The sequence below is a fragment of the Streptomyces sp. NPDC048659 genome (genome assembly GCF_040650575.1).
In the GTDB taxonomy this organism is placed as follows: domain Bacteria; phylum Actinomycetota; class Actinomycetes; order Streptomycetales; family Streptomycetaceae; genus Streptomyces.
The window spans coordinates 1-40,654 of record NZ_JBEZHM010000064.1 but is presented as its reverse complement, the minus strand read 5'-3'; the positions used below and the strand labels follow the sequence as shown (position 1 = coordinate 40,654).

41 protein-coding genes are annotated in these 40,654 nt (G+C 74.6%); 15 read left to right on the top strand and 26 right to left on the bottom strand.

Annotated elements, in window-relative coordinates:
- Nucleotides 1-122: 122 nt before the first annotated feature.
- A complete protein-coding gene (locus AB0C99_RS33510) occupies nucleotides 123-653 on the bottom strand; it encodes a DUF6328 family protein (RefSeq protein WP_362483286.1) in 531 nt (176 codons plus the stop codon).
- A 29-nt stretch (nucleotides 654-682) separates the two neighbouring features.
- Between AB0C99_RS33510 and AB0C99_RS33505 the strand changes: the two genes are divergently transcribed.
- The 4 genes from AB0C99_RS33505 to AB0C99_RS33490 all read left to right on the top strand — a co-directional run bounded on the left by AB0C99_RS33505 (nucleotide 683) and on the right by AB0C99_RS33490 (nucleotide 3,684).
- The gene (locus AB0C99_RS33505) at nucleotides 683-1,120 is read left to right on the top strand and encodes a hypothetical protein (RefSeq protein WP_362483284.1); all 438 of its coding nucleotides are present in this window, start codon (nucleotides 683-685) and stop codon (nucleotides 1,118-1,120) included.
- Between the two features lie 193 nt (nucleotides 1,121-1,313).
- Nucleotides 1,314-2,096, top strand: coding sequence for a polysaccharide deacetylase family protein (locus AB0C99_RS33500; protein ID WP_362483283.1), 783 nt, complete (start codon nucleotides 1,314-1,316; stop codon nucleotides 2,094-2,096).
- A 407-nt stretch (nucleotides 2,097-2,503) separates the two neighbouring features.
- Nucleotides 2,504-3,316, top strand: a complete 813-nt coding sequence (locus AB0C99_RS33495; RefSeq protein WP_362483281.1) for a hypothetical protein — start codon at nucleotides 2,504-2,506, stop codon at nucleotides 3,314-3,316.
- Nucleotides 3,313-3,684, top strand: coding sequence for a peptidase inhibitor family I36 protein (locus AB0C99_RS33490; protein ID WP_362483279.1), 372 nt, complete (start codon nucleotides 3,313-3,315; stop codon nucleotides 3,682-3,684). Before AB0C99_RS33495 ends, AB0C99_RS33490 begins: the two co-directional genes overlap by 4 nt.
- 19 nt (nucleotides 3,685-3,703) lie before the next feature.
- Here the strand turns inward: AB0C99_RS33490 and AB0C99_RS33485 are convergent, their stop codons facing one another.
- From AB0C99_RS33485 to AB0C99_RS33465, 5 genes are all read right to left on the bottom strand, one after another.
- Nucleotides 3,704-4,444, bottom strand: a complete 741-nt coding sequence (locus AB0C99_RS33485) for a rod shape-determining protein (RefSeq protein ID WP_362483277.1) — start codon at nucleotides 4,442-4,444, stop codon at nucleotides 3,704-3,706.
- A 104-nt stretch (nucleotides 4,445-4,548) separates the two neighbouring features.
- Nucleotides 4,549-5,736 carry a globin domain-containing protein gene (locus AB0C99_RS33480; RefSeq protein ID WP_362483275.1) on the bottom strand — a complete coding sequence of 396 codons (1,188 nt, stop codon included), beginning with the start codon at nucleotides 5,734-5,736 and terminating at the stop codon, nucleotides 4,549-4,551.
- 156 nt (nucleotides 5,737-5,892) lie between these two features.
- The gene (locus AB0C99_RS33475; RefSeq protein ID WP_362483273.1) at nucleotides 5,893-6,339 is read right to left on the bottom strand and encodes an Rrf2 family transcriptional regulator; all 447 of its coding nucleotides are present in this window, start codon (nucleotides 6,337-6,339) and stop codon (nucleotides 5,893-5,895) included.
- Between the two features lie 36 nt (nucleotides 6,340-6,375).
- Nucleotides 6,376-7,188: a hypothetical protein gene (locus tag AB0C99_RS33470; RefSeq protein WP_362483271.1), complete on the bottom strand. Its 813-nt coding sequence runs from the start codon at nucleotides 7,186-7,188 to the stop codon at nucleotides 6,376-6,378.
- 254 nt (nucleotides 7,189-7,442) lie between these two features.
- On the bottom strand, nucleotides 7,443-7,847 hold the full coding sequence (locus AB0C99_RS33465; RefSeq protein ID WP_362483269.1) for an SHOCT domain-containing protein: 405 nt from the start codon (nucleotides 7,845-7,847) through the stop codon (nucleotides 7,443-7,445).
- Nucleotides 7,848-8,012: 165 nt separating this feature from the next.
- On the opposite strand from AB0C99_RS33465, the gene AB0C99_RS33460 reads away from it, so the two are divergent.
- Nucleotides 8,013-8,459 (top strand): DUF6325 family protein, encoded by a 447-nt coding sequence (locus AB0C99_RS33460; RefSeq protein ID WP_362483268.1) that lies wholly within the window; start codon nucleotides 8,013-8,015, stop codon nucleotides 8,457-8,459.
- Between the two features lie 5 nt (nucleotides 8,460-8,464).
- Nucleotides 8,465-8,845 (top strand): SHOCT domain-containing protein, encoded by a 381-nt coding sequence (locus AB0C99_RS33455; protein ID WP_362483266.1) that lies wholly within the window; start codon nucleotides 8,465-8,467, stop codon nucleotides 8,843-8,845.
- A gap of 11 nt (nucleotides 8,846-8,856) precedes the next feature.
- Here AB0C99_RS33455 and AB0C99_RS33450 read toward each other — a convergent pair whose 3' ends face one another.
- Entirely contained in the window at nucleotides 8,857-9,312 is a 456-nt protein-coding gene (locus AB0C99_RS33450; RefSeq protein WP_362483264.1) for a peroxiredoxin, read from the bottom strand.
- Nucleotides 9,313-9,363: 51 nt separating this feature from the next.
- Nucleotides 9,364-9,942 carry a PadR family transcriptional regulator gene (locus AB0C99_RS33445; protein WP_362483262.1) on the bottom strand — a complete coding sequence of 193 codons (579 nt, stop codon included), beginning with the start codon at nucleotides 9,940-9,942 and terminating at the stop codon, nucleotides 9,364-9,366.
- Nucleotides 9,943-10,340: 398 nt separating this feature from the next.
- Between AB0C99_RS33445 and AB0C99_RS33440 the strand changes: the two genes are divergently transcribed.
- On the top strand, nucleotides 10,341-10,862 hold the full coding sequence (locus AB0C99_RS33440; RefSeq protein ID WP_362483260.1) for an SRPBCC domain-containing protein: 522 nt from the start codon (nucleotides 10,341-10,343) through the stop codon (nucleotides 10,860-10,862).
- 343 nt (nucleotides 10,863-11,205) lie between these two features.
- A complete protein-coding gene (locus AB0C99_RS33435; protein ID WP_362483258.1) occupies nucleotides 11,206-12,555 on the top strand; it encodes an Ig-like domain-containing protein in 1,350 nt (449 codons plus the stop codon).
- 55 nt (nucleotides 12,556-12,610) lie between these two features.
- Here AB0C99_RS33435 and AB0C99_RS33430 read toward each other — a convergent pair whose 3' ends face one another.
- The 6 genes from AB0C99_RS33430 to AB0C99_RS33405 form a co-directional block, all read right to left on the bottom strand.
- Nucleotides 12,611-15,154 carry an ATP-dependent Clp protease ATP-binding subunit gene (locus tag AB0C99_RS33430; protein WP_362483257.1) on the bottom strand — a complete coding sequence of 848 codons (2,544 nt, stop codon included), beginning with the start codon at nucleotides 15,152-15,154 and terminating at the stop codon, nucleotides 12,611-12,613.
- Between the two features lie 132 nt (nucleotides 15,155-15,286).
- Nucleotides 15,287-16,843, bottom strand: a complete 1,557-nt coding sequence (locus tag AB0C99_RS33425; RefSeq protein WP_362483255.1) for a threonine/serine exporter family protein — start codon at nucleotides 16,841-16,843, stop codon at nucleotides 15,287-15,289.
- Nucleotides 16,844-16,979: 136 nt separating this feature from the next.
- A complete protein-coding gene (locus AB0C99_RS33420) occupies nucleotides 16,980-17,795 on the bottom strand; it encodes an ABC transporter permease (protein WP_362483253.1) in 816 nt (271 codons plus the stop codon).
- 49 nt (nucleotides 17,796-17,844) lie between these two features.
- Nucleotides 17,845-18,747 (bottom strand): ABC transporter permease, encoded by a 903-nt coding sequence (locus AB0C99_RS33415; RefSeq protein WP_362483251.1) that lies wholly within the window; start codon nucleotides 18,745-18,747, stop codon nucleotides 17,845-17,847.
- Between the two features lie 9 nt (nucleotides 18,748-18,756).
- Nucleotides 18,757-19,956: an ABC transporter substrate-binding protein gene (locus AB0C99_RS33410; RefSeq protein WP_362483249.1), complete on the bottom strand. Its 1,200-nt coding sequence runs from the start codon at nucleotides 19,954-19,956 to the stop codon at nucleotides 18,757-18,759.
- Between the two features lie 84 nt (nucleotides 19,957-20,040).
- Entirely contained in the window at nucleotides 20,041-21,177 is a 1,137-nt protein-coding gene (locus tag AB0C99_RS33405) for an ABC transporter ATP-binding protein (RefSeq protein WP_362483247.1), read from the bottom strand.
- A 179-nt stretch (nucleotides 21,178-21,356) separates the two neighbouring features.
- On the opposite strand from AB0C99_RS33405, the gene AB0C99_RS33400 reads away from it, so the two are divergent.
- The 3 genes from AB0C99_RS33400 to AB0C99_RS33390 are packed head-to-tail and all read left to right on the top strand — an operon-like array spanning nucleotide 21,357 to nucleotide 23,434.
- The gene (locus tag AB0C99_RS33400) at nucleotides 21,357-22,118 is read left to right on the top strand and encodes a GntR family transcriptional regulator (protein ID WP_362483245.1); all 762 of its coding nucleotides are present in this window, start codon (nucleotides 21,357-21,359) and stop codon (nucleotides 22,116-22,118) included.
- Complete coding sequence (locus tag AB0C99_RS33395) at nucleotides 22,069-22,896, top strand: cache domain-containing protein (RefSeq protein ID WP_362483244.1); 828 nt, start codon at nucleotides 22,069-22,071, stop codon at nucleotides 22,894-22,896. The genes AB0C99_RS33400 and AB0C99_RS33395 overlap by 50 nt, the downstream gene beginning before the upstream one ends.
- A gap of 34 nt (nucleotides 22,897-22,930) precedes the next feature.
- Entirely contained in the window at nucleotides 22,931-23,434 is a 504-nt protein-coding gene (locus AB0C99_RS33390; RefSeq protein ID WP_362483243.1) for a tetratricopeptide repeat protein, read from the top strand.
- Nucleotides 23,435-23,456: 22 nt separating this feature from the next.
- Here AB0C99_RS33390 and AB0C99_RS33385 read toward each other — a convergent pair whose 3' ends face one another.
- The 8 genes from AB0C99_RS33385 to AB0C99_RS33350 form a co-directional block, all read right to left on the bottom strand.
- Complete coding sequence (locus AB0C99_RS33385; protein ID WP_362483241.1) at nucleotides 23,457-23,789, bottom strand: cupin; 333 nt, start codon at nucleotides 23,787-23,789, stop codon at nucleotides 23,457-23,459.
- A gap of 90 nt (nucleotides 23,790-23,879) precedes the next feature.
- Nucleotides 23,880-25,043 (bottom strand): oxygenase MpaB family protein, encoded by a 1,164-nt coding sequence (locus AB0C99_RS33380; RefSeq protein ID WP_362483239.1) that lies wholly within the window; start codon nucleotides 25,041-25,043, stop codon nucleotides 23,880-23,882.
- 94 nt (nucleotides 25,044-25,137) lie between these two features.
- Nucleotides 25,138-26,196 carry a polyprenyl synthetase family protein gene (locus AB0C99_RS33375; RefSeq protein ID WP_362483237.1) on the bottom strand — a complete coding sequence of 353 codons (1,059 nt, stop codon included), beginning with the start codon at nucleotides 26,194-26,196 and terminating at the stop codon, nucleotides 25,138-25,140.
- Complete coding sequence (locus tag AB0C99_RS33370) at nucleotides 26,189-26,467, bottom strand: polyprenyl synthetase (RefSeq protein WP_362483235.1); 279 nt, start codon at nucleotides 26,465-26,467, stop codon at nucleotides 26,189-26,191. The genes AB0C99_RS33375 and AB0C99_RS33370 overlap by 8 nt, the downstream gene beginning before the upstream one ends.
- A gap of 140 nt (nucleotides 26,468-26,607) precedes the next feature.
- A complete protein-coding gene (locus AB0C99_RS33365) occupies nucleotides 26,608-27,942 on the bottom strand; it encodes an amidohydrolase (protein ID WP_362483234.1) in 1,335 nt (444 codons plus the stop codon).
- An 84-nt stretch (nucleotides 27,943-28,026) separates the two neighbouring features.
- Nucleotides 28,027-29,679 carry an acyl-CoA dehydrogenase family protein gene (locus AB0C99_RS33360; protein WP_362483232.1) on the bottom strand — a complete coding sequence of 551 codons (1,653 nt, stop codon included), beginning with the start codon at nucleotides 29,677-29,679 and terminating at the stop codon, nucleotides 28,027-28,029.
- A complete protein-coding gene (locus AB0C99_RS33355) occupies nucleotides 29,663-30,322 on the bottom strand; it encodes a TetR/AcrR family transcriptional regulator (protein ID WP_362483230.1) in 660 nt (219 codons plus the stop codon). The genes AB0C99_RS33360 and AB0C99_RS33355 overlap by 17 nt, the downstream gene beginning before the upstream one ends.
- A 67-nt stretch (nucleotides 30,323-30,389) precedes the next feature.
- The gene (locus AB0C99_RS33350) at nucleotides 30,390-30,974 is read right to left on the bottom strand and encodes a TMEM165/GDT1 family protein (protein ID WP_362483229.1); all 585 of its coding nucleotides are present in this window, start codon (nucleotides 30,972-30,974) and stop codon (nucleotides 30,390-30,392) included.
- A gap of 349 nt (nucleotides 30,975-31,323) precedes the next feature.
- On the opposite strand from AB0C99_RS33350, the gene AB0C99_RS33345 reads away from it, so the two are divergent.
- From AB0C99_RS33345 to AB0C99_RS33330, 4 genes are all read left to right on the top strand, one after another.
- Nucleotides 31,324-31,980 (top strand): TetR/AcrR family transcriptional regulator, encoded by a 657-nt coding sequence (locus AB0C99_RS33345; RefSeq protein WP_362483227.1) that lies wholly within the window; start codon nucleotides 31,324-31,326, stop codon nucleotides 31,978-31,980.
- A 62-nt stretch (nucleotides 31,981-32,042) separates the two neighbouring features.
- Nucleotides 32,043-33,350 (top strand): MFS transporter, encoded by a 1,308-nt coding sequence (locus AB0C99_RS33340; protein ID WP_362483288.1) that lies wholly within the window; start codon nucleotides 32,043-32,045, stop codon nucleotides 33,348-33,350.
- A gap of 39 nt (nucleotides 33,351-33,389) precedes the next feature.
- Nucleotides 33,390-34,535, top strand: a complete 1,146-nt coding sequence (locus AB0C99_RS33335) for a PP2C family protein-serine/threonine phosphatase (protein WP_362483225.1) — start codon at nucleotides 33,390-33,392, stop codon at nucleotides 34,533-34,535.
- A gap of 199 nt (nucleotides 34,536-34,734) precedes the next feature.
- On the top strand, nucleotides 34,735-36,633 hold the full coding sequence (locus AB0C99_RS33330; RefSeq protein WP_362483224.1) for a CocE/NonD family hydrolase: 1,899 nt from the start codon (nucleotides 34,735-34,737) through the stop codon (nucleotides 36,631-36,633).
- A 98-nt stretch (nucleotides 36,634-36,731) separates the two neighbouring features.
- Here AB0C99_RS33330 and AB0C99_RS33325 read toward each other — a convergent pair whose 3' ends face one another.
- From AB0C99_RS33325 to AB0C99_RS33310, 4 genes are all read right to left on the bottom strand, one after another.
- Nucleotides 36,732-36,950 carry a heavy-metal-associated domain-containing protein gene (locus AB0C99_RS33325; protein WP_362483223.1) on the bottom strand — a complete coding sequence of 73 codons (219 nt, stop codon included), beginning with the start codon at nucleotides 36,948-36,950 and terminating at the stop codon, nucleotides 36,732-36,734.
- A 129-nt stretch (nucleotides 36,951-37,079) separates the two neighbouring features.
- Entirely contained in the window at nucleotides 37,080-38,441 is a 1,362-nt protein-coding gene (locus AB0C99_RS33320; protein ID WP_362483221.1) for an NtaA/DmoA family FMN-dependent monooxygenase, read from the bottom strand.
- On the bottom strand, nucleotides 38,438-39,562 hold the full coding sequence (locus tag AB0C99_RS33315; protein WP_362483219.1) for an LLM class flavin-dependent oxidoreductase: 1,125 nt from the start codon (nucleotides 39,560-39,562) through the stop codon (nucleotides 38,438-38,440). Before AB0C99_RS33315 ends, AB0C99_RS33320 begins: the two co-directional genes overlap by 4 nt.
- Before the next feature lie 389 nt (nucleotides 39,563-39,951).
- Nucleotides 39,952-40,536: a nucleosidase gene (locus AB0C99_RS33310; RefSeq protein WP_362483218.1), complete on the bottom strand. Its 585-nt coding sequence runs from the start codon at nucleotides 40,534-40,536 to the stop codon at nucleotides 39,952-39,954.
- Nucleotides 40,537-40,654 lie beyond the last annotated feature (118 nt).

Sequence of the window (40,654 nt, the reverse complement as noted above, 5' to 3'; positions counted from 1 at the left end):
GTCGCGCTGGCGCTGGTGACGGCGTATCCGGAGGACGTGACGACGCTGGTGGCGCACGAGCCGCCGCTGGCTCGGGACCGGGCCCCGGGCGCACCGCCGCCCTCAGCCGCCTCCGCGTACGGTCAGCGGCGGTCCGCCGTGTGCCGGTGGCGGACCCAGAGGGGCAGGACGAACCAGCACAGCAGGTACCAGAGGAACAGGCCGCCGACCAGCCAGGGCACGTACGCGGCCCGGGTCGCCACCCGCAGGACCAGCAGCAGGGCCGCCGTCAGGGTGGCCAGGAGCAGCAGGAGGCCGATGAGGATCAGCCGGGACGCCCAGGTCACCGCCCGGGGCTTGAGCCGGCGGCCGGCGATCATCCGGTGGAAGGAGACCGGCCCGATCATCGCCCCGATCGCGGCGGCCGAGAGCGAGACGGTGACCACGTAGATCGTCCGGTCGGTGTCGGTGAGTTCGGTGAAACGGGGCGTGAAGGCGACGGTGAGGAGGAAGCCGAAGAGGATCTGCACCCCGGTCTGGGCGACCCGGATCTCCTGCATCAGCTCGCCCCAGCGCCGGTCGGCCTGCTCCTCGGGGGTCTCGTGGCGCCCGTGGCCCGCCCCCTCGCCGTCCGGCCGCGCGGGCCCCGGCGGTCCCTCCGGTGCTCCGGTCACCTGGTCCTCCCGGTTCGCTTCCCTCCACCGTGGCACGAACCTCGCGGGACGCCCTGCCGGGAGGCATCCTGGAAGCGGGGCAGGAGGAGATGAGCGACGTGTACGACTTGCACATCGACACGGATGTCACCGTGCAGCTGAGCGACTGCTGCCGGGAGGACGCCCAGGCCGTCTTCGAGGTCCTCGACCACACCTACCGCCTGGAGGACATGGGCGCGCCGGGCCCCGCCGCGGCCACCGCGCCCGCCGCCACCGTCTGGATGGCGACCTTCGACACGGCGGGCGGCCGGCACGAGCCGACGCCCCCGGCACATCTGACCGGGCCGGTGGGCGCCACCCTCACCGGCGGCTACCACGCCGTGGACGAGGTCGAGAAGGTGCTCGCGCGCACCTTCGACATCCAGTCGCTGCAGTCCGTGTCGGGTGACCAGGAGACCGAGGCGCGCTTGCTGCTCGCGACCCGCTGAGACCCCGGACCCCCGAGCTTCCAAGCCCCCGGGCGGAGCGGACGGGCGCCGCCCGGGGCCGTCCGCGTGCCCGGAGAGGCCCCCGCGCACTCCAGCTATACACTGTGTGTAGAGTTGGGATCGCGCCACGGGGCTTCGCCATGACCAGGGGGAAGCCGGCGCTCGAACCAATCTCGGGGAAAGCGGGTAACTCATGTTCCGAACCACGTCCGGCCGACGCCGGGGGCTCCTCGCCGTGCTCGCGGCGATGTCACTGGCCCTCACCGTCTCCGGCTGCGGGGTCGACGGGGTCACCCCCGAAGACGCGCGCGAGAACGCGTCCTCGGACCGCAAGGGCGCGGCACTGGCCACCGGAGTCGACTGCGCCAAGGCCAAGTGCATCGCGCTGACCTTCGACGCCGGACCGGGCAAGGACACTCCCCAGCTCCTCGACACGCTCAAGGCGGAGAAGGTGCCCGCCACCTTCTTCCTCCTCGGCAGGAAGCACGTCGACCGCTACCCCCAGGTCGTCAAGCGGATCTCCGACGAGGGCCACGAGGTCGCCAACCACACCTGGACCCACGAGATCCTCACCGACCTGGAGAAGTCCGAGGTCCGCGAGGAGCTCGCCCGCACCCAGGACGCGATAGCGAAGATCACCGGCACCAAGCCCACCCTGATGCGCCCGCCGCAGGGCCGCACCGACGACACCGTCGCCGACGTGAGCCGCGAGCTCGGACTCGCCCAGGTCCTGTGGAGCATCACGGCCAAGGACTACTCCACCACCGACACGGCCCTGATCCGCAAGCGCGTCCTGGACCAGGCCCACCGCGACGGGATCATCCTGCTCCACGACATCTACGACGGCACCGTCCCCGCCGTGCCCGGGATCATCGAGGAGCTCAAGCGCCAGGGCTACACCTTCGTGACCGTGCCCCAGCTCCTCGCCCCCGGCAAGGCCGAGCCCGGAGCCGTCTACCGCCCCGAGAAGGGCTGAGCCGCGCACGGCGTACGGCGCACGGCGCACGGCGGAGCGAATCGGGTGAGGTGACTCACACCCGGCACAGGGGACACTCCGGAACATCGGGGGACGGTTGACCGTTCATCTGTATGTGACGGTGAAGGGGCCCGGTGCCCAAGGTCCCCCCCATTGCGGCGACCGCCCTTCAGGCCCGTCACGGCACACGGCCCCGGTTGGAATCCCCCGTCCAACCGGGGCTCTGTCGTTCCCGGGCGCCCGGAGCGCGCCCTCTTGGCGGCGCGCGCTCCGGCGTGTCCGACCCCTTCGAGTGAGTCGCACGGAGCCCCCGCATGGCCCGTACGGCACCGGGCATTCATCGCGGTGAACGGCGCCGACCGCGCCGCCCGACCGCGCCGATCAGGCCCGCCACCAGGGGGAACCCCGTGCGTCACGCAAGCCGCCACGCGCTCGTCACCGCCGCCGCCGCGCTCGTCCTCGCCGCCTGCGCCACCGTCCGGCCCGGCCCCGCCGGACCGCCCGCCGGCACCACCCGGCAGGAGCAGGACCGGCTCCTGAAGACCGCCGAGGAGCGCCTGGTCACCGACTGTCTCGGCGCCCGGGGCCTCAGACTCTCCGGCCGCGCCCGCGCCCCCGCCGAGGACCGCAGGCTGCAGGCCGCGCTGTTCGGCAGCGAGCCCCGCGAACTGTCCCTGACCCTGTCCAGCGGGCTCACCGTCACCGCCAACAGCGACGGCTGCGTGGCCACCGCCCGCGCCGGGCTCTACGGCGACCAGAACCGCTGGTTCCGCGCCCAGGTCACCGTCGACAACCTGCGCGCCGAGGCCCAGGCGCGCATGAAGGACGACCCCGCCCACCGGGCCGCCCTCGACCGCTGGACCCGCTGCGCCGCCCCCGAGGGCGGACCCCGCCGGGGCCGCCCCGACTCGCTCCTCGCCGCGCGCTGCGCCCGCGAGAGCGGACTCGACGACGTACGGGCCCGGCTGGAGCCCGCCGAACTGGCCGCGGTGCGCGCCCTCCACCACGACCAGGTCGCCGTCTACGAGCAACTGCGCGCCGGCGCGCTCCGGCGGGCGGCCGAGCTGACCGCGCCCGCCACTCCCACGCCGCGTCCCGACCCTGAGACACAGGCCACGCCCGAAACGCAGCCCGCCCACACGGCGCAGGACACCCGCACGGCGCAGGACATCCCCACGGCGCAGGCCACCCCCACGACGAAAGGCGTCGACGCTCCATGAAGCGCTTCCTCGGTTCCACCGCCGCGGCCCTGCTGGCCCTCGCGGGAGGGCTCGCCCTGACCGCCCCGGCCGGCGCCGCGGAGTGCCCCTCCGGGGAGTTCTGCGTCTGGCAGGACGCGAACTTCGGCGGTCAGCGGGCCAACTGGAGCGGTGACGACGGCTGGTGGGAGAGCTGGATCGCGGACACCGACTCCTCCTGGGCCAACCACGGCATCTCGGGTCCCGGCATCAAGGACCACGTCCGGGTCTACGAGAGCGCCTGGCAGGGCGGCGCGATGACCGTCTGTCTGGCCCCCGGCCAGGAGGTCGGGTACAACGGGTCGGCCAACGACCGGGGCGACTCCCACATCTGGGCCACCGGCTGCTGAACCCCCGCCGGACGCCTCCTCACGGGCGGCGTGGCCCGCCGCCCGGGTGCCGCAGGGCCGAGGAGAGCAGCAGCCCGGCACCCCGCACGGTGCTGGTCGCCGGGTCGTTGGCGAGCCGCAGCCGCGCCCCGAGGCGGAGCGCGAGACGGCCGGTGAGGTCGAGCCGCAGCGCGCCGCCGCCGGTGACGAGCACCCCGCGGCCCAGCGCCCCGCGGACCGCGCCCGTGGTGTCCTCCCGCCATAGCTCGCGCACCAGCTCCGCGGCCGTGTGCACGACCACGCCCGGCGAGGCCCCGGGCTCCGCGAGGTCGTCCAGGCCGATCTCGGCCAGCCGCGCGTCCTGCATCACGCCGTCGACGAGCAGGGTCACCTCGGTGAGCGCCGCCCCCAGATCGACCACGAGCAGCGGACCGCCGCCCGAGGGTCCCGCGTACGCGGCGGCGGCACGGGCGCTGTTCACCGACACGACCCGCGCGGCGCCGAGCCCGGCCACCATCCGGCGGGTCTCCTCGCGCTCCGCGGGGCCGGCCAGGACCGGATGGCAGAGCATCACCACCGTCTCGTCCAGCGCCCCGCCGAACGCCGTGTCCGCGACCCGGCGCAGCAGCCGCTGGTGAGGCGTCGCGTCGGTGACCCGTCCGCGCCGCACCGGCCCGCTCGGCACGTCAGCGAGGACGCCCGCACCGGGCGCCCAGACCCGGGTGCGGGAGCTGCCGATGTCCAGGGCGAACCCGCGAACCGCCTTCTGCGCCGTACCCATTCGCCCGCTCCTGCCACTGATCATGAGGTGATTTAGCGGCATCACTATGCAATATCTCGGGCGATAACGCTACGGGGCGTCGGATCGCAGGCGTTCCGGGGTGTTCATGCCTCGCTGCCCAGCCACAGGTCGGGGCCGAAGACCTCGTAGTGCACGGCCGCCGGGGCGACCCCGAGGGCGAGCAGGTCGCCGCGGACCGCGCGCATGAAGGGCAGCGGGCCGCAGAGGTACGCGGTGACGTCCCCGGGCAGGTCGAGCTCGGCGACCCGGGCCCGGCCGCGCCCCGCGTCGGCGGTGCCGGGCTCCTCGTACCAGAGGTGCAGCGAACCCTGCGGCAGCGCCCCGACCAGGCGACGCAGCTCCTCGCGGTGCGCGTGGTCCTCGGGGGAGCGGTCGGCGTGGACGACGGTCACCGGGCGGGTGGAGCCGGTGGCGGCGAGGTGCCCGAGCATCGACAGCATCGGGGTCGAGCCGATGCCGGCGGAGGCGAGCAGCAGCGGCCCGTCGCCCTCGGGCAGCACGAGGTCGCCGAACGGGGCCGACACGTTGACCGTGTCGCCGACGGCGGCGTGGGCGTGCAGCCAGGAGGAGACCTCGCCGGCGGGGTCGCCGTCGACGCGCTTGACCGTGATCCGCCAGTCCGGGGAGCCGGGCGCGGCGGAGAGGCTGTACTGGCGGATCTGCCGGGCGCCGTCGGGGAGCGCGACCTGGACGCTGACGTACTGGCCGGGCCGGAATGACCCGGCCGGGCGCCCGTCGGCGTGGCGCAGGGTGAAGGAGGCGGTGTCGGGGGTCTCGGCCTGCCGCCCGGCGATCTCCATCGGCTGCCAGACCTGGCCCTCGGCGACTCCCTTCTCCTGGTAGAGGCGGGCCTCCAGGGCGATCAGGGCGTTCGCCATCAGCCAGTACACCTCGTCCCAGGCGCGGGCGACCTCGGGCGTGACGGCCTCGCCGAGGACGGCGACGATGGCGGCGAAGAGGTGCTCGTGGACCACCTTGTACTGCGCGGAGGTCACGCCGAGCGAGGCGTGCTTGTGGGCGATCCGGGAGAGCATCACGTCCGGGCGGGCCCCGGGGTGTTCGAGCAGCGCCCCGGCGAAGGCGGCGATCGAACCGGCCAGGGCCTTGCGCTGGTCGCCGGTGGCCTGGTTGCCGCGGTTGAAGAGGTCCCGCAGCAGCTCGGGGTGGGCGGCGAACAGCCCCGCGTAGAAGCGCTCGGTGATCTCGTCGAGCGCCCCGCCGACGGCGGGGAGGGTGGCGCGGACGACCGGGGTGGCCTGCTCGGACAGCATGACGACTCCATCAGTTAGATAAGTGGTAGATGATCTACGTGTTTAAAGAGGTGGGGAAGCCCCGCGGGGCGCGCGGGGGAGTGGGGGCGGTGCGGGGTAGTGCGACGGTGGTGAGGTGTGGGGTGGTGTGAGGTGGTGAGGTGTGGCGCCGAGTGGTCAGTCGGCTGGGCGGCTCGCCGACAGGGCGAGGAGCACCGGGCCGGTGGGGGACTCGACCAGTTCCGCCACGGTCAGCGGATCCAGCGTCCGGTAGAACGCCTCCTGGGCCTCGCGGAGCGCGCCCCGCAGCCGGCAGGCGGTCCGCAGCGGGCACGGCGGATCGCCCTCGCAGGCGACCACCTCCTCCTCGCCCTCCAGCGTCCGGGCCAGCCAGCCCACCGAGGAGCGCCGGCCGAGCTCGGTCAGCGTCAGCCCGCCGCCCCTGCCGCGCCGGGCCTCGACGACGCCGAGGTGCTGGAGACGGGTGACCACCTTCGCCATGTGGGCGTGCGGCACGGCCATCGACTCCGCCACCTCGCGCGTGGTGGGGGAGTCGCCCTGCCCTGAGACCGCCAGGCGCATCACGGCACGCAGCGCCAGGTCGGTGAATTTCGTCAGCCGCACGGAACGACCGTACCAAAGGCGCATGTGGCATTCGGATTAAGGGGTGGGGTCTTCGTCGGCCCCGGGACCGGACCCGCGCCGCCGTGTGAAGTGCCGCCACACCCACCAGCCGCCGACCGCCATCGACGCCGTGAACAGCGTGATGCCGAGGACCGGCCAGCGCCGGTCGGCGATCCGGGCGTCCGTGAGCGCGACCACCGCGAGCGCCACCAGGGGGACGAGGAGCGACGCCACCGCCCGCAGCGCCGCGAACACCATCGCCGGATCCAGCCGCCCGGACCTCCGGGGCAGTTTCGCGCCCGAGTAGAACAGCGCCGCCCGGTCCGCGACCCGTGCCGTCGAGCGGTGGTACGAGTCGGCCATGTACGGCAGCCAGACCAGCGGCGCCACCAGGCCCACCAGGAACACCACGGCCACCAGCAGCCACCGGCCGATCCGCACCAGCAGCCTGGCCGGGCCCTCGGCGGGGGTGGCGAGCCCCAGCAGCCGCGCCATCCGAAGGGTCAGCTCCCACAGCGCGGCGATCCGCCCCGGCCGGCGCGCGGGCGGGGCGTGCGGGGCGGCCAGGCCGGCCCGGGCGGCGTCCGTGTCCTCGTACACCCCCTGGAGGACGAGGAGTTCGGCGGTCCGCTCGGGGTCGGACGGGTCCCGGCCCTCCAGGGCCGCCAGCTCCAGCATCATGCGCGCCTGCGACAGCAGCGCGGCGCAGAACGCGATCGGGATGAACACCAGGAACGGGCCGCCCACGAACGCGCCCTCGGAGGTCGCCGCCCGGCTGCCGCGCGCCACGATCCTGGCCCGCAGCCGCTCGGGCGGCTCCCCGGGGTGCTCGGCGCGCAGCCGCGCCACCGTCCGGCCGGCCCCGTGGCCCAGCCGGCGGGTGGCGAAGTCGGCGAGGAGCTCCGGCAGCCGCCCCGGCTCCCGGCTCGCGGCACGCAGCAGCGAGCGCGGGAGCTCGGCGGGCGACTCGGGGGTCCCAGGGGTCCCGGGGGTCCCAGGGGTCCCGGGGGTCCCAGGGGTCCTGTGGATCTCGGGGGTCCCTGAGTCCTCGGGCTTCCCGGGCGTCCCTGAGGTCCCCGGGTCCTCTCCGTCCCGTCGTCCGGTCAGGACAGGACCTTGGCCTTCGCCTTCTCGAACTCCTCGTCCGTGATGGCTCCCTTGTCCTTGAGTTCGGCGAGCCGCGCGAGCTCGTCCGCGCTCCCGCCGCCGCCTCCGCCCGGCCCGGTGCCGGCGGTCTTGCGGATGTAGTCCTGGAACGCCGCCTCGCTCGCCTGGGCCTGCTTGATGTCGCGCTGCCCCATTCCCTTGCCACGGGCGATGACGTAGATCAGCACACCCAGATAGGGCAGCAGGATGCAGAGGATCAGCCAGCCCGCCTTGCCCCAGCCGTGGAGCTCGTGGTCCCGGAAGATGTCCGTGATCACCTTGAAGAGCAGGAAGAGCCACATGATCCAGAGGAAGAACCAGAGCATGGTCCAGAAGAGGTTGAGCAGCGGATAGTCGTCCATGCCTGCACTCCTGTTCCCGCCGGCCTTGAGCAGCCGGCGTGAAAGTGATCCTCTCCGACCCCGCCGGGTCCCGCATGTCGTGACCGGCTCGGGGTGCGGGCCCGCAGGGGCCGTGATCGGATGGACGGGCGCACGCGTACGGCACTCGCACACACGAGGAGTCACATGGGGCCGGTGGAATGTCTGGTGCTCGCCTTTCCCGGGGAGCGGCTCGCGGTCGCGGCGGTCACGGCCATCGCCGACCTCCGCAAGGAGGGGCAGGTGCGGCTCATCGACTCGCTGGTCGTCACCAAGTCGGCCGCCGGTGAGGTGTCCAGCTCCGAACTGGCCGAGTACGAGGAGTACGAGGAGGCCGCCGCCGAGATCGGCCCCGAGGCCAACCTGCTCGGACCGGAGGACGCCGCGGAGGTGGGCGAGACCCTCGAACCCGGCTCCTGCGCCCTGATGCTGCTCGTCGAGCACGTCTGGGCGGCCCGCGCGGCGGAGGCGGTCCGCGAGGCCGACGGGTACGTGGCCGGGCGGGTGCCCATCCCGCACGCTTTCGTCGAGCAGGCGCGCGCCGCCTACCAGGAGGCCGTCGCGGCGGCCGAGACCACGACCGCAAGGAGCTGACCGGGATGTTCATGCGCCGCCGCCCCCTCGTCCGCCCGGTCGTCCGGCCCGCCGGAGCCCCGCTGCTGCGCGGTGCGCTCGTCGGCGGCGCCGCCTACGCGGCGGGCCGCAGCGCCGCGCGCGGCGCCCGCCGGGAGCAGGACCAGGAACAGGCGATCGCCGACCTCCAGGCGCAGCAGGCCCAGGAGGCGCAGGCCGCTCAGGCGGCTCAGCAAGCTCAGGCGGCCCAGCAGGCCCAGGCGGTTCCGCCGCCTCCGCCGCCGGGCGGGCCCGCCGCCGCGCCCACGGTCATCGACCAGTTGACCCGGCTCGGGGAGCTCGCCCAGCAAGGGCTGCTGACCCCGGAGGAGTTCGCGGCGGCCAAGTCCAGGCTGCTCGGCACCTGAGCCGGGGGGACTCAGCGCTCGGGCGCCCGCAGGGCCGCGAGCGCCCGGTCTGCGTGGGCGCTCATCCGCAGCTCGCTGCGGACGACCTCCAGCACCCGGCGGTCCTCGTCGATCACGAAGGTGACCCGCTTCGTCGGCGCCAGCGAGAAGCCCCGCTTCACCCCGAACCGGTCCCGCACCGCGCCCGTCGGGTCGGACAGCAGCGGATAGCCGAGCGCGTGCCGGTCGGCGAACTCCTGCTGCCGCGCCACCTCGTCCGTGCTGATGCCGACGGGGTGCGCGCCGACCGCGCGGAACTCGCCCGCCAGGTCCCGGAAGTGGCACGCCTCGGCCGTGCAGCCGGGGGTGAGGGCCGCGGGGTAGAAGAAGAGGACGACCGGCCCGTCGGCCAGCAGACCGGAGAGCGAGCGGGGCGTCCCCGTTTCATCCGGAAGAGTGAAGTCCTCGACGATGTCACCGACGTTCATGCCCCGGGACGCTACCGCACGGTAGCCACCGGCGTCACCAGGTCGGCGGCCTCAGCGGTCCTGGGGGACCCGGGGCGCCGTCTCGCGCGCGGCGAGGACCGCCAGCACCCGCTCGCCCCAGCGCACGTTCTCCTCCTCGAAGGCCCGGCCGCGCATCAGGTTCAGATACGGGCCGACCCGCTCGGCCTCGCGGAGGTACGTCTCCTCGTCGCGCCCGTCGAGCAGCCACTCCCGCAGCCGCTCGTAGCGCGCGATCTTGCCCCGGGCCCACTCCATCCGGTCCCGCACGTGCTCCCGCACCGCCGCCGTGTCGCCCTCGTCGCACGCCTGCACCTGCACCATCAGCTCGTCGCGCACCGCCGTGGGCTTCGGCGGGTGCGCGGTGTAGGCGACGAGGTCCCGGCGGCCCGCCTCGGTGAGCGTGAACATGCGCTTGTTGGGGCGGCGTTCCTGCTGCACGACGCGGGCCTCGATCAGGCCGGCCTCGGAGAGCCGGTCCAGCTCCCGGTAGAGCTGCTGCGGCGTGGCCGCCCAGAAGTTGGCCACGGACACGTCGAAGAGCTTGGCCAGGTCGTAGCCGGACGCCTCGCCCTCCAGGAGGGCCGCAAGGACCGCGTGCTTGAGAGACATCCGGACAAAGTAGCAGTTCGTTTAATAGTTTCCTCCACACCTATTCACCGGTGAAAGCCCTGGTGGGAAGTGGGGTTCGGTCGGCGAGGCGGAGGATCGCCCGCAGCGCGTGCCCCGAAGGGGGTGGGCGCACCAGGGCGTTGCGCAAGGGTACGGCGAGCAGGCGGGCGAGCCGCGTGCCCCGGCGGGCCGGCCGGCCCGCGCCCTCCGGACACCCCGGGATCGCGGCCACGGCCTCGCCGTGCTCGCGGCGCGGGTCACCCGCCCGCTACGCCCATGTGCGGGAGAGCGCGTGCGCGACCCCGAACCGCGCGCGATCCTGGTGATCGAGTGGCTCGTGGCCGCCGCGCCCGGCCGACGCCCCCACCGCCCTGGAGTTCCCGAGGGAGCAAGCCCCGATGGACAGCAACGACAGCAACGACAGCAACGACAGCAACGACAGCAACGCCTTCGTCTACACGATCTACATCCGCACCAGCCCCGACGAGGTGTGGCGGGCGCTGACCGAGCCCGAGCTCACCCGCCGCTACTGGGGCGTGGCCTTCGAGACCGACTGGGCCGAGGGCTCCGCCATGGTCTGGGAGGAGGCCGGGCGCCGCACCACCGACCCCGAGCAGCGCGTCCTCACCGCCGACCCCGGCCGCCGGCTCGCCTACACCTGGCACACCTTCACACCAGCCTGGGCCGAGGCCGTCCACATCGACGAGCCGACCCGCGCCCGGCTCGCCGCGGAACGCCGCTCCAAGGCCACGTTCGCGATCGAACCCGCCGGGGACATGGTCCGGCTCACCCTCGTCCACGACGACCTGGAACCCGGCGGACTTATCCGGGACATGGTGGGCGAGGGCTGGCCCGCGCTGCTCTCCAGCCTGAAGTCCCTCCTGGAGACGGGCGAGGAACTGCCCGAAGTGCCACGCTGAGCCCCCGCGCCGCCGCACCGCTGAGCCCTGCGCCTCCGCGCCGAGCCCTACTCCCTCCCGTACCCCGAATTCCCCCGGACGGCCCAATCTCCCGCGCTGGCGTGCCTGCGTGACCGTCGCCCTGGTCCGCGACGGCGGCACCGCCATCGTGGTCGACCCCGGCAGGTCGCCGGCCTCGCGCCGATCCTCGCGCCGCCCGCCCCGTTGGTGCTTTCGAGTCGTCTCGCGCCCCTCTCCCGCGCCACGCCCGGTCAGTTGATCATCTTTTCCGCCCCGTATCGGTTCTGATGCACCCGACGGACCGGACCGGACCGGCCCAGGCGAGAAGGGGTGGGTGCCCGACGTGGCGTCACGCAACAGCATCAAGGGATGGGGCGCGCTCTCCCTCGCGGCCGGGGCCGTCCTCGCCCTCAACGCGGCCCAGCCGCCCGCCGCCGGAGCCGCCGCGCCCCGCACGGCGCCCGCGCTCGTCAGCGTCGACGCCTGCCCCGCCGCCGGGGCCCCCGGACTCTGCGCCGTCCCCCGCCGCACCGTCTTCCTGGACACCCGAAGGCCCCCGCTCACCCTCGACGGGCGCACCCCCCTCGGGCCCCTCGCGCTCTCCCTCCGCACGCCCGGACGGCTCGCCGACGTCACCGTCACCGACCACAAGGGGCGTCGGATCGCGGGCGAGCTGAGCGCCGACGGCACCCGCTGGACCAGCGCGGCGCCCCTCCCCGCCGACGCCCGCCTCACCGCGCGGCTCGTCGTCGAGCGCACCGACCCCGGCGCCCCGCACCGGCAGAACGCCCGCCTGGACCTGCGTACCGGAGCGGCACCCGAGGGCGAACGGCTCACCGCCGAGCTCGGCCCCACCCGCGACGGGGGCCCCGGCCCGCAGCTGTACGGGGTCGGCCAACCGCTCACCGCCGAGCTGAGCCACCCGGTGCCCGCCGCCGACACCGAGGCCCGGCGCACGGTCGAGCGCGCCCTCGACGTCCGCTCCACCCCCCGGGTCGACGGCGCCTGGCACTGGGTCGGCCCCAGCACCCTCCACTACCGCCCGCGCGCCTACTGGCCCGCCCACGCCACCGTCCGGGTGCACAGCGCCCTCGACGGGGTCCGGATCACCGACGGGCTCTACGGCGGCCCCTCCGCCCCGCTCACCCTCACCACCGGCGACCACGTCGAGGCCGTCACCGACGTCGCCGCGCACACCCTCACCGTCTACCGCGACGGCCGCGAGATCCGGACCATCCCCGTCACCACCGGCAAGGCCGGCTACCGCACCCGAGGCGGCGTCAAGGTCGTCCTCGGCAAGGAGGCCACCGTCCGGATGCGCGGCGACTCCATCGGCATCGCCCGGGGCAACAAGGACTTCTACGACCTCAAGGTCCGCTGGGCCACCCGGGTGACGTGGAGCGGCGAGTACCTGCACGCCGCCCCCTGGTCGCTCGACTCGCAGGGCAGCGAGAACGTCAGCCACGGCTGCACCGGCATGAGCACCGAGGACGCCGCCTGGTTCTACGACACCGTCCGCGAGGGCGACCTGGTCCGGGTCGTCAACGGCTACGGAGAGGAGATGAGCCCCTTCGACAACGGCTTCGGCGACTGGAACCTGAGCTGGTCCGAGTGGCGCCGCGGCAGCGCCCTCGGCTCCGCGCCCGCCGGCGCCGCGGGCCCCGACACCGGCGCGCTGCGCCCCGCCCTGTGAGCATCTGAGGAGGGAGGGAGCGCAGCCCCACCGGCGCGCCGACACATTCCTGCCCCTACGCCTCCGTCGGCTCCTCCTCCCCCTCCTCCTCCTTCGCCGCGCCCTTCTCGATCCGGCACACCAGCGCGTCGTTCTCGATGTCCGCCACGACCGTGTCCCCGGGGTCCGCCTCGCCGCCCAGCAGCAGCGAGGCGATCCGGTTGTCCAGCTCGGTCTGGATCGTGCGGCGCAGCGGGCGGGCGCCGAACTCCGGCTGGTGGCCGTGGGCCACGAGCAGCTTCTTCGCCGCCTCCGTCACCTCCAGGTCGAGACCCTGCGCCTTCACCCGCCGCTTGCTCTGGTCGATCAGCAGGTCGAAGATCCGCGACAGGTCCTCCTCGCCGAGCCCGTGGAAGATGATCGTCTCGTCGATCCGGTTGAGGAACTCGGGCCGGAAGTAGTCCCGCAGGTCCTGCTTGAGGTCCTCGCGGATCTCGGTCACGTCGCCGTGGTGGGAGAGGATCCGCTGGGCGCCGATGTTCGAGGTCATGATGACCACGCAGTGCCGGAAGTCGACCGTGCGGCCCTGCGCGTCGGTCAGCCGCCCGTCGTCGAGCACCTGGAGCAGCGTGTTGAAGACGTCCGGGTGGGCCTTCTCCACCTCGTCGAAGAGCAGCACGCTGTACGGCTGGCGGCGCACCTTCTCGGTGAGCTGCCCGGCCTCCTCGTGCCCCACGTACCCGGGCGGGGCGCCGACGAGCCGCGAGACCGTGTGCTTCTCCTGGAACTCGCTCATGTCGAAGCGGATCAGCCGGTCCTCGTCGCCGAAGAGCAGCTCGGCCAGCGCCTTCGCCAGCTCCGTCTTGCCGACGCCCGTCGGGCCGAGGAAGAGGAAGGAGCCCACGGGCCGCTTGGGGTCGCCCATGCCCGCCCGGTTGCGCCGCACGGCCTGGGCGATCGCCACGACCGCCTCGTCCTGGCCGACGACCCGGCTGTGCAGGGCGTCCTCCAGCTTGAGCAGCCGCTCCTTCTCGTTCTCCGTCATCTGGCTCACCGGGATGCCGGTGCGCCGCGACAGCACCTCGGCGATGTCCGCGGGGGTGACCTCCAGGACGCCCTCGCGGCGCTCCTCGATGCCCGCCAGCTCGCCTTCGAGGCGGGCGATGTCCTGCTTGATCCCGTTGGCGCGCTCGAAGTCCTCCGCCGCCACCGCCTCGTCCTTCTCGCGGCGCAGCTTGGCCAGCCGGTCCTCGCGCTCGACCGCCTCGGTCGAGCGGCCCAGCGAGCGCAGCCGCACCCGGGCGCCGGTGTGGTCCATGAGGTCGATCGCCTTGTCCGGCAGGAACCGGTCCCGTACGTACCGGTCCGACAGCTCCGCCGCCGCGGCGAGCGCGTCGTCGCCGTACCGCACCTGGTGGTGGGCCTCGTAGCGGTCCCGCAGGCCCTCCAGGATGCCGATGGTCTCCTCGACCGTCGGCTCCGGGATCAGCACCGGCTGGAAGCGCCGCTCCAGCGCCGCGTCCTTCTCCACGTACCGCCGGTACTCGTCGATCGTCGTCGCGCCGACGACGTGCAGCTCCCCGCGCGCGAGGGCAGGCTTCAGCATGTTGCCCGCGTCCATCGCGCCCTCGCCGGAGGCGCCCGCGCCGACCACGGTGTGCAGCTCGTCGATGAACAGGACCGTCGAGTCGGCGGCCTCCTTCACCTCGTCGATGACCTTCTTCAGCCGCTCCTCGAACTGGCCCCGGTACTGCGCCCCGGCGACCAGGCCCGACAGGTCCAGCGCCACCACCCGCCGGCCCTCCAGCGTGCGCGGCACCTCGCCCGCCACGATCCGCTGCGCCAGGCCCTCGACGATCGCGGTCTTGCCGACGCCGGGCTCGCCGATGAGCACCGGGTTGTTCTTCGAGCGGCGGGAGAGAATTTCCACCGTCTGCTCGATCTCCTCCGCCCGGCCCACCACCGGGTCCAGCTTCCCCGCGCGGGCCTCCTCCGTGAGGTCGCGGCCGTACTCGTCCAGGGTCGGCGTCTGCGACTCCGGCTTCGCCGAGGCCGGCGCCTCGGCGCGCGCCTGCCGGTCCGCGGTGGTGCGCAGCGTCCCGACGTCCGTGCCGTACGAGCCGAGCAGCCTGGCCGCGGCCGAGGACGGGCTGTCGAGCAGCGCGCCGAGGATGTGCTCGGGCCCGATGTACGAGACCCCCGACTCCCGCGACCGTTCGTAGGCCCGCAGCAGCACCCGCTTCGCCGCCGGGGTGAGGCCCGGTTCGGCCGAAGGTGTCGCGCTCTCGCCGGGCAGCACCTCGGCGACGGCCTTGCCGAGCTCGTCGGGGTCGGCCCCGGCCCGCGCGAGCAGCCCGCGCGCCGGTTCGACCTGGGTGCAGGCCCACAGCAGGTGCTCGGTGTCGAGGTCGGCGCTGCCGTCCTCGACGGCCTTGTCGGTGGCCCGCCCCAGCAGCTCACGGGCCGAGTCGGTGAGCAGCCGTCCGATCGGCACCCGCTGCACGGCCGGGGGAGAGGCCGCGGGGGACGTGCCGAAGAAGCGGTTCAGCAGGTCGTTGAAGTGGTCGGAGCCGCCGAAGGGGTCGGAACCCCCGAAGGATCCGAAGGGGGACATGGTCATGGAGTGCCGTCCAGGGTGCGTCGACGTCCGGGCAGTTCTGCTTCCACTGGACCAGCAACGGGCCCTTCCCACCTGCCGGAAGCCGGTCACGGACCGTGGCCGGACCCGGGGCCGGCCGCCGGTCGTACGGGCTCACCTCCCGCGTACCGGCCCCGAATCGGCTGCGCCGGCTGAGCCATCCGGGTCACCGGCGGCGGGCGGGGCGGATGGGGTGGACGGGGCGCCCGAGGCCGCCGGGGCGGCCGGACTGGTGGCACCCGTCGCACCCGCCGCACCCGCCGCACCCGCCGCACCCGCCGCACCCGTCGTATCCATCGCACCGGTCGGCTCCACGACATCAAGCAGCCCGACAGGAGACGGCTCGCCGACCCGCAGCCGGGTCCGGCGCTGGAGCCCGGCCCCGACCAGGACGCCCAGGGCGATGGCGGCGACCGTCACCACCGTGTTGATCAGGCTGGACAGCCCGCCGTCGGTGTCCCCCTGGACGATGATCTCGGAGACGCTGGTGAGCCCGATCGCGCCCGGCACGAGCAGCCAGAAGCAGGGCAGGAAGACGACCTGGTCGGGGGTCTTGGAACGGCGCTCGATCCAGCCCGCCATGGGCGGCAGCAGCACTCCGGCGGCGAAGGCGCCGAAGGCCGCGCCGCCCAGCTCGCTCGCGGTCGACTGCACCAGGCGCTCGGTGAGCAGCGCGGCCAGCAGCCAGCCGGTGACCCGGGGCGGCGCCGAGTAGTAGAGCAGGAAGCCGAAGCCGAGCAGGAGCACCCCGGCCCACGGGGCCCAGGCGCCGAGCGCGTGGGACGCCGGCCTGCCGACGGGGTGGGAGGAGACGAGTTCGGTGCCGACCAGGATGCCGAGGGCGAGGAGCAACAGCACGTTGAGGGCGACCGCGAGCCGGGCGATGCCGGACAGGGCGGCGCCGGTGGCCAGTTCGATGGTGCCGAGGGTGAGCGCCGAGCCGGGCAGGAAGGCGATCAGCGGCGGGATGTAGAGGAGGGTGGGCTCCTCGTGCAGGATCGGGCCCGCCCAGCGCAGCGCGACGGCGGTGACGAGGATGGCCGTGACCACCGGCAGCGCCGAGCGGGCGGCCGGCAGCCGGTCCCCGAACAGGCGCAGCAGGCCCACCCCGAGGCCGAGGACCGCGTAGCCCACGACGGCGGCGACGGTCGCGTGCCGGATGGTGCCCAGACCGACCGTCAGCAGGACGTAGCCGAGCACCGTGGTGGCCGGGCTGAACCGCTCGGGCCGCTCCCGCCCCGCCTTCAGCGCCGCCCACACCTCCTCCATCGGCAGCGGCCCCGCGCGCAGCCGGTCCACCAGCGACTGCAGCGCCTCGACCTGGTCCAGGCGCAGGTCCGGGCCCTCGACGGGGGCGAAGTCCAGCTCGCCGCCGCGCCCGTCCAGCCCGCCGCCGACCCGTACGAACAGGCCCGTCGGCACGATGAAGCAGCGGGCGCGCATCCCGTAGCGGGCGGCGATGTCGAGGACGGCGGCCTCCACGTCGGCGGTGCGCTGCCCGGAGCGCAGCAGCTCGGAGCCGATCTCGCAGAGCAGCGCGGCGAGGTCGCGCAGCCGCTCCCGGCCGGCGTCCTCGGCCTCGGGGATCGTGAGCGTGCCGGGGGTACGGCGGCGCAGCGGCCGGATCGAGGCCGCCTTGCGGGCGAGCCCGCGCAGATCGAATGAGGGCAATTGCCGCATTACGGAAAGCTAGCAGCGTTCGGTCCGCCGCGCGCCGCCCCCGCGCCGTGCCCGCTCCGCCCCCGTGCCGCACCCGGAACCGCCCGGCGCGGCGCGGGGAGCCGAAGGCACGACGGGGGGCCGGGGGTCAGACCCGACCCCCGCCCGCCGTGTCCGAGGACAGCCGCTGCGCCGCGTAGATCGGGATCACCGACAGCAGCACCAGCACCGCCGCCACCACGTTCACCACCGGCGCCTGCTGAGGCCGCGTCATGTTGTCGAAGATCCACAGCGGCAGCGTCCGCACCCCCGGCCCGGCCGTGAACGTCGTCACCACCACCTCGTCGAAGGAGAGCGCGAAGGCCAGCAGCCCGCCCGCGAGCAGCGCCGAGCGCATCAGCGGGAAGGTGATGTCCCAGAAGGTCCGGAAGGTGTGCGCGCCCAGGTCCATGGCGGCCTCCTCGTACGAGCCGGGGAGCCGGCGCAGCCGGGCCGTCACGTTGTTGAAGACGACCACGATGCAGAAGGTCGCGTGGCCCACGATCACCGTGAAGAGCCCGAGGCCCACTCCGAGCGGCGCCAGCACCGTCCCGAAGGCCGAGTTCAGCGCGATGCCGGTGACGATCCCGGGCAGTGCGATCGGCAGCACCACCGCGAAGGAGACCGCCTCGCGCCCGAAGAACCGGTGCCGCTGCACCGCGAAGGCGATCAGGGTGCCGAGGACCAGCGCGATCGCGGTCGCCGCCAGTCCCGTGCGCACCGACACCCACAGGGCCTCCCGCGCCCCCTCGTTGTCCCAGGCCGCCGCCCACCAGTCCAGGGTGAGCCCGGGCGGCGGCCAGCTCGCCGAGCGGTCCGGGTTGAGCGAGCCGAGCAGCACCAGCAGCAGCGGCAGGTAGATCACCGCGAAGCCGAGCCCGGCGGCGGTGCGCAGCGCGATCCGGGCGGGACGGGAGAGGTTCATCGGGAGCGGTCCTTCCGCGGACGGGTCCGGCTGACGGTTCGCGGCCCGGTCACAGGCCGCGCAGCGCCCCGGTGCGCCGCACCGCGAGCAGGTAGAGCACGATGACCGCCACCGGCACCGTGCCGAGCGCGGCGGCCATCGGCAGGTCGAGGGTGACGTTCGAATAGACGAGGTTGCCGATCAACTGGGTCTTGCCGCCGACGATCTGCACGGTGATGTAGTCGCCGAGGCTCAGCGAGAAGGTGAACACCGAGCCCGCCGCCACCGCCGGCCACACCACGGGCAGCACCACCGAGACGAAGGTCCGCCCGGCCCGCGCCCCGAGGTCCGCGGAGGCGTGCAGCAGGTTGTCCGGGAGCTGCTCCAGCGCCGTGTGGATCGGCAGGATCATGTACGGCAGCCACAGGTACGTGAGCACCACGACCGTGGCGGTGAGCCCGTAACCGGGGCCGCTCAGCCCCAGCGGGCGCAGCGCCCAGTCGAGCGGTCCGCCCTCGGAGAGGATGAGCCGCCACGCGTACACCTTCACCAGATAGCTGGCCCACAGCGGGGTGAGGATGGCGACCACCAGCAGTGGGCGGCGGCGCGGGCTCGCCACCCGGGCCGTGTAGAAGGCGAGCGGGAAGGCGATGAGCGCGCACAGCACCGTCACGGTCAGCGCCACGCCGACCGTGCGCAGCGCGACCGTCCGGTAGACCGGCGAGGACACCAGCTCCTGGAAGTTACGGCCCGACCAGACCCGTACGACCTCCGAGGTGAAGGAGTCCGTGGTCCAGAACGCCGACAGGAACAGCGCGGCCAGCGAGCCGAGGTAGGCCAGCACCAGCCAGAGCAGCGGCGCGGCGAGCAGGGCGGCGAGCCGGACCCGGGGCCTGCGGTGCAGGGCCCCGGCGAGCCGCCGGACCGGGCCGGCGGCTCGTGGCCCGGCGGGCGCGGGGGAGAGGGTGGTCATGGGACGGTGTCAGCCCTTGATCTCGTTCCACGCCTGCACCCACTTGGCGTACGGGACGCAGGCCACGTCCGTGCGCCCGTCGAGGCACTGCTCGATCGGCGTGGTCCAGAAGTGCACGTTCTTCCAGTACGCCTCGTCGCTCGCGTGGAAGGTGGCGCAGTGCGCCTTGTCGGCGGTCTCGCCGCAGGACCTGGCGTTCGCGGGGGCCTCGCCGAAGTACTCGGCGACCTGGGCGTTGGTCTTCGGCGAGACGATCCAGTCCAGCCACTTGTAGGCGCACGTCGGGTGCTTGGCCTTGGCGGACACCATCCAGGTGTCGGACCAGCCGGTGGAGCCCTCCTTCGGCAGCACCGCCTCGACCTTGGCGCCCTCCGCCTTGGCGAGGTTGGCGATCACCTGCCAGCTGGTGCCGACGACGGAGTCGCCGCTCTTGAAGGCGGAGATCTCCTTCAGATAATCGCTCCAGTACTCGCCGATGTGCTTGTTCTGCGCCTTCAGGAGCTCGACGGAGGCGTCGAACTGCTTCTGGTCGAGCGCGTACGGGTCGGTGATGCCGAGCTCCGGCCGGGTCGCCTTGAGGTAGAGGGCGGCGTCGGCCAGGTAGATGGGCGAGTCGTAGGCGGTCACCTTGCCGCTGTGCGCGGACGCCTTGTCGAAGACGGCGGACCAGGAGTCGGGGGCGGGGACGACCTTGTCCTTGTCGTACATCAGGAGGTTGGCGCCGCGCCCGTGCGGGATGCCGTAGGCGACACCCTTGACGGAGTTCCACTCCTTGTTCTTCAACCCGGCGAAGACGTCGGCGTAGTTCGGGACCAGCGCGGTGTTGACGGGGGCCGCGTCGCCGGAGGCGATCAGGCGCAGCGAGGCGTCGCCGGAGGCGGAGACGGCGTCGTAGGCGCCGGTCTTCATCAGGGCGACCATCTCGTCGGAGGTGGCGGCGGTCTTGGAGTTGACCTGGCAGCCGGTCCGCTTCTCGAAGGCGCTGACCCAGTCGACCTTGGGATCGTTGGAGCCGTCCTCGACGTACCCGGCCCAGGCGACCAGGTTGACCTCGCCCTCGGCGGCGCCGAGGGAGGTCGGCGCCTTGAGCGCGGGCGGGTTGAGACCGCCGGACTTCCCGGCGCCGCCCTGGCCGGTGGAGCCGCAGGCGGTCAGGAGGAGCAGTCCGGAGACGGCGGCGGCCGTCAGGAGCGAGCGGTGCAGGCGCACGGGGGTTCTCCGTTGCGTGAGGGTGCGGTACGGGGAGAGCGGTGCTGCGGTACGGGGAGTAGCGAGCTGCGCTCGCGGACGAGCTCAGCCGCTCTTAGGTGGCGTCCCGGCCTCGGCGGGCGTTGCCGCGCGGGCCGGCGCCGTCGCCGGCGCGCGCCCGGGGTCCTCGCCGGACGCCGGGGCCGGTACGGGCGCCGGGACGCCGACCGCGTGGCGCGGGTGCCAGCGGAGCTCGACCCGGGCGCCCCGGAAGCCGGCGAGGTCGTCGGCGGAGGTGTCCAGGTTCTGCTGGAGGGCGGTGAGCCGCCCGCCCACGTCGAGGTCCACCAGGAAGCGGGTGGCGTCGCCCAGGTAGACCACCTCGGCGACGGTCCCGGCGGCGCGCGTCAGGCCCGGCTCGGCGGGCGCGGCCGGATCCCTGACGACGCGGATCTTCTCCGGCCGGACGCTGTACGTGCCGGAGGCGCCGAGCACGGCCCGCGCGGTCTCGCCGACGAGCAGGTTGGAGGTGCCGACGAAACCGGCGACGAAGGGGCTGGCGGGGCGCTCGTAGATCTCGGCGGGGGAGCCGACCTGCTCGATCCGGCCCTGGTGGAAGACGGCGATCCGGTCGCTCATCGTCAGGGCCTCCTCCTGGTCGTGGGTGACGAACACGAAGGTGATGCCGACCTGCCGCTGGATCGCCTTGAGTTCGACCTGCATCTGCTCGCGCAGCTTGAGGTCGAGCGCGCCGAGCGGCTCGTCGAGCAGCAGCACGCGCGGGCGGCCGACCAGCGCGCGGGCCAGCGCGACGCGCTGCCGCTGGCCGCCGGAGAGCTCGCCGGGGCGGCGCCCGCCGAGCCCTTCGAGGCGGACCTGGGCGAGCGCGGCGCGGGCCCGGACCAGCCGCTCCGCCTTGCCGACCCCGCGCACCTTCAGCGCGTACGCCACGTTCCGCTCGACCGTCATGTGCGGGAAGAGGGCGTAGTCCTGGAAGACGGTGTGCACGTCCCGCTCGAAGGGCGCGAGCCGGGTGACGTCCCGGCCGGCCAGCTCCACGGTGCCCGCGCTCGGGCTCTCGAAACCGGCGATCAGCCGCAGCACGGTGGTCTTGCCCGAGCCGGACGGGCCGAGCATCGAGAAGAACTCGCCGTCGGCGATCTCCAGGTCCACCCCCGCCACCGCCTCGGTGCGGCCGTAGCTCTTGCGCAGTCCCGAGAGCCGGACCGCCATTCCCTGCATGGGCGGGAACCTTTCTGGTGCGGTGGTGCGTTCTGACGAGCGAGAACGTAAACATATGAAGTCATAGTTCAAATCTCAAGACCCCTTTAGGGTAAAGGCTGAGTCAACGCGCGAGGTGGTAGACGGTGAAAACAGACGGCAGACAGGGCGCGGGCGCGCCGGGGAGCGCCCACAGGGCCGTGTTCACTCCGGTCGACACCCGCGCGCGGGTCGACACCGTGGCGCGCAGGCTGGGCGACGCCATAGAGCTCGGCCTCCTCGCCGACGGCGAGCAGCTCCCCGGCGAGGCCGAGCTGGCGGCCCAGCTCGGCGTCTCCACCGTGACCCTGCGGGAGGCCCTCATGGCCCTCCGCCAGCAGGGCCTCGTCACCACCCGCCGGGGCCGGGGCGGCGGCAGCTTCGTCACCGTCCCCGAAGGCCCGCCCGAGCACCGGCTGCGCGCCCGCCTCGTCGACTGGTCCACCGAGGAGCTCCGCGACCTCGGCGACCACTGGGCCGCCGTCTCCGGCGCCGCCGCGCTCCTCGCCGCCCGCCGCACCGGCCCCGGCGAACTGCGCCCGCTCGCCCGGACCGTGGACGAGTTCGCCGCCGCCGAGGACCCCGCAGCCCGCAGCCGCCTCTACGGACGCTTCCACGTGGAGCTGGCCGCCGCCGCCCAGTCCGCCCGCCTCACCCGCGAGGAGATCGCGCTCCAGACCGAGTTGGGCGCCCTGCTCGTCCTCGTCCTCGACGAGCCCGGCCTCTTCGAGCGCGTGGCGGATCGTCACCGCTCCGTGATCTCCGCCGTGCAGGATGAGGCCGACGAACGGGCAAGGATGCTGGCCGAGCAGTGCGTCCGCGAGTCCGTGGACCGGCTGATCGCCCTGCGGCTCGCTCCCGAGGAGGACACCGATGGCCAGGAGCACCGGGCTCGCCCGCCCCGAGAGGACCGCCACCGCTGACCCGCCCCGCCCCGCCGGGCCCGAAGCCGTCGCGCGGCGCGTCCGCGACACCCTGGAGGACGTGTTCGACGCCGTCGCCGCGATCCGCGCCGAGACCACGGCCCTGCTGACCGCCGCGGCGGCCGTCGGCCGGGCCCCCGAATCCGCCGGACTCGCCGCCCTGCGGCCCGGACTGCGCGCGGCGCTCGCCGCCCACCCGCTCGTCTCCGGCGCCGGATTCGTCGCCGCGCCCGGCCTCCTCGACGACGTGCCGGCCTGGCTGGAATGGTGGCAGCGCGGCCCCGAGGGCACCGTCCGCCCGCTGCTCCTCGACCTCGACCCGGCACACTCCGCGTTCGCCGACTACACCCACTGGGACTGGTACGCGCTGCCCCGCGAGACCGGCCGCCGGGCCGTCGCCGGGCCCTACGTCGACTACCTCTGCTCCGAGGAGTACAGCCTCACGCTCTCCGCGCCGGTCCACGTCGACGGCCGCTTCGCCGGGGTCGCCGCCGCCGACGTCTACCTGCGCCACTTCGAGGCGGCCGTGCTGCCCGAGCTCCAGCGGCTCCCCGTCCCCGCCCGCCTGGTGAACGCCCGAGGCCGGGTCGCCGCCTCCACCGACCCCGGCCACCTCGCGGGCTCCCTGACCAAGGGCCCCGACTTCGCGGCCGTCCTGGCCACGGAGGTGGCCCCCGCCCACCGCCACGGCCCGCTGCTCCTGACGCCCTGCGTGGGCACCCCACTGGTCCTGGTGACCCCGGATCAGGATCAGGAGCAGGATCAGCCGGACCGGTGACACCCGGCCGCGCGGCGGATGCCAGGATGACCTCGTGCACACCCAGGACAGAGACACCCGATTGGCCGAGGCGGTCGCCCTGCGCGAGCGCGGCGACCGCGAGGAGGCCCGCGACCGGCTCGTCGCCCTCACCGCCGACCACCCGGACGACCCCGAGATCGCCTACCAGACCGCGTGGGCCCACGACGTCCTCGGCCTGGAGGCCCAGGCCGTGCCGTACTACGAGAAGGCCCTGGCCACCGAGGGCCTCGGCACGGAGGACCGCAGGGGCGCCCTCCTCGGCCTCGGCAGCACGTACCGCACCCTGGGCCGCTACGAGGACGCCGTCACCACCCTGCGGCGCGGCACCGAGGAGTTCCCGGACGACGGCGCGCTGGGCGCCTTCCTCGCGATGGCCCTCTACAACACCGGCCGGCACCACGACTCCACCCGCCTGCTCCTCCGCCTCCTCGCGGAGACCAGCGAGGACCCCGAGGTCCGCCGCTACCGCGCGGCCCTCACGTACTACGCGGAGGACCTCGACCGCGTCGAGGGCTGACGGACGGCTCGCGGGCCAGGCCCTAGTCGTTCACGGTCGTCAGCAGCACCACCGCGTCCTCCAGGGCCGTCAGCCCGTGCCGCTCCTTCGGGATCACCTGGAGGCCGCCCGCCGCCACCTCCTCCGCCCGGCCCGCCGCCGTCAGCGCCACCCGTCCGCGCAGCACCTGGAGGCTCGCGGCGGGCGGCGCGTTGTGCTCGTCCAGCGAGGTGCCCGAGGTCAGGGCGATCACGCTCTGCCGGAGCACCCCGTCGTGCAGCACCAGATGGGCGCTGCGGCCGTGCGGCGCGCTACGTGCCCGCGCGAGGTGCTCGTCGACGAGGGCACCCAGGTCGAAGGGGTCGGGTCGCTGCATCGTGTCTCCCTGTGGGACGCGGACGGTACCCCCAGCCTTCCCCGTGCCGCGCCCACCGCAAGTCGGGCGCGCCGCCGCCCCCGCGCCGGGCTAGGAACCGAGCACCGGCGCGGGCGGGGTCCAGCGGCGGCTGCGGGGGACCGTCGACGCCACGCCGAAGTCGGCTTTCAGGTGCTCGGGGATCGCGTAGTGCATGACCCGCCCCCGGGTCAGCGAGGACAGCTCGAAGACCGTCGTCAGGTGCCCGATCCGGTCGAGCGCCCACGCGCCCAGCGGCGAGTGGTCCTCGACCGTCTCCAGGACCCCCAGCAGGTGGGGCACGGCCTTCACCACGGTGTCCCAGGCGGTGCGCGGGACCTGGAGCCAGTCGGCGGAGGTGTCGCCGACGAGGAAGCGGATCAGCGCCGAGACGACGGGGTCGAAGAAGGTGCCGGGCACGACCTCCTCGTACAGGTCGATGAGCTGCCGGGTCAGCACCGCGCCCTCCTCCGACGGGCCCATGTACCGCAGCATGTAGCCGTCGAGGAACGCCCGCGCCTCGGCGAGGTCCTTCGGCACGGTGTCCTGGTCGACCCCGAGCATCGCGCCGACCACCCGCCACGCGTAGTAGTACGCCTCGGCCCCCTCCGTGGACATGTGGACGCCGAGCCGGTGCAGGCTGTCCAGGACCAGCATCGAGAAGAACATCTGGCCCCCGATCATGTCCTCCTGACAGATCGGCACCCCCAGCGCCGCCGTGTCCCAGCGGTTCTCCCGGATCAGATGGTGGCGGATCGACGCGTGCAGCAGCCGCACCTTCTGCGCGGCGGGCACGAACCGGCCGCCCGCCTCGAAGGCGTCCGGCCGCATCAGGTGCACGGTGAACTGCCCCGTCTCCGCCATCCGCTTCGACGGGTACTTCAGCCCGTGCGTCGTCGACAGCAGCTTCGCCACGTGCGGCACCAGATAGCAGGCGGGCATGGAGGCGAAGGACAGCGCCGTGGTGATGTGCACGTCGTTGTCGATGAAGAAGAGCCGCGCCTTCTCCATCTCCTCCCAGTCCACCCACGCCGGTGCCGCGCTCGTGACGTGCAGGTACTCACGGGCCACGTCGGGCAGCCCGTCCGGCAGCGGCGCCCCGGCGACCGACACGTACCGCATCAGGGTGTTGAACTTCCCGACCTCGCCCCGCTCGAAGAGCGTGGCCACGGTGGCGTCGGCGAGTTCGTCGCCGGCCTGGCGCAGGGCGTCCGTCGACACCTCTGTGGGGGACATGCGGGGGCTCCTTCGGAGAGTTCCGATACGGGAAGAGGGGCGGTACGGGAAGAGGGGCCGCGGTACGGGTCGGGGGTCGCGCTACGGGGCGCGGTCAGGACGGGCGGGTGGTGGCCGAGTGCGCGAGCGTGGTGAGCGCGGCGGCGCCCGCCGGGGGCAGGTCCAGCGGGTCCAGCGCGCCCAGCGCCTCCTCGACCCGCGCGGCGATCATCTCCTCCACCCGCTGGGGCGCCTCCAGCCGCAGCATCAGCGCCCGGACCTCGTCGAGGACTCCGGGCTCCGGCTCCGTACCGCCCGCGCCGAGGAGCGCGCGCAGCCGGTCCCGGTCGGCCGGACCGGCGAGCCGCCACGCCTCCGCGAGCAGGGCCGTCGGCCGGTGCCCGCGCAGGTCGTCGCCGTCGGACTTGCCGGTGCGCGCCGGGTCGCCGAACAGCCCGAGCAGGTCGTCCCGCAACTGGAACGCCTCGCCCAGCGGCAGCCCGTACGCGGTGTACCCCTCGCCCAGCCGCCGCCCGGCCCCGGCCAGCGCGCCGCCGATCAGCAGCGGCTGCTCGACGGTGTACTTGGCGGTCTTGTAGCGGATCACCTTGAGCGAGGCGGCGGTGTCCGGGACGGCGCCCGTGTGCAGGATCTCCAGGCACTCGCCCGCGATCAGCTCCCGCGCGAGCAGTGTCCACAGCGGGCGGGCCCGCCCCAGATAGGCGGCGGGCAGCCCGCTGGTCGTGAACAGCTGCCCCGCCATCGACATCAGCAGGTCGCCGAGGAGCATCGCGAGCGAACGGGCCGCCCCGGCACCGCGCGGGTGGCGCGGCAGCGCGGCGCGCAGCGCCAGGTGGGCGGTGGGGCGGCCGTGCCGCAGCGGGCTGTCGTCGACGAGGTCGTCGTGCACCACGGCCGCCGCGTGGACCAGCTCCAGCGCGGCGGCGGCCCGTACCAGCGCGTCGCTGTCGGGCTGTCCTGCCCCGCGCCAGCCCCAGTAGCAGAACGCGGCCCGCAGCCGCTTGCCGGCCGCGACCGCCGTCTCCAGCTCGACCGCCACCGGCGCCAGCGCCGGGTCGACCGAGGCCAGCAGGTCCGCCTCCCGGGCGACGAACCGGCGCAGTTCGGTGTCGACGCGCTCCTTGAACGCGCCCGGGTCCCACGCCTCAGGCATCCCGCGCGTCCCCACGGGCCACCACGTGCCGGGCCAGCACCTCCAGGTGCGGCGGCGGCGCCGAGGCGTAGCGGTCGAGGGCGAGCCTGCCCCGCGCCCGCAGGTCCCGTTCGGCCTCGGTCGCCAGCTCGGCCGCGTCCGAGCGGCGCAGCAGCCCGCGGACCGTGCCGAGCGCCGAACCCACCGCGTCCACCGCCAGATCGGCGAGCCCCGCGACGAGTAACACGGCCTGCGCGTCCAGGCCCTCGCGGCGGTCCGCTTCCGGAGTCATCCTCGTCCTCCACCCCTGCGGACCGCCCTCGGATCCGCCCCGACCAGGGTGGCGGGGCCGGGGAGGGGAGATCACCGGAACTCACGAACGAGTGAAGGACCGGGAGGCGGACACCCCCGCCGGAGGTCCGCGCGGGAGGGCTACGGCACGGCCAGCGCGCCCGTGAGGTGCGCGTACGCCACCCGCGTGTGCAGCCGGACCCCGGTGACCAGGGTGTCGTCGTCCGCGTAGAAGCCGGGGTTGTGGTTGGTGACGAGCCCGCGACCGCCGGGCAGCGGGACCGGGCGCCCGGCGGCGTCCAGCGCCGCGTCCTGGACGCCGAGCATCACGTACAGCCCGCCGAAGCGGCCGATGAACTCCGAGATGTCGTCGTAGCCCAGCGTCCCGCCGGTCTCCACCATCCGGTGCTCGCCGACGACCGCGCGCAGCGTCGGCAGCGCCGCGGCCACCCAGGGGGCGCTGTTGTGCACGGGCGGCACCGCCTGGAGGTACTCGACCGTCGCCGTGGCCTGGTACGCCGCCGCCGTGTGCTCGGCCAGCGCCGTCAGGCGCCGCTGGACCTCCGCCATGCCGGACTCGTCGGCGCAGCGGACCGTGCCCCACAGGGTGACCGTCTCGCCGATGATGTTGAACCGTCCGACGTCCTCCACGTGCCCGATGGAGACGGTGACCGGGTCGAAGGCGGAGACCTGGCGGTAGAGCTGCCCGATGCCGGTCATCACGGCACCGGCCGCCGGCATCGGGTCGACACCCTGCCAGGGTGTCGACCCGTGCGTCTGCTTGCCGGTGATCACGATCCGGACCAGCGTGGACGCCGCGTACTGGTTGCCGACCCTGTAGGCCACGTACCCCTTCGGGTAGGGCGTGACGTGCATCCCGAACACCATCGTCGGCACCGGCCCGGCGAACGCGCCCGCCGCGACCATCGCCCGCGCCCCGCCCTCCTCGTCGACCGGCGGCCCCTCCTCGGCGGGCTGGAAGACGAACAGGACGGTGCCCGGGAGCCGGTCGCGGGCGCCGGCGAGGACGCTCGCCGCGCCCATCAGCATCGCGGTGTGGCAGTCGTGCCCGCAGGCGTGCGAGACGGGGAACGGCCCGCCCGGATAGGCGGTGTCGACGACCTCGGAGGCGAACTCCGCGCCGCACAGGTCCCGCACCGGCAGGGCGTCGATGTCGGCCCGCAGCGCCACCGTGCGCGGGCCCGGCCGCCCGCCGCGCAGCACCCCGACCACACCGTGGCCCGCGATGCCGGTCCGCACCTCGTCGAGTCCGAGCCCGCGCAGGTGCTCCGCGACGAACCGGGCCGTCTCCACCTCCCGGTTGGGCAGCTCGGGATGCCGGTGCAGATGCCGGCGCCAGCCGACCACCTGCCCCGACACCTTCTCCGCGGCCCGGTCCAGCTCCGCGTGGACCGCGTCGCCGGGCGCTGTCGTGCTTTCGGTCGCTGCCGTCGCGTCCGTCACTTCCGAGCTCACGGGGGCCTCCGTCGCGCCGGTGGATGGTCGGGGGGCGTGCGCCACCAGACTGCCACGCACCCGGTCCCGCCGCCCGGGGTCCGGTCAGGCCGACGGATACCCCGGCGCGCCCCGCTCGATGATCGCCGCCGTGTCCACGCCCGCCGGGAGGGTCCCGAAGGCGACGCCCCAGTCGCCGTCGAGGCGGGAGGCGCAGAAGGCGTCGGCGACGGCCGGGTGCCCGTGGCGGACCAGCAGCGAGCCCTGGAGCACCAGGGCGAGGCGCTCGACGGTGCGGCGGGCGCGGAACTGGAGGGCGTCCGGGTCGGCCGGCTCCGCGAGGTCCTTGCGGAGCCGGGCGGTGGCCGCGTCGAGCCGCCGGTCGGCGCCGGCCGCCCGGTCCACCTCCGCGAAGAAGGCCGCCACCGCCTCGGGCTGACGGGCCATCGCGCGCAGCACGTCGAGCGCGGCCACGTTGCCGGAGCCCTCCCAGATGGAGGGGAGCGGCGACTCCCGGTAGAGCCGGGGCAGCCCCGAGTCCTCGACGTAGCCGTTGCCGCCCAGGCACTCCAGGGCCTCGGCGGCGTGCGCGGGCGCCCGCTTGCACACCCAGTACTTGGTGACGGCGAGCCCGAGGCGGCGGAGCTGCTCCTCCTCGGCGTCCCCGGCCGCCGCCCGGTCCACGGCGCCCGCGAGGCGCAGCGCGGCGACCGTCGCGGCCTCCGCTTCGACGGCGAGGTCGGCGAGGATGTTGGTCATCAGCGGCTGGTCGACGAGCCGCGCCCCGAACGCGCTGCGGTGCGTGGCGTGGTGCACGGCCTGCACGAGGCCCTGCCGCATCCCGGACGCGGAGCTGACGGCGCAGTCGAGCCGGGTCATGTTCACCATCCGGATGATGGTGGCGACCCCGCGGCCCTCCTCGCCGACGAGCTGCCCGAGGGCGCCCTCGTACTCGATCTCGCTGGAGGCGTTGGAGCGGTTGCCCAGCTTGTCCTTGAGCCGCTGGAGCCGAATCGCGTTGCGGGAGCCGTCCGGCAGCACGCGCGGCACCAGGAAGCAGGACAGCCCGCCGGGCGCCTGCGCCAGGGTGAGGAAGACGTCCGACATCGGCGCCGAGGTGAACCACTTGTGCCCGGTCAGCGCGTACGTCCCCGGCTCCCCCGTCGGCTCCGCGCGGGTGGTGTTGGCGCGCACGTCCGAGCCGCCCTGCTTCTCGGTCATCGACATCCCGGCGATGATCCCGCGCTTCTCGGTGGGCACCCGCAGCCCGAAGTCGTACGCGGGCGAGGTCAGCAGCGGCTCGTACACCGCGGCGAGCTCCGGCGCGGCGCGCAGCGCGGGCACCGCCGCGTACGTCATGGAGACCGGGCACAGGTGCCCCGGGTCGGCCTGCCCCCACACGAAGACCTTCGCGGCGCGCGCCACGTGCGCGCCGGGCCGGGGGTCGGCCCAGGGCGCGGCGTGCAGTCCGTGCTGGACCGCCACGTTCATCAGCTCGTGCCAGTACGGGTGGAACTCGACCTCGTCGATCCGGTGCCCGTACCGGTCGTGCGTGTGCAGCACGGGGGAGTGCCGCTCGGCGAGCCGCCCCCACTCCTGCGCCTGCTGCCCGCCCGCCATCACGCCCAGCTCCCGGACGTCGGTCTCCGCCCAGCCGGCGCCCTCGCGCCGCAGCGCCTCCAGGAGCGCGGGGTCGGCGGAGACGTCGTAACCGGTCAGCGGCGGGACTTGGTTGGTGACCTCATGCGTGACGGGCATCGGGAGCTCCCAGGGCTCGGAGGGTGAAGGTGACCAGGGCGGGTACGGTGCCGGGCCCGACGGGCTCCGAGCTGTCGCCGTCGCCGTCGTCCTCGGTGGCGGTGGAGGGGCCGGTGAGCGGGCCGATGAGCGCCTCGGCGCCCGCGCCCACGAGTGCCGAGGCGGTCAGCCGGGCGTCCTGGGGCGGGAGTTCGCCGCTCGCGACCCCCGCGGCGATCAGCCCGGCGAAGACGTCGCGGAAGGCGCGCCGGAAGACGAGCCGCTCGGCGTCGACGGCCGGGTCGACCGGCTCGGCGAGCAGGGCGTAGGCGAGCCGGGGCGCCTTCAGGGCGCGCCCGGCGAAGGTCTCGATGACGGCGACGACGCGGTCGGCGGAGGTGCGGTGCGCGCCCAGCGCGGCGGCGGCGGAGACGGCGGCGACCTCCCGGCCCACGACGGTGCGGAACAGCTCGACGGAGAGCGCGGCCTTGCTGGGGAAGTGGCGGTACACGCTGCCGGTGGCGATCCCCGCCCGCGCGGCGACGGCGGCCATGGTGCACCCGGCGTACCCGTGCTCGGCGAGCAGCGCGAGGCCCGCCTCGACCACGGTGCCGCGCTGTGCGTCGAGACGGGCCTGGACCGCCGGAGTGCGTCGGTAGGGCATGGAAGGAGTGAAGCAGCGATTCACTCCTTCAGCAAGGCTCCGCCGGGCACCGGCGGGCCGTGTTCGCTCAGCCCGTGAAGATCTCCACGAGGGACCAGATCGCGAGCGCGGCCATGCACAGACCGCCGATGCGCTGCACGGTCTTGAGCGGGACGCGCTTCGCGATGAAGCGGCCCGCGACGAGCGCGAGCGCCGAGACGCTCATCAGGGCGGCGGCGGAGCCGATCGCGGTGGACCAGGTGCCGTTGGTGGCGGCGAGGTTGGCGGTGGTGATCTGGGTCAGGTCGCCCCACTCGCTGATGAAGACCGCCATGAAGGCGGTCGAGAAGACGGGCCAGAAGCCGGTCACGGTCTTGCCGCCGCCGTCCTCCTCGTCCTCGTCGCCCCCGCCGCGCAGCAGCATGAACGCGCCGAAGGCGAACAACAGGGCCGAGACGAGCTTGACGCTCCAGTCGGGCAGCAGCCCGAGCAGACTGCCGGCGCCCACGGCGATGGCCACATGGACGATGAAGGCGGTCGAGGTGCCGAACCACACGTACAGCGGACGCATCCGCGTGCCCATCGCGAGCGACGCGAACATCGTCTTGTCGGGAAGCTCGGCGAGGAAGATCAGCCCGAAGGCGGTGATGATCGCCAAGGGGTCGAGGTGCATACCGGGAGCTCTCTGCTCGGACCGGGCCCGGGCCGACACGGCGCCTGGGCTGGCGACGGGAGGACCACTCGGCCCGGCATGACGAACCACGCCCACTGGTGTGGACGTGGCGATGATGCCTGGCCGAAGGTCTCGCCCGTCCGCGCTTCCGCACGGACCCGGTCACCGGGAACCCGGGGGTTCCAGTGTGTCGACGACCGGTTCGCGGGGCTACTCCCCTTCGCTGACACCAGTGTAACGGACGGCTCGGCGGGGGCGGGGGTGGGGCTGGGGCTGTGGGCGGGGCTGAGGAGGAAGATGGACATCGGGGAGTAGACAGTGTCTACGAAGATCGACTAGAACAGCCCCCATGCCTCGTGAAACCACACCGCCCGCCCCCGCTCCCGCCTCCACCCCCGCCACCCCGCCCCCCGACACCGGGCTGCGGGAGCGGCTGGTCCTGACCGGGGTCGAGCTCGTCGACGCGGAGGGCGCGGGGGCCCTGTCGCTGCGCGAGATCGCCCGCCGGGCCGGGGTCTCGCACGGCGCGCCCCGCCGCCACTTCCCGACCCACCTGGACCTGCTCTCCGCCATCGCCCGCGAGGGCTTCCGCGAGCTCGGCGCCCGCGCCGCCCGCGCCGAGGAGCGCGCCGCGGCCGAGGGACGCGGGGACGCGCGGGGGCGGATCGAGGCCGTCGCCCGCTGCTACCTCGACTTCGCGCACGGGCGCGGCGGGATGTACGAGCTGATGTTCCGCCACGACCTGCTGGAGAGCGGCCGGCTCGGGCTGCGCGACACCAGCCTCCCGCTCTTCGCCCGCTTCGGCGCCCTGCTCGCCGAGGCCCGGCCGGGCGCCGACCCCGCCGTCGCCGCCGGGGCGCTCTGGGCCAACCTGCACGGCATCGCCCAGCTCCGGCGCTGGGGCAGCCTGTCCCTGGCGACCGGCACCGACGACGTGAGCCCGCTGATCGACACAGCCCTCGCCGCGTACCTCAGGCGTGTCTGCCCCGCCGACGGCACGCGGTGAGCGGCGCCGCCGCCCCGGCCCGGACCGCGCCCGCCGCCGCGCCCCGGTCCCGGCTCGCCGCCCTGACCTGCTCCGTCGTCGGCGCCGCCGTCGTCGCCCTGGACGGCACGGTGCTGACCGTCGCCCAGCCCGCCCTCCAGCGCGAGTTCGGCGCGGACCTCGGCCGGGTGCAGTGGACCAGCACCGGCTATCTGATCGCCGTCGCCGGACTGCTCGTGTTCGCCGGCCGGCTCGGCGACCGGTACGGGCACCGCCGCCTCTTCGCCGTCGGCTGCCTTGGCTTCGCCGCCGCGTCCGCCGGGATCGCCGCCGCCCCCGGGCTCGGCGCCGTGATCGCGCTGCGGGTCGCCCAGGGCGTCGCCGGGGCGCTGCTCCAGCCCGCCACCCTCGGGATGCTGAGGGCCGCCTATCCGCCCGAGCGGCTCGCCATGCCGGTCGCCCTGCGCACCAGCGCCATCGGCCTCGCCGCCGCGGCCGGACCGCTGCTGGGCGGCGCGCTGGTCGACACGTACGGCTGGCGCGCGGTGTTCCTCATCGGCGTCGCGCCCACCGCGGCCCTCGCCCTGCTGGCCCTGGCCGTCCCAGAGCACCGCCCCGCCGCCGACGGCCCGCCCGGGAGCCGCGGCGCGCTCGACCTCCCCGGGGCCGGTCTGCTCGGGCTCGCCCTCGCCTGCCTCGTGCACGGGATCGCCGCCGGATCCCCGGTCGCCCTCGCCGCCGCCGCGCTCGCCGCCCTCCTGCTCGTACGGCACGAGCGGCGCGCCCCGCACCCCCTGCTGCCGCCGGGGCTGCTGGGCCCGGGACCGGTCGCCGCCGGGCTCGGCGTGCTGCTCGCGGTGTCCGCCGCGCTCTCCGGCACCCTCTTCGCGGTCACCTTCCTCTTCCAGGACACCCTCGGCCTCGGCCCTCTGGACACCGCGCTGCGGATGCTCCCGCTCGCCCTGTGCCTCATGGCGGCGGCGCCCGCGGGGGCCGTGCTCCAGCGCCGCCGCGGGCCCCGGGCCACGGTCCTCGGCGGCATCCTGCTCATGGCCCTCGGCGTCCTGCTCCTCGGCCCGGCGGGCGGATCCGGCGGCGCGCTCGCGGCGGGTGCCGGGGCGGCGCTGACCGGGGCCGGGTTCGGGGCCGTGATGGCGACCGCGACCTCCGTCGTCGTGCGCCGCGCGCCGGCCGGGCACGCCGGGGTCGCGGGCGGGCTCCAGCAGACCGCGATGAACACCGGACCCGTCCTCGGCGTCGCCCTCGCCGCCCTGCTGCCCGGCCCCGGCACCGCCCTGCCCGTGCTCGCCTGTGTCGCCCTGCTCGCCGTGCCCGCCGCGCTCGCGCTGCCGGGCCCGCCCCGGGACACGGACACGCCACCGGCGCCGTAACGCCCGGGTCCGGAGCCGCCCCCTACGTACGATCGGGCAATGCCCACCCGCGGTCACCGCCTCCCCACGCCCAAGGGGACGCGCACCCAGTTCACGATCGGCCTCTCGCTGCCGCTGCTGGCCCTCGCGATGGTGGTGGTCCTCGACCTCGGCACCTCGCAGGGGCAGCACTTCGACCGGCTCCTGGTCATCGGCCCCGCGCTCGCCGCCGTCACCTGGAACGTGCGCGGCACCGTCGCCATCGGTCTGCTCGCCATGGCGCTGCGGCTGGGTCTTGCGCTGGCACAGGGGGATCCCGCCAAGGACATCCTGGCCGCCGAGGCTGTGCTGGCCGTCGTGATCGCCGCCGCCGTCTGGGTCAGCCGGGTCCGGTCCCGCTACGAGCAGGACATGCGGGAGGTGACGGCCGTCGCCGAGGTCGTCCAGCGGGTGCTGCTGCGCCCGCTGTCGCCCCGGCTCGGCCGCGTCGAACTGCACCTGCTGTACGTCGCCGCCGCCGCGAAGGCCCGCATCGGCGGCGACTTCTACGAGGCCGTCCGGGTCCCCGGCGCCGTCCGCGTGATGCTCGGCGACGTCCAGGGCAAGGGCCTCGGCGCCGTCGAGAGCGCCTCCGTGCTGCTCGGCGCCTACCGGGGCGCGGTCACCGACGCGCCCGACCTGCCCGCGCTCGCCGACCGCCTCGAAGAGGGCATGGAACGGTACGGCACCTGGGACCCCGGCTCCGACGTCGGCGAACGCTTCGCGACCGTGCTGCTGCTGGAGCTCCCCGACGACGAGGACGTCATCCGGCTGGTGAGCTGCGGCCACCCGGCGCCGCTCCTCCAGCACGCGGGCCGGGTCGCGCCCGTCGCGCTCACCGACCCGTCCCTTCCGATCAACCTGGCCGGGCTGCTGCCCTCCCGGCACCGCGTCGAGGCGGTGCCGTTCGGGCCGGGCGACCGGCTGCTCCTCTTCACCGACGGGGTCAGCGAGACCCGGAACCGGGCCGGCGACTTCTACCCGCTGGAGGAGCGCCTCGACACCTGGTCCGACGAGCCCGGCGACCGCGTCCTGGCGCTGCTCCACCACGACCTCGACAGCTACAGCGCGGGCGGCCTCGACGACGACGTGGCCGCGATGCTGCTGGTCCGCCCGCTGGAACCGGCCGCCGAACCCGCCGCCCGCGCCGGGACCCTCCGGGGGTAGCGGCCGGGCCCCCCTTTCAAACGTGCGAAACCGGGCGAGCGGTGTCGCCGCCGCCCCCGCGCGGTGTCTCACGCGCCCTTCGTGCGCTCCCTGGTGACACCGTCCGCCATGGTCCAGGCTTGCTGACCGTACGTCAGACGTCCGCAATGCGGACGTCCGTACACGGAACCGCAGGACCAGACGAGAGGACCGGGTGCACGTGCCCGAGGAGACCCCGCACACCACCTTCAGCTCCCTCCTCGCGGCCGGTGCCGCGCGGCCCGTCACGGACGCCGACGTCGCCCACGTCGCCTCCCGCGGCCTGTGGGCGCCCGACGGGACGGTCGACCCCTACGCCGCCCGGATCGGCCAGTGCCTGGCCGCCGCCCTGGAACCCGGCGGGCGCACGGACCTGCTGACCGAGGAGCTCGCCGAGCTCGTCGCGCAGGTGCGGGCGACCGCCCTCCCGCTCGTCACGGCCGTCGAGACCCACGACGGACTCGGCCTCTCCGCCTTCACCCTGCGCCGGCGCGCGCCCGGCCCGCACCCCCTGGTCATCCTCCCGGCCGCCTGGCAGCCCTTCGGCTGGGCGCCGTTCATGTACGCGTACCTCACGCTGGCGCTCAAGGGCTACCACGTCCTCGCTTACACCCCGCGCGGGCTCGGGACCCGGGGCCTGCCGTCCACCTCCCCGGGCTTCGTCGACCTCGCCGGGCCGAACGACCTGGCCGACGGCCTCGCCGTCCTCGACTACGCAGTGGAACGCTTCGGCCCCAGCGCCACCGGCTTCCTCGGCGTCTCGTACGGCTCAGCGATCGGCCGGCTCGTCGCCGCCCACGACCCACGCGTCCACGCCGTCGTCGCCCTCAGCTCCTGGGGCGACCTGGCCGGCGCGCTGCACGGCAACGGGGTCCGGCACGTGGCCGCCCTCGACGCGCTGCTCGCCCTGACCGGCGGCACGGTCGAGGAGAAGTTCGACGCCCGGAGCCGCGCGGCCCTCGCGGAGTTACGGGACGGCACGGATCCCGACGCTTCCGGCGCCTTCGCCGCCTTCGCCGCGCGGCGCTCCCCGCGGGCCCACCTGGAGCGGACCAACGCGCTCGGCACGCCGACCCTCCTGTCGCACGCCTGGCACGAGGCCCTCTTCCCGGTCAACCAGGCGGTGGCGGACTTCGAGGCGCTCACGGTGCCCAAGCGGCTCAACCTGTGGATCGGCGACCACCTCGTGCCCGAGGGGCGCGGGCTGCTGGCCCCGCCCGCACGCTCCGGAGACGTCAACATCCCGATGCAGGAGGCATACGCCTGGCTCGACCACCACCTGAAGGGCGAGCGCAACGGGGTCGAGCAGTGGCCGGCCGTCAGCAGCCAGGTGATGTTCACGTACCGGACGGTCCCGGTGCGCGACCCCGAGACCGGGCGGCCGACCGGCGAGCACCGGATCGTCGCGCCCGCGCTGCGCGAGGGCCGGCCGAGCTGGCGCGAGGCGACCGTACGGACCGAGCCCTACGCCCTGACCGGCGGCGGGGCGGGCGGGGCGGACGGCGCGCTCGTCGCGGGCGCGGGCGCGGGCTCGGGCGGGGAAGCGGCGGGCGGCTGGGAGCGGTCCTTCGTGGCGGGCGTGGACACGGCGGCCACCGTCCTGGACCGGATCGTGGAGACCGGGCGGAAGGAGTGGGCGGGCGACCCGAAGGTCTACGACACCCGCAAGATCGACCGCGTCCACGCCCTGGTCTGGACGACGGAGCCGCTCACCGCGGACCGGACGGGGGCGGGCGGCGGCGCCGGGACGGCGGCGCGGCGGATCCGGGGCGTCCCGGTGCTGCGCCTGGCCGTCCGCTCCACGACCGGCTCGGCGAGCCTCTTCGCCCACCTCTTCGACGTGGCCGAGGACGAGACGGCCCGGATCATCACCCACGAGCCGCTGAACGTCACCGGCCTGGGCCCCGGCGAGGTGCGCCGGGTGGAGTGGCGGCTGCAGGCCGCCGCGTACGACCTCGCGGAGGGGCACCGGCTGATGCTGGTGGTCGACAGCAGGGACCCGCTGTACCGGGACGTGGCGGCGGTCTGGACGCAGACCGTCGTCGGCGGTCCGGCGGCGCTGGAGCTCCCGCTCGGCTGACGCCCGCCCGCGCGCGGACGCGCGGACGCACGCGGGGGAGGGGCCGGGCATGCCGCCCGACCCCTCCCCGCCTCCCCTCCCCGGTCCCGCGCCCTGGGTCAGGCGCGGCCGTGGAAGTCGTAGCCGGCGTCGTCGATCGTGGTCGAGATCAGCGCGTCGTCCGGCTCGGCGGCGGTGTTGACGGTGACCAGGCCGGTGGAGATCTCCACGCTCACCGTGTCGACGCCGTCCAGGCCGCGCAGGGCCTCCGAGACGATCGCCTTGCAGTGGCCGCTGTTGACACCGGAAACCTTGTACGTGGTGGAGAAAGCGGACATGGGAACCTCCTGAGCGGGTGCGCGTGATACCCCGTAGGGGTATTCCGTTGATCCATTTGTACCCCCGGGGGGTATCCCGCGCAAGGAGGAGTTCCGGCCGACGGGCTCAGGCCAGGAACGCCGGGCGGGCTAGCCGGCCGGCAGCTCCAGGTGCTCCCGCAGCGTCGTCCCGGTGTACGCCGTGCGGTACACCCCGCGCTCCTGGAGCTCCGGGACCAGCAGGTCCACGATGTCGTCCAGGCCGTCGGGGATCAGGTACGGCGAGACGTTGAAGCCGTCCAGCGCCCCGTGCCGCACCCAGTGGGCGAAGGTGTCGGCCAGCCCGGACGCGGTGCCGACGTGCCCGCGCTGGGGGCCCAGCTCGATCACCGTCTCCCGCAGCGACCAGCCGTTGGCCTCCGCCCTGGCCCGCCAGGTGGCCACCACCCCGTGCGGGTCCGCGACCCGCGCCGAGCCGAACGCGCCCGTGTTCTCCTCGACCACCGGGTCCTCGGCCGGCAGCGGACCGTCGGCGTCTCGCTCCGACAGGTCGATGTTCCACAGCCGGCTCGCCACGGCCAGCGCCGTCGCCGGGGTGACCTGCTCCAGCCGCACCCAGCGGGCCTTCTCCTCCGCCTCCTTCTCGGTCGCGCCGATGACGATCTCGGTGGCCGGCAGGATGCGCAGCGCGTCCTCCGGACGGCCCGCCGCGCGCAGCCGCCGCCGGATGTCCTCGGCGAAGCCCAGCGCGTCCGCGAAGTCCTGCCCGTGCGCGGAGAAGATGACGTCGGCGTTGCGCGCGGCGAAGTCCCGCCCGGTCGGCGAGTCGCCCGCCTGGAAGATCACCGGATGCCCCTGGCGGCTGCGCGGCAGCGCCGGTACGAGGTCGACGTCGAACTGCTCGCCCGCCGCCCGGACCCGGCCGATGGTGCCGGGCACGGACCAGGCGCGGGCCTCGGTGCTCTCGCTCACCGCGCCCGGTGCCCAGCCGTCCCAGATCGCGCGGGCGACGGTCAGGAACCCCTCGGCGCGCGTGTAGCGGTCGGCGTGGTCGAGGAAGCCGCCGCGCCGGAAGTTGGCGCCGGTCCAGGCGTTGTCGGTGGTGACGACGTTCCAGCCGGCCCGGCCCTGGGAGAGCAGGTCCAGGCTGGCCAGCCGGTGGGCGAGGTCGGCCGGTTCGTTGAAGGTGGTGTTGGAGGTGGAGACCAGGCCGATCCGGTGGGTGACCGCCGCGAGCGCCGCGAGCTGCGCCAGGGAGTCGGGACGCCCGGCCACGTCCAGGTCGTGGATGTGCCCGTCGGTCTCGCGCAGCCGCAGCCCGTCGCCGAGGAAGAAGGCGTCGAACAGGCCGCGTTCGGCGGTCAGGGCGACCTTGCGGAAGGAACCGGGGTCGATCTGCGAGCCGCTGGCCGGGTCCGACCAGATGGTCCAGTGGTTGACCCCCTGGAAGAAGACGCCGAAGTGCAGCCGCGCGTCGGGACGGGGGACGTCGTACGGGTCGGTGCGGGTCATCGGTTCCCCTCCCGGGTCGTGGTGGCGGCGGTGGTCGCGGCGGCGAAACGGCTCTCGGGCCGGGGCAGTCCGAGGGTGGCGCGCAGGGTGGTGCCGGGCAGCGGGCGCGCGGCGACCCGCCGGGAGAACAGCTCGGGCAGCACCAGCCGGGAGAGCACCGACAGGTCCTCGTCGAGCACCAGCGGACGCAGCCGCACGCCGTCGACCAGGGTGCTCAACTCCTCCAGGAGATCGGCCAGTCCGCGCGCGGAGCCGGTGTAGCGCAGCCGGCCGGGGTGCCCGGCCCAGGCGGCGGAGCGGTCCAGGTCGGCGATCCGCTCGGCGGCGGTCTCGCCGGGGGTGTCCAGGGCGACCTCCAGCTCGGCGAACGCGAGGGGCGCGCCCGAGGCGGCGGCGGCCTCGCCGAGCAGCGCCGGGGTGGCGCCGTCGACCAGGGCCACGTCCACGAGACCGGGCGGGACGAGACCGGCGGGCGCGAGGACGACGGGGCGGCCCTGCGGCGGGCGCGGCACGATCGCCGGGCCCTTCACGCTGTACGTCTCGCCCTCGAAGTCGACGTAGTGCAGCCGCTCGCGGTCGAGGTAGCGGCTGGTGGCGACGGACCGGATGACGGCGTCGTCCTCCCAGGAGTCCCACAGGTCCCGCGCCACCCGCAGCCCGTCCACGGCCTCGCGGCGCAGCGCCGCCTCGCCCTCGACCCGGGGCCGCCCCCAGGCGCGGGCGGCCTCGGGGCTCTCCTCCACGCCGAGGACCCAGCCCGCCCGGCCGACCGAGACGTGGTCGAGGGAGGCGATCCTGGTGGAGACGTGGAACGGCTCGGCGTAGGTGGTGGCCAGCACCGGGGCCACGCCGATCACGCTCGTGGACCCGGCGATGAAGGCGGCCCGCTCGACGGCCCCGAGCCGCCCCGCGGGACCGCCGACGGCGGCGGAGGCGGGCGGCAGGATCGAGTCGTCCAGGGTGACCAGGGTGAATCCGGCGTTCTCGGCGACGGCCGCGACCTTGGCGGTCCGGCGCGGCGTCAGCAGCTCTCCGGGGGCGTGCGCGGCACGGCGCCACGCGGCGGGATGCGCACCGTCACCGTCGATCTCGACGGCCAGGTGCAGGGCAGGGTGAGGCATCGGGGGTCCTTCCGGAACGACACGGCGAACACGACGGCACACCGCCCGGGGCCGAGGACACGGCGATACGGGACGGGGCCGGCCCCGGACCGCGTCGAGGGCGCGGCGGCGGGGTGGGATTCAGCGGTGCGCGGAAGGACAGATGGCGGAGGCGGTGCGGCAGAAGTCGACATGCCGCCGGCAGCTCAGCAGGGCCCCGGAGCACACGACACCACGCCCGCGACGCGGCGCGGCGAGAGGTGCGGGCACGGGAGCCTCCAGGATCCGAACGGGAACGCCCCACCATAGGCAGGCGGTGTTCGGGGCTGTCAAGAAGCTTCTGACAGGCGGACATCGGCCCCGGCCGCACAGGGCGGATCGGGGCCGAGGAGAGGGGCGCTCCGGGCCCGTTACGCCCGGTTCGGGGTGTTCGCCGCCGCCCAGTCGGCGAGCGCGCGGGCGCAGTCGGCGACCGACTCGCGCCAGCTCCGGGCCGCACCCTCGCCCGCCTCGTCGCTGACGTGCTTGACCAGCCGGACCGGGACGCCCGCCAGCCGCGCCGCGGTCGCCAGCGCGTACCCCTCCATGTCCACCAGGGCCGCCCGCTCCGCGAGCCGCTGCCGCGCGGCCTCGTCCGAGATGAAGGCGTCGCCGGTGGCGAGGACCACGTCGCCGCCCGCCGGCAGGGAGAGGGGCGCCCCGTAGGTCTCACCCGTGAGGGTCGCGAGGAGAGCGCCGTCCAGGTCGTGCTGGATGACCGTGCCGACGACGTGGGTGCCGGTCCAGCCGGGGCGCAGCGCGCCCGCCGTGCCGAGGTTGACCACCTCGGAGGGGAGCGGGCCGCGGCCGAGCACGGTGGAGAGCGCCGTCGCCGCGTTCACCTTGCCCATGCCGGTGAGCAGGACCGGCAGGTCCGTGTCGAGGTACTGCGCCTCCTCCTTGACCGCGAGGACGAGCAGGGGACGGCCGGCGGTGATCTCACCCGAGAGTTCCATGCGCCTCACGCTACCCGGTGCCGCCTAGGGCCTGTCGTCACACTCCCGTCCGGAGCTGGCCAAGGCGCCGGGCATGACGCCCGACATGTTCCAGGTGATCGGCAAGGTCATCCACGAC

Coding starts and splice junctions, on each gene's coding strand:
- AB0C99_RS33315 (WP_362483219.1), bottom strand. CDS start 39,562: ATGCCTCACCCTGCCCTGCACCTGGCCGTCGAGATCGACGGTGACGGT.
- AB0C99_RS33420 (WP_362483253.1), bottom strand. CDS start 17,795: ATGAACCTCTCCCGTCCCGCCCGGATCGCGCTGCGCACCGCCGCCGGG.
- AB0C99_RS33325 (WP_362483223.1), bottom strand. CDS start 36,950: ATGTCCGCTTTCTCCACCACGTACAAGGTTTCCGGTGTCAACAGCGGC.
- AB0C99_RS33460 (WP_362483268.1), top strand. CDS start 8,013: ATGGGGCCGGTGGAATGTCTGGTGCTCGCCTTTCCCGGGGAGCGGCTC.
- AB0C99_RS33465 (WP_362483269.1), bottom strand. CDS start 7,847: ATGGACGACTATCCGCTGCTCAACCTCTTCTGGACCATGCTCTGGTTC.
- AB0C99_RS33380 (WP_362483239.1), bottom strand. CDS start 25,043: ATGTCCCCCACAGAGGTGTCGACGGACGCCCTGCGCCAGGCCGGCGAC.
- AB0C99_RS33360 (WP_362483232.1), bottom strand. CDS start 29,679: ATGCCCGTCACGCATGAGGTCACCAACCAAGTCCCGCCGCTGACCGGT.
- AB0C99_RS33345 (WP_362483227.1), top strand. CDS start 31,324: ATGCCTCGTGAAACCACACCGCCCGCCCCCGCTCCCGCCTCCACCCCC.
- AB0C99_RS33440 (WP_362483260.1), top strand. CDS start 10,341: ATGGACAGCAACGACAGCAACGACAGCAACGACAGCAACGACAGCAAC.
- AB0C99_RS33430 (WP_362483257.1), bottom strand. CDS start 15,154: ATGACCATGTCCCCCTTCGGATCCTTCGGGGGTTCCGACCCCTTCGGC.
- AB0C99_RS33320 (WP_362483221.1), bottom strand. CDS start 38,441: ATGACCCGCACCGACCCGTACGACGTCCCCCGTCCCGACGCGCGGCTG.
- AB0C99_RS33450 (WP_362483264.1), bottom strand. CDS start 9,312: ATGAACGTCGGTGACATCGTCGAGGACTTCACTCTTCCGGATGAAACG.
- AB0C99_RS33335 (WP_362483225.1), top strand. CDS start 33,390: ATGCCCACCCGCGGTCACCGCCTCCCCACGCCCAAGGGGACGCGCACC.
- AB0C99_RS33310 (WP_362483218.1), bottom strand. CDS start 40,536: ATGGAACTCTCGGGTGAGATCACCGCCGGCCGTCCCCTGCTCGTCCTC.
- AB0C99_RS33385 (WP_362483241.1), bottom strand. CDS start 23,789: ATGCAGCGACCCGACCCCTTCGACCTGGGTGCCCTCGTCGACGAGCAC.
- AB0C99_RS33485 (WP_362483277.1), bottom strand. CDS start 4,444: ATGGGTACGGCGCAGAAGGCGGTTCGCGGGTTCGCCCTGGACATCGGC.
- AB0C99_RS33480 (WP_362483275.1), bottom strand. CDS start 5,736: ATGCTGTCCGAGCAGGCCACCCCGGTCGTCCGCGCCACCCTCCCCGCC.
- AB0C99_RS33500 (WP_362483283.1), top strand. CDS start 1,314: ATGTTCCGAACCACGTCCGGCCGACGCCGGGGGCTCCTCGCCGTGCTC.
- AB0C99_RS33455 (WP_362483266.1), top strand. CDS start 8,465: ATGTTCATGCGCCGCCGCCCCCTCGTCCGCCCGGTCGTCCGGCCCGCC.
- AB0C99_RS33490 (WP_362483279.1), top strand. CDS start 3,313: ATGAAGCGCTTCCTCGGTTCCACCGCCGCGGCCCTGCTGGCCCTCGCG.
- AB0C99_RS33375 (WP_362483237.1), bottom strand. CDS start 26,196: ATGCCTGAGGCGTGGGACCCGGGCGCGTTCAAGGAGCGCGTCGACACC.
- AB0C99_RS33355 (WP_362483230.1), bottom strand. CDS start 30,322: ATGCCCTACCGACGCACTCCGGCGGTCCAGGCCCGTCTCGACGCACAG.
- AB0C99_RS33415 (WP_362483251.1), bottom strand. CDS start 18,747: ATGACCACCCTCTCCCCCGCGCCCGCCGGGCCACGAGCCGCCGGCCCG.
- AB0C99_RS33445 (WP_362483262.1), bottom strand. CDS start 9,942: ATGTCTCTCAAGCACGCGGTCCTTGCGGCCCTCCTGGAGGGCGAGGCG.
- AB0C99_RS33395 (WP_362483244.1), top strand. CDS start 22,069: ATGGCCAGGAGCACCGGGCTCGCCCGCCCCGAGAGGACCGCCACCGCT.
- AB0C99_RS33350 (WP_362483229.1), bottom strand. CDS start 30,974: ATGCACCTCGACCCCTTGGCGATCATCACCGCCTTCGGGCTGATCTTC.
- AB0C99_RS33405 (WP_362483247.1), bottom strand. CDS start 21,177: ATGCAGGGAATGGCGGTCCGGCTCTCGGGACTGCGCAAGAGCTACGGC.
- AB0C99_RS33370 (WP_362483235.1), bottom strand. CDS start 26,467: ATGACTCCGGAAGCGGACCGCCGCGAGGGCCTGGACGCGCAGGCCGTG.